The organism is Polaribacter sp. WD7 (assembly GCF_003335085.1).
Lineage (GTDB): Bacteria > Bacteroidota > Bacteroidia > Flavobacteriales > Flavobacteriaceae > Polaribacter.
In genome coordinates, this window is record NZ_QPEJ01000016.1 from 57,672 (window position 1) to 115,342 (window position 57,671).

The 57,671-nt window shown below is 30.8% G+C and carries 56 protein-coding genes and 1 other RNA gene (2 of these 57 cut by a window edge); 20 read left to right on the forward strand and 37 right to left on the reverse strand.

The features are described 5' to 3' along the window. A protein-coding gene (gene purU, locus DUT90_RS04290) for a formyltetrahydrofolate deformylase (protein WP_114425731.1) crosses the window boundary here: on the reverse strand, nucleotides 1–361 show its beginning. It extends 509 nt beyond the left edge of the window; the window shows 361 of its 870 coding nt (coding positions 1–361); the start codon lies at nucleotides 359–361; its stop codon lies off the left edge, out of view. Between the two features lie 93 nt (nucleotides 362–454). Continuing rightward, on the reverse strand, nucleotides 455–1,294 hold the full coding sequence (locus DUT90_RS04295; protein WP_114425733.1) for a 1,4-dihydroxy-2-naphthoyl-CoA synthase: 840 nt from the start codon (nucleotides 1,292–1,294) through the stop codon (nucleotides 455–457). Between the two features lie 68 nt (nucleotides 1,295–1,362). Between DUT90_RS04295 and DUT90_RS04300 the strand changes: the two genes are divergently transcribed. Next, nucleotides 1,363–2,520, forward strand: a complete 1,158-nt coding sequence (locus tag DUT90_RS04300; protein ID WP_114425735.1) for an alpha/beta hydrolase-fold protein — start codon at nucleotides 1,363–1,365, stop codon at nucleotides 2,518–2,520. A 20-nt stretch (nucleotides 2,521–2,540) separates the two neighbouring features. On the opposite strand, the gene DUT90_RS04305 is transcribed toward DUT90_RS04300, so the two are convergent. The 5 genes from DUT90_RS04305 to ffs all read right to left on the reverse strand — a co-directional run bounded on the left by DUT90_RS04305 (nucleotide 2,541) and on the right by ffs (nucleotide 6,589). After that, nucleotides 2,541–2,960, reverse strand: coding sequence for a DNA-binding protein (locus DUT90_RS04305; RefSeq protein ID WP_114425737.1), 420 nt, complete (start codon nucleotides 2,958–2,960; stop codon nucleotides 2,541–2,543). Continuing rightward, the gene (menD, locus tag DUT90_RS04310; RefSeq protein WP_114425738.1) at nucleotides 2,960–4,618 is read right to left on the reverse strand and encodes a 2-succinyl-5-enolpyruvyl-6-hydroxy-3-cyclohexene-1-carboxylic-acid synthase; all 1,659 of its coding nucleotides are present in this window, start codon (nucleotides 4,616–4,618) and stop codon (nucleotides 2,960–2,962) included. The genes DUT90_RS04305 and menD overlap by 1 nt, the downstream gene beginning before the upstream one ends. A 116-nt stretch (nucleotides 4,619–4,734) precedes the next feature. Next, complete coding sequence (gene fsa, locus DUT90_RS04315; protein WP_114425740.1) at nucleotides 4,735–5,388, reverse strand: fructose-6-phosphate aldolase; 654 nt, start codon at nucleotides 5,386–5,388, stop codon at nucleotides 4,735–4,737. A gap of 222 nt (nucleotides 5,389–5,610) precedes the next feature. Continuing rightward, nucleotides 5,611–6,414: an SDR family oxidoreductase gene (locus DUT90_RS04320; RefSeq protein ID WP_114425741.1), complete on the reverse strand. Its 804-nt coding sequence runs from the start codon at nucleotides 6,412–6,414 to the stop codon at nucleotides 5,611–5,613. Nucleotides 6,415–6,490: 76 nt separating this feature from the next. Beyond that, an RNA gene (ffs, locus tag DUT90_RS04325) (signal recognition particle sRNA small type) lies at nucleotides 6,491–6,589 on the reverse strand. 163 nt (nucleotides 6,590–6,752) lie between these two features. Here ffs and DUT90_RS04330 point away from each other — a divergent pair. The 4 genes from DUT90_RS04330 to DUT90_RS04345 all read left to right on the forward strand — a co-directional run bounded on the left by DUT90_RS04330 (nucleotide 6,753) and on the right by DUT90_RS04345 (nucleotide 11,882). Beyond that, nucleotides 6,753–7,274, forward strand: coding sequence for a DUF4199 domain-containing protein (locus DUT90_RS04330; RefSeq protein WP_114425743.1), 522 nt, complete (start codon nucleotides 6,753–6,755; stop codon nucleotides 7,272–7,274). 64 nt (nucleotides 7,275–7,338) lie between these two features. Beyond that, nucleotides 7,339–8,295, forward strand: coding sequence for a glycosyltransferase family 2 protein (locus DUT90_RS04335; RefSeq protein WP_114425745.1), 957 nt, complete (start codon nucleotides 7,339–7,341; stop codon nucleotides 8,293–8,295). Nucleotides 8,296–8,337: 42 nt separating this feature from the next. Continuing rightward, nucleotides 8,338–10,053, forward strand: coding sequence for a phospho-sugar mutase (locus DUT90_RS04340; RefSeq protein WP_114425747.1), 1,716 nt, complete (start codon nucleotides 8,338–8,340; stop codon nucleotides 10,051–10,053). Continuing rightward, on the forward strand, nucleotides 10,053–11,882 hold the full coding sequence (locus DUT90_RS04345) for an ABC transporter ATP-binding protein (protein WP_114425749.1): 1,830 nt from the start codon (nucleotides 10,053–10,055) through the stop codon (nucleotides 11,880–11,882). The genes DUT90_RS04340 and DUT90_RS04345 overlap by 1 nt, the downstream gene beginning before the upstream one ends. Here the strand turns inward: DUT90_RS04345 and DUT90_RS04350 are convergent. The 6 genes from DUT90_RS04350 to DUT90_RS04375 all read right to left on the reverse strand — a co-directional run bounded on the left by DUT90_RS04350 (nucleotide 11,874) and on the right by DUT90_RS04375 (nucleotide 17,922). Further along, on the reverse strand, nucleotides 11,874–13,289 hold the full coding sequence (locus DUT90_RS04350) for a CCA tRNA nucleotidyltransferase (RefSeq protein WP_114425751.1): 1,416 nt from the start codon (nucleotides 13,287–13,289) through the stop codon (nucleotides 11,874–11,876). The genes DUT90_RS04345 and DUT90_RS04350 overlap by 9 nt on opposite strands. A gap of 129 nt (nucleotides 13,290–13,418) precedes the next feature. Beyond that, on the reverse strand, nucleotides 13,419–14,393 hold the full coding sequence (locus DUT90_RS04355; protein WP_114425753.1) for a Stealth CR1 domain-containing protein: 975 nt from the start codon (nucleotides 14,391–14,393) through the stop codon (nucleotides 13,419–13,421). Between the two features lie 57 nt (nucleotides 14,394–14,450). Further along, nucleotides 14,451–15,434 carry a glycosyltransferase family 2 protein gene (locus DUT90_RS04360; protein ID WP_114425754.1) on the reverse strand — a complete coding sequence of 328 codons (984 nt, stop codon included), beginning with the start codon at nucleotides 15,432–15,434 and terminating at the stop codon, nucleotides 14,451–14,453. Continuing rightward, the gene (locus tag DUT90_RS04365; RefSeq protein ID WP_114425756.1) at nucleotides 15,424–16,185 is read right to left on the reverse strand and encodes a glycosyltransferase family 2 protein; all 762 of its coding nucleotides are present in this window, start codon (nucleotides 16,183–16,185) and stop codon (nucleotides 15,424–15,426) included. The genes DUT90_RS04360 and DUT90_RS04365 overlap by 11 nt, the downstream gene beginning before the upstream one ends. 10 nt (nucleotides 16,186–16,195) lie before the next feature. Then, nucleotides 16,196–17,011 (reverse strand): 2,3,4,5-tetrahydropyridine-2,6-dicarboxylate N-succinyltransferase, encoded by an 816-nt coding sequence (locus tag DUT90_RS04370; protein ID WP_114425758.1) that lies wholly within the window; start codon nucleotides 17,009–17,011, stop codon nucleotides 16,196–16,198. 98 nt (nucleotides 17,012–17,109) lie between these two features. Next, a complete protein-coding gene (locus DUT90_RS04375) occupies nucleotides 17,110–17,922 on the reverse strand; it encodes a hypothetical protein (protein WP_114425759.1) in 813 nt (270 codons plus the stop codon). Between the two features lie 128 nt (nucleotides 17,923–18,050). Between DUT90_RS04375 and ruvX the strand changes: the two genes are divergently transcribed. The 4 genes from ruvX to mazG all read left to right on the forward strand — a co-directional run bounded on the left by ruvX (nucleotide 18,051) and on the right by mazG (nucleotide 20,381). Continuing rightward, the gene (gene ruvX / locus DUT90_RS04380) at nucleotides 18,051–18,461 is read left to right on the forward strand and encodes a Holliday junction resolvase RuvX (RefSeq protein ID WP_114425761.1); all 411 of its coding nucleotides are present in this window, start codon (nucleotides 18,051–18,053) and stop codon (nucleotides 18,459–18,461) included. 81 nt (nucleotides 18,462–18,542) lie between these two features. After that, a complete protein-coding gene (gene def / locus DUT90_RS04385) occupies nucleotides 18,543–19,133 on the forward strand; it encodes a peptide deformylase (RefSeq protein ID WP_114425763.1) in 591 nt (196 codons plus the stop codon). Nucleotides 19,134–19,179: 46 nt separating this feature from the next. Next, nucleotides 19,180–19,602 (forward strand): DUF5606 domain-containing protein, encoded by a 423-nt coding sequence (locus DUT90_RS04390; RefSeq protein WP_114425765.1) that lies wholly within the window; start codon nucleotides 19,180–19,182, stop codon nucleotides 19,600–19,602. After that, nucleotides 19,602–20,381: a nucleoside triphosphate pyrophosphohydrolase gene (gene mazG / locus DUT90_RS04395; RefSeq protein ID WP_114425767.1), complete on the forward strand. Its 780-nt coding sequence runs from the start codon at nucleotides 19,602–19,604 to the stop codon at nucleotides 20,379–20,381. The genes DUT90_RS04390 and mazG overlap by 1 nt, the downstream gene beginning before the upstream one ends. Nucleotides 20,382–20,441: 60 nt before the next feature. On the opposite strand, the gene DUT90_RS04400 is transcribed toward mazG, so the two are convergent. The 10 genes from DUT90_RS04400 to DUT90_RS04445 form a co-directional block, all read right to left on the reverse strand. Further along, a complete protein-coding gene (locus tag DUT90_RS04400; RefSeq protein ID WP_309477131.1) occupies nucleotides 20,442–21,410 on the reverse strand; it encodes a glycosyltransferase in 969 nt (322 codons plus the stop codon). Between the two features lie 311 nt (nucleotides 21,411–21,721). Continuing rightward, nucleotides 21,722–22,528 (reverse strand): enoyl-ACP reductase, encoded by an 807-nt coding sequence (locus DUT90_RS04405; protein ID WP_114425771.1) that lies wholly within the window; start codon nucleotides 22,526–22,528, stop codon nucleotides 21,722–21,724. Nucleotides 22,529–22,673: 145 nt separating this feature from the next. Continuing rightward, nucleotides 22,674–24,326: a DNA repair protein RecN gene (recN, locus tag DUT90_RS04410; protein ID WP_114425773.1), complete on the reverse strand. Its 1,653-nt coding sequence runs from the start codon at nucleotides 24,324–24,326 to the stop codon at nucleotides 22,674–22,676. A 69-nt stretch (nucleotides 24,327–24,395) separates the two neighbouring features. After that, nucleotides 24,396–25,286, reverse strand: a complete 891-nt coding sequence (locus tag DUT90_RS04415; RefSeq protein ID WP_114425775.1) for a DUF4835 family protein — start codon at nucleotides 25,284–25,286, stop codon at nucleotides 24,396–24,398. 113 nt (nucleotides 25,287–25,399) lie between these two features. Further along, nucleotides 25,400–26,608 carry a bifunctional phosphopantothenoylcysteine decarboxylase/phosphopantothenate--cysteine ligase CoaBC gene (coaBC, locus tag DUT90_RS04420; RefSeq protein WP_114425777.1) on the reverse strand — a complete coding sequence of 403 codons (1,209 nt, stop codon included), beginning with the start codon at nucleotides 26,606–26,608 and terminating at the stop codon, nucleotides 25,400–25,402. Further along, complete coding sequence (locus DUT90_RS04425) at nucleotides 26,608–26,928, reverse strand: DNA-directed RNA polymerase subunit omega (protein WP_114425779.1); 321 nt, start codon at nucleotides 26,926–26,928, stop codon at nucleotides 26,608–26,610. Before DUT90_RS04425 ends, coaBC begins: the two co-directional genes overlap by 1 nt. Nucleotides 26,929–26,940: 12 nt before the next feature. After that, nucleotides 26,941–27,801: an outer membrane protein assembly factor BamD gene (locus tag DUT90_RS04430; RefSeq protein WP_114425781.1), complete on the reverse strand. Its 861-nt coding sequence runs from the start codon at nucleotides 27,799–27,801 to the stop codon at nucleotides 26,941–26,943. 147 nt (nucleotides 27,802–27,948) lie between these two features. Next, entirely contained in the window at nucleotides 27,949–28,824 is an 876-nt protein-coding gene (gene dapA, locus DUT90_RS04435) for a 4-hydroxy-tetrahydrodipicolinate synthase (RefSeq protein ID WP_114425783.1), read from the reverse strand. Between the two features lie 104 nt (nucleotides 28,825–28,928). Then, a complete protein-coding gene (locus DUT90_RS04440; protein ID WP_258848498.1) occupies nucleotides 28,929–29,444 on the reverse strand; it encodes a DUF6913 domain-containing protein in 516 nt (171 codons plus the stop codon). A gap of 35 nt (nucleotides 29,445–29,479) precedes the next feature. Further along, complete coding sequence (locus DUT90_RS04445) at nucleotides 29,480–30,556, reverse strand: esterase-like activity of phytase family protein (RefSeq protein ID WP_114425784.1); 1,077 nt, start codon at nucleotides 30,554–30,556, stop codon at nucleotides 29,480–29,482. 75 nt (nucleotides 30,557–30,631) lie between these two features. Between DUT90_RS04445 and DUT90_RS04450 the strand changes: the two genes are divergently transcribed. Beyond that, a complete protein-coding gene (locus DUT90_RS04450; RefSeq protein WP_114425786.1) occupies nucleotides 30,632–31,015 on the forward strand; it encodes a DoxX family membrane protein in 384 nt (127 codons plus the stop codon). A 484-nt stretch (nucleotides 31,016–31,499) separates the two neighbouring features. Here DUT90_RS04450 and DUT90_RS04455 read toward each other — a convergent pair whose 3' ends face one another. The 3 genes from DUT90_RS04455 to DUT90_RS04465 form a co-directional block, all read right to left on the reverse strand. Next, the gene (locus tag DUT90_RS04455; protein WP_114425787.1) at nucleotides 31,500–32,318 is read right to left on the reverse strand and encodes a DNA alkylation repair protein; all 819 of its coding nucleotides are present in this window, start codon (nucleotides 32,316–32,318) and stop codon (nucleotides 31,500–31,502) included. 80 nt (nucleotides 32,319–32,398) lie between these two features. Continuing rightward, on the reverse strand, nucleotides 32,399–36,049 hold the full coding sequence (locus tag DUT90_RS04460; protein WP_114425789.1) for a M1 family aminopeptidase: 3,651 nt from the start codon (nucleotides 36,047–36,049) through the stop codon (nucleotides 32,399–32,401). 58 nt (nucleotides 36,050–36,107) lie between these two features. Beyond that, nucleotides 36,108–36,995 carry an ABC transporter ATP-binding protein gene (locus DUT90_RS04465; protein ID WP_114425791.1) on the reverse strand — a complete coding sequence of 296 codons (888 nt, stop codon included), beginning with the start codon at nucleotides 36,993–36,995 and terminating at the stop codon, nucleotides 36,108–36,110. 230 nt (nucleotides 36,996–37,225) lie between these two features. Between DUT90_RS04465 and DUT90_RS04470 the strand changes: the two genes are divergently transcribed. The 3 genes from DUT90_RS04470 (at nucleotide 37,226) to DUT90_RS04480 (ending at nucleotide 40,194) form a co-directional block, all read left to right on the forward strand. Further along, nucleotides 37,226–38,314: a M42 family metallopeptidase gene (locus tag DUT90_RS04470; RefSeq protein WP_114425793.1), complete on the forward strand. Its 1,089-nt coding sequence runs from the start codon at nucleotides 37,226–37,228 to the stop codon at nucleotides 38,312–38,314. 179 nt (nucleotides 38,315–38,493) lie between these two features. Further along, entirely contained in the window at nucleotides 38,494–39,645 is a 1,152-nt protein-coding gene (locus DUT90_RS04475; protein ID WP_114425795.1) for an aminotransferase class V-fold PLP-dependent enzyme, read from the forward strand. Next, nucleotides 39,646–40,194 carry an NUDIX domain-containing protein gene (locus DUT90_RS04480; RefSeq protein ID WP_114425797.1) on the forward strand — a complete coding sequence of 183 codons (549 nt, stop codon included), beginning with the start codon at nucleotides 39,646–39,648 and terminating at the stop codon, nucleotides 40,192–40,194. 39 nt (nucleotides 40,195–40,233) lie between these two features. Here the strand turns inward: DUT90_RS04480 and DUT90_RS04485 are convergent, their stop codons facing one another. The 3 genes from DUT90_RS04485 to acs form a co-directional block, all read right to left on the reverse strand. Then, nucleotides 40,234–40,995, reverse strand: a complete 762-nt coding sequence (locus tag DUT90_RS04485) for a DUF6503 family protein (RefSeq protein ID WP_114425799.1) — start codon at nucleotides 40,993–40,995, stop codon at nucleotides 40,234–40,236. 175 nt (nucleotides 40,996–41,170) lie between these two features. Next, nucleotides 41,171–42,937, reverse strand: coding sequence for an ABC transporter ATP-binding protein (locus tag DUT90_RS04490; RefSeq protein ID WP_114425801.1), 1,767 nt, complete (start codon nucleotides 42,935–42,937; stop codon nucleotides 41,171–41,173). Between the two features lie 251 nt (nucleotides 42,938–43,188). Beyond that, the gene (gene acs, locus DUT90_RS04495; RefSeq protein WP_114425803.1) at nucleotides 43,189–45,096 is read right to left on the reverse strand and encodes an acetate--CoA ligase; all 1,908 of its coding nucleotides are present in this window, start codon (nucleotides 45,094–45,096) and stop codon (nucleotides 43,189–43,191) included. A gap of 52 nt (nucleotides 45,097–45,148) precedes the next feature. Here acs and DUT90_RS04500 point away from each other — a divergent pair, with 52 nt between their 5' ends. After that, nucleotides 45,149–45,928, forward strand: coding sequence for a sulfite exporter TauE/SafE family protein (locus DUT90_RS04500; protein ID WP_114425805.1), 780 nt, complete (start codon nucleotides 45,149–45,151; stop codon nucleotides 45,926–45,928). Between the two features lie 48 nt (nucleotides 45,929–45,976). Beyond that, on the forward strand, nucleotides 45,977–46,768 hold the full coding sequence (locus tag DUT90_RS04505; RefSeq protein WP_114425807.1) for a TerC family protein: 792 nt from the start codon (nucleotides 45,977–45,979) through the stop codon (nucleotides 46,766–46,768). A gap of 361 nt (nucleotides 46,769–47,129) precedes the next feature. Here the strand turns inward: DUT90_RS04505 and DUT90_RS04510 are convergent, their stop codons facing one another. The 6 genes from DUT90_RS04510 to DUT90_RS04535 form a co-directional block, all read right to left on the reverse strand. After that, nucleotides 47,130–47,498 carry a glyoxalase gene (locus DUT90_RS04510; RefSeq protein WP_114425808.1) on the reverse strand — a complete coding sequence of 123 codons (369 nt, stop codon included), beginning with the start codon at nucleotides 47,496–47,498 and terminating at the stop codon, nucleotides 47,130–47,132. Next, on the reverse strand, nucleotides 47,491–47,970 hold the full coding sequence (locus tag DUT90_RS04515) for a hypothetical protein (RefSeq protein ID WP_114425810.1): 480 nt from the start codon (nucleotides 47,968–47,970) through the stop codon (nucleotides 47,491–47,493). The genes DUT90_RS04510 and DUT90_RS04515 overlap by 8 nt, the downstream gene beginning before the upstream one ends. Nucleotides 47,971–48,050: 80 nt before the next feature. Then, a complete protein-coding gene (fabV, locus tag DUT90_RS04520) occupies nucleotides 48,051–49,241 on the reverse strand; it encodes an enoyl-ACP reductase FabV (protein ID WP_114425812.1) in 1,191 nt (396 codons plus the stop codon). 123 nt (nucleotides 49,242–49,364) lie between these two features. Next, entirely contained in the window at nucleotides 49,365–50,318 is a 954-nt protein-coding gene (locus DUT90_RS04525; RefSeq protein ID WP_114425814.1) for a phosphoribosylaminoimidazolesuccinocarboxamide synthase, read from the reverse strand. Nucleotides 50,319–50,361: 43 nt separating this feature from the next. Beyond that, nucleotides 50,362–50,982 carry a hypothetical protein gene (locus DUT90_RS04530; RefSeq protein WP_114425816.1) on the reverse strand — a complete coding sequence of 207 codons (621 nt, stop codon included), beginning with the start codon at nucleotides 50,980–50,982 and terminating at the stop codon, nucleotides 50,362–50,364. Continuing rightward, nucleotides 50,979–51,932 carry a PhoH family protein gene (locus DUT90_RS04535; RefSeq protein WP_114425818.1) on the reverse strand — a complete coding sequence of 318 codons (954 nt, stop codon included), beginning with the start codon at nucleotides 51,930–51,932 and terminating at the stop codon, nucleotides 50,979–50,981. The genes DUT90_RS04530 and DUT90_RS04535 overlap by 4 nt, the downstream gene beginning before the upstream one ends. 127 nt (nucleotides 51,933–52,059) lie before the next feature. Between DUT90_RS04535 and DUT90_RS04540 the strand changes: the two genes are divergently transcribed. Genes DUT90_RS04540 through gldG form a run of 4 tightly spaced genes read left to right on the forward strand, consistent with a single transcriptional unit; the run spans nucleotide 52,060 to nucleotide 55,592 of the window. Next, the gene (locus tag DUT90_RS04540) at nucleotides 52,060–52,920 is read left to right on the forward strand and encodes an S-adenosyl-l-methionine hydroxide adenosyltransferase family protein (RefSeq protein WP_114425820.1); all 861 of its coding nucleotides are present in this window, start codon (nucleotides 52,060–52,062) and stop codon (nucleotides 52,918–52,920) included. Between the two features lie 3 nt (nucleotides 52,921–52,923). After that, on the forward strand, nucleotides 52,924–53,220 hold the full coding sequence (locus DUT90_RS04545; protein WP_114425821.1) for a putative quinol monooxygenase: 297 nt from the start codon (nucleotides 52,924–52,926) through the stop codon (nucleotides 53,218–53,220). Nucleotides 53,221–53,245: 25 nt separating this feature from the next. Then, complete coding sequence (gene gldF, locus DUT90_RS04550) at nucleotides 53,246–53,959, forward strand: gliding motility-associated ABC transporter permease subunit GldF (protein WP_114425823.1); 714 nt, start codon at nucleotides 53,246–53,248, stop codon at nucleotides 53,957–53,959. Beyond that, the gene (gene gldG, locus DUT90_RS04555) at nucleotides 53,952–55,592 is read left to right on the forward strand and encodes a gliding motility-associated ABC transporter substrate-binding protein GldG (RefSeq protein WP_114425825.1); all 1,641 of its coding nucleotides are present in this window, start codon (nucleotides 53,952–53,954) and stop codon (nucleotides 55,590–55,592) included. The genes gldF and gldG overlap by 8 nt, the downstream gene beginning before the upstream one ends. Nucleotides 55,593–55,675: 83 nt before the next feature. Here the strand turns inward: gldG and DUT90_RS04560 are convergent, their stop codons facing one another. Then, nucleotides 55,676–56,440 carry a dTDP-glucose 4,6-dehydratase gene (locus DUT90_RS04560; RefSeq protein WP_114425826.1) on the reverse strand — a complete coding sequence of 255 codons (765 nt, stop codon included), beginning with the start codon at nucleotides 56,438–56,440 and terminating at the stop codon, nucleotides 55,676–55,678. A 61-nt stretch (nucleotides 56,441–56,501) separates the two neighbouring features. Beyond that, entirely contained in the window at nucleotides 56,502–57,167 is a 666-nt protein-coding gene (locus DUT90_RS04565) for an MIP/aquaporin family protein (protein ID WP_181858143.1), read from the reverse strand. Between the two features lie 110 nt (nucleotides 57,168–57,277). Here DUT90_RS04565 and DUT90_RS04570 point away from each other — a divergent pair, with 110 nt between their 5' ends. Further along, nucleotides 57,278–57,671, forward strand: the beginning of a protein-coding gene (locus tag DUT90_RS04570; RefSeq protein WP_114425830.1) for a DUF2911 domain-containing protein. Its footprint extends 455 nt past the window's final position; the window shows 394 of its 849 coding nt (coding positions 1–394); the start codon lies at nucleotides 57,278–57,280; the stop codon falls past the right edge of the window.

Below are 57,671 nucleotides of genomic sequence, written 5' to 3' on the forward strand. Positions count from 1 at the left end.
CCATTTTTACATTACAATTTAGCCTTCCTTCTTTATAACGCTCTAACAAATCATATAAATTATGACTGGTATGAGACACCATTATTGCCACATTTTGTTGTTTATCTCCGTAGTTAACAGACCACTTAAATTGCAACGGTTCAGCTAAAGCTAAAAAGCTTTTTTCTAATTGTTTCTTGGAAATATTTGTTCCGTCTGCATTTAGTCGAATACGCATAAAATAAGTATTCTCTACTGAATTTACATATTGCTGACAACTTAAAATATTAAACCCTTCTTTATAAAAGAAATTAGTAATTTTAGCTACCAATCCTTTCTGATCTGGACATTTTATTAAAAAAGTTACTACTTGTGATTTCATTTTATTTAGTTGATGGTTGATGGTTGATGGTATATAGTTGTTGGAATCATATTTTAACTAAAACCCCGTATTTAAAAACCAATACCGTTAACTTTATGGTATCCATTTTTTTGGAAAATTTGGCTTTCTTTTTTCCAAAAAAGCGTCTCTCCCCTCTTTTGCTTCATCCGTCATATATGCCAAACGAGTTGCCTCTCCTGCAAAAACTTGTTGACCAACCATACCATCATCTGTTAAATTCATAGCAAATTTTAACATTTTTATAGAAGTTGGACTTTTGGCTAAAATTTCTTGAGCCCATTCATAAGCTGTATCCTCTAATTCTGCATGCGGAATTACAGCATTTACCATACCCATTTCATAAGCCTCTTGCGCGGAATAATTTCTTCCTAAAAAGAAGATTTCTCTTGCTTTTTTCTGCCCTACCATTTTTGCCAAATACGCAGAACCGTAACCACCATCAAAAGAGGTTACATCTGCATCTGTTTGCTTAAAAATAGCGTGTTCCTTGCTAGCAAGCGTTAAATCGCAAACCACGTGTAAACTATGACCGCCACCAACTGCCCAACCAGGAACGACTGCAATTACCGCCTTGGGCATAAAACGGATTAAACGTTGTACTTCTAAAATATTTAGTCTATGATAACCATCATCTCCTACATAACCTTGATGACCTCTTGCTTTTTGATCTCCTCCAGAACAAAAAGAATATACGCCATCTTTGGTGCTTGGGCCTTCTGCAGAAAGTAGAACTACCCCTATGTCTACATCTTCATTTGCATCATAGAAAGCATCGTATAATTCTGATGTAGTTTTAGGTCTAAATGCATTTCTTACATTAGGTCTATTAAATGCAATTCTAGCAACACCATTACTTTTCTTATACGTAATATCTTCGTATTCTTTAACGGTTTTCCATTCAGGTTGTATCATAATTTTGTATTTTGGACGTTCTTTTAAAAGAACCTAAAAATTTATTACAAAAATAAAGAATCAAATTTATGATAAAGAAATCGTTCGTACTAATATTTGCCTTTTTTTACTTTTGCGGATTTTCTCAAAAAATTATTACTAAAAAATTAGAATCTGACATCCTAGAAACTACTAGAAATCTTAAAATTTATTTGCCTCAAGGATATGAAAAAGATAGTACTAAAAATTATCCGTTAGCAGTAGTTTTTGATGCTGAATATTTATTTGACACTTACGTAGGCAACTCTGTGTTATTTGCAAACAAAGACAAAGCACCCAAGCAAATTGTAGTAGGTATTTCTATGAAAGATTCTAGAAAAAAGGATACCTATTTTAATATTAATAATGGTAGCTTAACCACAGACAACACTTCTTTTTATCAATTTATAAGAGATGAAGTTATTTTTTATATGGAAAGTACATACAGAACTTCTCCGTTTATTTCTTTAATTGGCGAGGGTACTTCTGCAAACTTAATTACTCATTATTTAAAAGAATCTCAACCATTTATCAATTCTTACATCTGTATTAACCCTACTTTTTCTGATTTTGTGGGGCAGCAATTTCAAACCTATAATTTTGGTAAATTTCTAAGAGAGGATAATACTTTTTATCTCTACATTAACAATTCGACTTCTTTTTCATCAAAAAAACAAACTAAAATTGGTGAATTACAAAAAGGGCTTTCTTCCTTAAAAATGAAAAATTTTAACGTGATTAATGATACTATAAGAACAGTAAGTAGCATTTCTGCAATGAGTGAAGCTATACCTAGAGCCATGACCAAAATTTTTGAGATTTACTCAGCAATTTCTAAAGAAGAGTTTGAAAAAAACGTAAAAGACCTCTCTCCTGTTGATGCTATTGCTTATTTAGAAAATAAATATCTAGAAATAGAATTTCTTTTTGGTAGTAATTTAGGTATTAGAGAACAAGATATTTATGCGATTGAAAAAATAGTAATTGAAAAAGAAAATGGAGACCAGTTGCGTGAATTTGGTAAAATGATACTAAAGTTATTTCCTTCTTCTCCTCTGGGAGATTATTATATTGGCCGTTATTATGAAAGTGGAAAAATGTACAAAAAAGCATTAAAGTATTACAAAATAGGGTACGGAAAAATGGATCCTTCAGACAAAAATGCTGATGCTTTTTATGAAAATATTTTACGTTTAGGAGGTCAGTAATTTTAGTGATAAATGATCTATTATTTTACCAATTCTATTCTGTCTTCTTTTAAAACAATCAATTTTTGACGATATAAATTACCTACTGCTTTTTTAAAAGCTTTTTTACTCATTTTTAAATGAAACTTTATAGATTCTGGAGAACTCTTATCTGTTAACAACAAGAAGCCCTCTCTACTATCTCTAAGTTTATTTAGTATTTTATCTACATCTATATCAATTACATTTCTAAAACCTTGTGGTCTTAAGGCAACGTCTATTTTACCGTCTTCTCTAATATTTTTAATGTAACCATCAACTTCCATATCAATTTCTAAATCTTCAAAAACTTCGTTTCTATACAACAAACCTTCAAATTCTTCATCTATTGAAACCACATAGCCTAAAGCGGTTTCGGTTTCAATAATCAACGCTACTTTATCTCCTATCTGTAAATCCATCAATATATATATTTAAAGTACTTTTTTAAAATTTGGTCATTCTCAGAACTTGGGGTAAAAATCTCTAAAATTTTAGGCTGTTCTGATTCTTGATAAAATGTTTGTAATTCTTGTTGTACGGTTTCTGTAGAGTATGCTTTTTGGTACTTAAAGCCATACATTTTACTCAAATGTTCTGCTGTTAGACAATGAGGAGTTTCAAAATATTTTGAAGCGTTTGTAGTTGCTGGTCCTGGAATGATTTTAAAAATTCCACCTCCTGAATTGTTAATCAAAATAATTCTAAAACTTTTAGGAATATTTGTGTTCCATAACGCATTAGAATCGTAAAAGAAACTCAAATCTCCAGTAATACAAATAGTCCTATTTTTATACACCACTGCTGCTCCTATAGCAGTTGATGTACTACCATCTATTCCGCTGGTACCTCTATTACAAAATACTTCTAATGTACTATTTATAGTAAACAGTTGCGCATACCTAATTACTGCACTATTACTAATTTGTAACTGACTATGGTTAGGAACGCTTTCTAAAACCTGTTCAAAAACTTTAAAATCAGAGTGTGTTATTTGTGCTAAATATTTAGCATGTTTTACTCTTCGCTCATCTCTTATAGCCAACCATTTGGGCTGGTATGAACTTTTTAATCTAGTTATTTTAGTATTAAAATTGGTAAAAAAATCGATTGGATTGGTTTGAATGAATTCTGACAAACAAAAAAACGTATTGGTTGCTTTTCGTTCATCAACATTCCAATGATGTTTTGGGGCATAATTTCTTAAAAACTTTTTTACTCTTTTAGAAACTATCATTCCCCCAAAGGTGATTAAAACATCTGGTTGCAAAGCTTTAAAATCATCTTCATTCAAAGAAAAAATCAATTGATCTATAGAATTGATAGCTTTCTTATGATGCAAATTTGAAGTAGTTTCTGTAAAAATAAGTACAGAATCATCTTCAGCATATAAATCTATTAATCTGTGTAATTGTTCATTAGGATAATTTACCCCAACCAATATCATCTTTTTATCGGATGCGCTCCAAATAGAAGCCAAATTATCATAGTCTATATTAGAATTGTCTAAAAAACTAGTAGAAATCTTAGGAAAATGATAACTTTTTAACTCTGATACTGTATCGTACAAAGGCTCGTCAAAAGGCACGTTTATATGTACAGGTCCTTTTTGTGAGGTTGCTGTTTGCAGTGCTTCACCTATTAATTGAGAATTTCTAGCAGTAAATTTAGTATTCTCTATTAGGTTTGCTGAACATAGGATATGATTGTTAAATACGTTTTCTTGACGAATGGTTTGTCCGTCACCTATATCTATCAAATGCTTTGGTCTGTCTGCAGAAATAACAACCAAAGGAATATTACTATAAAAAGCCTCTGCTACTGCAGGATAATAATTTAGTAATGCAGATCCAGAAGTACATAAAACCGTCACAGGCTTTTGTTTCTGTTGGGCAATACCCAAAGCAAAAAAAGCAGCACAACGCTCATCTACAACACTATATGTTTCAATGTTAGAATGATTAGAAAAACCTACTGTTAAAGGGGCATTTCTAGATCCAGGAGAGATGACAACAGTATCTATATCAAATTCATGACACGCAGAAATAACTAATTGTGCAAGTTCTTTTTTTGGAAACATTCTTATAGGTTAGAAAGTAACAAAGTTACAAACCAAAAAAGGTTTTATTTATAAAAAAATCAGAAAGTAGTGTGAATTCTCTACTTTCTGATTTTGATATAGTTAACTAAATTTGATTAATTTCCTTTTTTATAATCTTCTAAAAACTTAGCCAAACCACTATCTGTTAAAGGGTGTTTTAACAAACCTTCAATAGCGCTTAAAGGTCCAGTCATAACATCAGAACCTAATTTTGCACAATTTACAACATGCATAGTATTACGCACTGAAGCTGCCAAAATTTGAGTTTCAAAACTATAATTATCGTATACCGTTCTAATTTCGTCTATTAAGTTTAAACCATCTGTAGAAATATCATCTAAACGTCCTAAAAAAGGAGATACATAAGTTGCTCCTGCTTTTGCAGCCAATAATGCTTGCCCTACAGAAAACACCAAAGTAACGTTTGTTTTAATTCCTTTAGAAGAGAAATATTTACACGCTTTTACTCCGTCTTTTATCATTGGTAATTTTACCACAATTTGAGGGTTTAAAGCAGCCAATGCTTCACCTTCTTTAACCATTCCATCAAAATCTGTAGAAATTACTTCTGCAGAAACATCGCCATCTACCAACTCACAGATAGCTTTATAGTGGTTAATAATATTTTCTTGTCCTGTAATACCCTCTTTAGCCATTAAAGACGGGTTTGTAGTTACTCCGTCTAATACTCCTAAGGCTTGTGCTTCTTTGATTTGCTCTAAATTAGCTGTATCAATAAAAAATTTCATATGTATTTAAATTGTGTTGATTCCTTTTTTTTTGGGCGTTCGAGCGGGCTTTACATTGCAATCTTTTTTAATTTGTTTTCGATACAAATTTGCCTAAAAGCAAATTTACTCAAACAAAAATTAAAAAAGGATTTCCACTTCAATCCCTAACGCAAAGATAGTTACTCAAAAAGAAAGTTTAGACAATAAAGAAAACTATTTTTAGATCAATTATAAATAAAATTACATCTTATAATGATTCATTAATAGTTTTTCGTAAACCCTATCTGGCAAAACTCTTTTTAGTACTATTGAAAATTTTTGCATAAAATCTCCAACTTTGTAATGAATTTTTGGTTTTGTTACATTTATAATACTATAGACTGCCTTCGCCATCTCATCTGGGTGCATTCCAGAATCTACATGCGCATCCATTACATCTAAATTTAATTGATAATTTTCTTTATAAGCAGAATTTTCAAAAACAGGTGTGTGATATCTACCAGCTGCAATATTAGTTGCAAAATCTCCAGGTGCAATAGCAACAACCTGAATTCCAAATTTTTTAACTTCCATACTTGTAGCCTCAGTAACCAACTCTAAAGCTCCTTTAGATGCAGAATACAATCCCCTATAAGGCAACCCCATATAAGCTGCAATAGAGGTTACATTTATAATAAAACCTGATTTTTGTTTACGCATTTGTGGTAAAACCATTTTCATGACATCTATAGCTCCAAAAAAATTGGTATTAAAAACAGCCTTCATTTCAACTGTCGGAGTATCTTCTACAGGACCTGTTATTCCCATACCAGCGTTGTTTACTAAAACATCTAATTTACCTTCTTTTGCTATAATAAAATCAATGGCTTTTTCTATAGTAGCAATCTCTAAGACATTTAATGCAATTAGTTCAAAAGGGTAATTTTCTATATTTTTAGGGCTTCTACTGGTACCATATACTTTATATCCTTTTTGAACTAAAAAAACGGCTATAGATTTTCCTATTCCAGATGATGCACCTGTAATCAAAACAACTTTAGACATACAAATAATTATGATTTAACAATTATAAACTACGAATTAACAAAAAATAAATGACAAGGAAAGTTTGGGGTACAAAAAATGGCAAGCTATCTACATCACACTGCTACAACCTAATACCCTTGCTGTGTTCCCACCCTGGGGGATTCAAAGGGAGCTAGTTGTGTAGGACTTGCCGCTGCAAATTTACAATCTATTTTTATTTAAACAATTAAAAAATTATAATTTTTATGTAACATTTCTATAACATTCAGTACTAATAGTTTGCAAAACGATTTATTGACATCTTAATAAATCAAAATGAAATGATATATTTGTATAACTAACTAATCTAAAAAACAATGGAAAATCAAGCAAACAGTAAAGGTATAATCTTAAATCACGGTTTATATTATGGTTTAGCGTCTGTATTAACAAGTGTAATACTTTATGCACTGGGTAAACATTTAGAACAAGGCTTAGTAAGCAGCTTAATTGGCATAGGTATTATGATACTTTTTATTGTGTTAGCAATGAAAAAATTTAAAACCAATAACAACGGTTTTATGTCTTGGGGTCAAGGGGTTAAAGTAGGCTTAGGTACCATTATGGTTGGTGTTTTAATTGCTATTATTTATCAACAAATTTTTATCAATTTTATAGAACCAGATTTTATGAACCAATTGATGGAAGTGCAACAACAACAATTAACAGATGCTGGTTTGACTGAAGAACAAATTGAAGCACAAATGGAAATGGGTAAAAACTTTCAAGGACCAGGAATGATGGCCGCTTTTGCTCTTTTAGGTGCTGCCTTTTTAGGTTTTGTATTTTCTGCAATTACTGCTGCAATCATGAAAAAGTCTGAAGAAGAAGCATATTAACAAACTGTTTTTAAGTTTAAAATTTTTAAATTTGACTTTTAACAGAATCTACTTAATTTAATATATGGATATTTCGGTAGTAATACCACTTTTGAACGAAGAAGAATCTTTACAAGAATTATACGATTGGATTGCAAAAATTATGCAATCCAATCGTTATTTATATGAAATTATTTTTATTGATGATGGTAGCACAGATAATTCTTGGAACGTAATCAAAGAATTATCTAAAAAACATACAGAAATTAAAGGAATCCGGTTTCAAAAAAACTACGGTAAATCTCAGGCTTTAGATGCTGGTTTTGAGTTAGCAAAAGGTAATGTTGTTATTACTATGGATGCTGACTTACAGGACAATCCAGAAGAAATTCCAGCATTATACAATCTAATTACTAAAGATAATTTTGATTTAATATCTGGCTGGAAAAAAAAGCGATACGACAACATAATCACTAAAAATATACCCTCAAAATTATTTAATGCAGCTGCCAGAAAAACTTCTGGTTTAAAATTACATGATTTTAATTGCGGTCTTAAAGCTTATAAAAACGAAGTTGTAAAAGCCGTAAAAGTAAGCGGAGAAATGCACAGGTACATTCCTGTTCTTGCTAAAAATGAAGGATTTAGTAATATTGGCGAAAAGGTTGTACAACATCAAGCTAGAAAATATGGAGAAACTAAGTTTGGAATAGACCGTTTTGTAAATGGTTTTTTAGATTTAATTACCATCTCTTTTTTATCTAAATTTGGTAAAAGACCCATGCATTTTTTTGGCCTTTGGGGTAGTTTCATGTTTTTGTTTGGAACATCTTTAGCCTTTTATATTGGTGCATACAAACTCTATAAAGTATACTATGGTATTAAAACAATTTTAGTGACGGATAACCCATGGTTTTACATAGCACTTACCTCTATGATATTAGGAACGCTTCTATTTCTTGCAGGTTTTATTGGAGAACTCATCATAAAAACAAAAAATGATGAAAAACACTATAATATAAAAGAAAAACTAAATATCTAAACTTGTATATTTGTACCAGTTTATACAATCAAATTTAAACCAATGAACGAAATTCTTGAAAAAGCAAAGCAGTGGTTAACTCCCACTTTTGATGCAGAAACCCAAAATGAAATTGAAACTTTACTACAAAATAATCCTGAAGATTTAGCCGATAGATTTTATAAAGATATGGAGTTTGGTACAGGAGGTATGAGAGGTACAATGGGTGCTGGAACCAATAGAATTAATAAATATACCTTAGGTAGAGCCACTCAAGGGTTATCTAATTATTTGATAGAAAATGTACATAAAGAACAACTAAAAGTTGTTATTGCTTACGATTGTAGACATAACAGTAAAAAATTTGCAAAAGTTGTTGCAGATGTTTTATCGGCAAATAACATAAAAGTATTTTTATTTGAAGATTTAAGACCAACACCAGAGTTGTCATTTGCAGTAAGACATTTGGGGTGTGATGCTGGTATTGTTTTAACAGCTTCTCACAATCCGCCAGAATATAATGGCTATAAAGTATATTGGGCAGATGGTGGTCAAATTGTACCGCCACATGATGGTGGAATTATTGCAAAGGTAAATGCACTAGATTTTTCTGAAATTAATTTTGATGCTCAAGAAGACTTGATTCAAATTATTGGCACAGATGTAGATAAAGTGTTTATTAAAAACGCTGTAAAAAACGGGTCTTTGTCTCCAAATGTAGCTAGAGAAAATCTAAAAATTGTTTTCACTTCTTTACATGGTACTTCTATTATGTCTGTTCCTGATGCATTGTTAGAAGCGGGTTATACAGATGTGCATATTGTTGAAGAACAAAAAGCACCTGATGGTGATTTTCCTACAGTAAAATCGCCCAATCCAGAAGAACCAGAAGCTTTAGAAATGGCAACCGATTTGGCTAATAAAATAGGTGCTGATATTGTGATTGGTACAGACCCAGATTGTGATAGATTAGGTGTTGCTGTTAGAGATTTAGACGGAAATATGAAGTTGATGAACGGAAACCAAACTATGGTTGTGATGACTGAATTTCTACTTAAAAAATGGAAAGAAGAAGGCAAAATTAATGGAAAGCAATTTGTGGGTTCTACAATTGTTTCTACAGAATTGGTAAATGATGTTGCAGCAAACTACGGTGTAGAAACCAAAGTTGGTTTAACAGGTTTCAAGTGGATTGCTAAAATGGTAAAAGATTTTCCTGAGCTTAATTTTATTGGTGGTGGAGAAGAAAGTTTTGGATACATGGTTGGCGATTTTGTAAGAGATAAAGATGCAGTTACCGCAACACTTTTGGCCTGTGAAGTTGCCGCGTATGCGAAACAACAAGGCAGTTCTTTTTACAAGGAGTTACTAGCTATTTATACTAGAGATCGTTTTTACAAAGAACATTTAATTTCTATTACTAAAAAAGGGATGGATGGTGCTGCAGAAATTAAACAGATGTTGAGTGACATGCGCAACAACCCATTAACAGAAATTGATGGCGAAAAGATAGAATCACTTTCAGATTATCAAGCATCTACTAGAAAAAATATAATCACTGGAGAAGTTACTGAAATAGATTTGCCTAAATCTAATGTTTTGATATATCAAACAAAATCAGGTACAAGAATTGCAGCAAGACCAAGTGGTACTGAGCCAAAAATAAAATTCTATTTTAGTGTAAATACCTCATTAGATGCTATAGAAAATGCTGAAAATGTTGAAGCAGAATTAGATGCTAAAATTCAAAGAATTATAACAGAGATGAAATTGAATTAATGAATCATTTTAGAGACATTCTAAAATACGAGAAGAAATACAGAAAGTTTACACTGTTAAACATTCTCTTTAATATTCTCTATGCTATTTTTAATGTATTATCTGTTTTAGCTTTTATACCGGTTTTAAATATTCTGTTTGAAGTTGAAAAAAAAGTTGTAAAAAAACCAAATTATCAAGGTTTTTTAAATCTTGCAGACTACCTAAAAGACAACTTTTACTACTATATTGCTCAGAAAATAGAAACTCAAGGAGTTATAGACACGCTTTTATTTGTTTGTTTGTTAGCCTTGTCTTTATTTTTTCTAAAAAACTTTTTCAGGTATTTGGCTTCTTATGCCATTGCATTTTTAAGAACAGGTATTGTAAAAGATATTAGAGATGAATTGTATGATAAAATCATAGAACTACCAATAGCCTATTTTACAGAAAAGAAAAAAGGTGATATTATAGCACGTATGAGTGCCGATGTACAAGAGGTAGAAAACTCTATACTAACTTCTATTCAAGTAATTATAAGAGAACCTCTTACAGTTACCATCTCTATAGCCATCATGCTATTTATGAGTGTAAAATTAACACTCTTTGTCTTTATTTTACTTCCTGTATCAGGGTTTATCATTTCATCTATCAGTAAAAAACTAAAAGCAAATTCGCAAAAAGCTCAAAAAGAAACGGGTACATTTTTATCTTTTATAGAAGAAACGTTAGGAGGTCTTAGAGTTATAAAAGGCTTTAATTCTGAAAAAATTATTAAAGACAAATTCAACAATTCTACCAATACTTTTAAAAAGTTGATGACTAGCGTTTTTCATCGTCAAAAATTAGCTTCACCTATGAGTGAGTTTTTGGGGTCTGCTACTATAATTGCTATTCTTTGGTATGGTGGAACAGAGGTTTTGTCTAACACCAGCTCTTTGCAACCTGATGAATTCATGGGTTATATTGTATTATTTTATACGGTACTAAACCCTATCAAATTAATTACAACTTCGTATTATAATGTTCAAAAAGGAGAAGCATCTGCAGAAAGAATAATGCAAATACTAAATACAGAAAACAGTATTAAAGAGATTCCTAACGCAGCTGTAAAAAAAGGTTTTCTGCAAGAAATTACTTTTAAAAACATTTCATTTAAATATAAAAAAGAGTACGTTTTAAAGGACTTTTCTTTAACCATTAACAAAGGAGAAACTGTTGCCCTAGTTGGTCAATCTGGAAGTGGAAAATCTACCTTAGCTAATCTTGTTACTCGATTTTACGATGTAAATAAAGGTGAAATTTTAATTGATGGCGAAAACATTAAAAATATAACCAAAAAATCATTGAGAGACCTAATGGGTATTGTTACTCAAGATTCAATATTATTTAATGACACGATAGAAAACAATATAAAACTAAGCAAACCTAACGCATCTGAAAAAGAAGTTTTTGAGGCCTCTGAAATTGCAAATGCAAATGAATTTATACAACAACTACCAGAACAATTTAAAACCAACATTGGAGATAGTGGAAACACGCTTTCTGGAGGTCAGAAACAGCGTTTATCTATAGCGAGAGCAGTGTTGAAAAATCCACCTATTATGATTTTAGATGAAGCTACTTCTGCGCTTGATACAGAGTCTGAACAGTTGGTGCAAATTGCACTAGAAAAAATGATGCAAAACAGAACTTCTTTGGTTATTGCACATAGATTATCTACTATTCAAAAAGCAGATAAGATAGTAGTTATGAAGAAAGGAAAAATTGTAGAACAAGGAAAACACGACGAACTTTTAAAACAAAAAGGAGAGTATTTTAAGTTGGTAAATATGCAGAGTTTAAGCTAATGCTAATCCCAGTTCTTGTCCTTTCTTTAGCATAAAATTATAGGAAGCCTCGTGTTCATTAGGAATTTTTCCATCTAAAATTGCATTTTTTATAGCTTCCTTTATTTGCCCTATTTCACGGCATGGTTTTAAATTAAACGCTTTCATAATCTCTTCTCCAGTAACTGGTGGTTGAAAATTACGAACTCGATCTCGTTCTTCTACTTCTTTTATCTTTTTTCTAACTAACTCAAAATTTTTGTGGTAACGCTTAAATTTCTTCGGGTTTTTAGTCGTAATATCTGCCTCACACAACGTCATTAATTCGTTAATATCATCGCCTGCATCAAACACCAAACGTCTAATAGCAGCATCTGTTACTTCAGATGCCAACACTATTGGCCTAGAACTTAACAATACCATTTTCTGAACAAACTTCATCTTATTGTTCAACGGCATCTTTAATCGCTTAAAAAGTGTAAACACCATTTTAGAGCCTACAAATTCATGAGCATGAAACGTCCATCCAATTTTTTTATGAAACTTTTTTGTAGGAGCCTTACCAATATCGTGCAACAAAGCTGCCCATCGTAACCATAAATTCTGTGTGTTTTCTGCAATATTATCTACCACTTCTAAAGTATGGTAAAAATTATCTTTGTGTTTTTGCCCTTCTATCTCTTCAACACCTTTTAGGGCAGTCAATTCTGGTAAAATTTGTTTTAAAAGATACGTTTCTTCTAACAATAAGAACCCAACAGAAGGTTTTGTAGCAGCAATAATTTTATTAAGCTCATCTACAATACGTTCTCTTGTTATGATTTTTAAACGAGAAGAGTTTTTAGCAATTGCACTTAAAGATGTTTCTTCAATAGTAAAATTTAATTGTGTTGCAAAACGAATGGCACGCATCATTCGTAAAGGATCATCAGAATATGTAATATCTGGATCTAAAGGAGTTTTGATGATTTTATGATCTAAGTCTTTAATACCGTTAAACGGATCTAACAACTCTCCAAAATTAGCCTCGTTTAAACTTAACGCTAAAGCATTTATGGTAAAATCTCTTCTATTTTGGTCATCTTGTAAGGTTCCAGAAGTTACTTCTGGATTTCTACTTTCTTCAGAATACGATTCTTTTCTAGCTCCTACAAACTCAATTTCAATATCTTTATAACGCAACATTGCTGTTCCGTAAGTTTTAAAAACCTGTACTTTGGGTTTGTTTGGTAGTAATTCAGAAACTTTTAATGCCAATTCTATACCGCTGCCAACAGCAACAACATCAATATCTTTTACGGTGCCTCTTTTTAAAAAAAAATCACGTACAAACCCACCAATAACATAGCTGTCTATTGCCAATAATTTAGCAGCTTTAGAAATTACCTTAAATATAGGATTAGTTAGTGCTTCTTGATGATTTTGCATTGATGATTTACGAATAGTTAGTTGCAATAATTGTAAAACTTTTAAATACAGTTTGTTTTTAATGAGGGCAAATTTACTATTTAAAAAATGCCTTTCAAAATAGTAATCTCTATTTCTAAAAAGGAATATTTAAAGTGATTCTTTAAAATTGGTATTTAGTTTTTTATCAATCCACACTAAAATTCGTTCCATATACGGTTTGGAAAGGATTTCAAAATCTTGTATACACATAAATATGTTGGATGAAAACATACGATCTACAAATAACTTCAATCCTATTTTTTTTGACTTATACCCCTCTATATACAGTAATTTATATTCTTTTTTTAATACACAAGTCTTGTTCTTAATTTCTATATGATTTGCTAAACCCTGAGATGCGTATTGATTGATATTTCTAAATTTATACTTTATATTCTGTATTAAAATAGATTTGTTGTTTGCGTAATACTTTTCAAAAGTAGATTTTCTAAGGGGTTTTGGCGTATGATGAAAGCTAAAATGTTTTGGAAAACCTACTAATTTAGCTGCTTTTTCTTTCGATTTTTTATGAGTAGCCTTGGTTGATACTTTAGAAAACCATCTCTTATAAAAAAGATTTTCATTAAAATGCAACCACTTTCCTCTTAGCATTGGAGTTCCATTTACAAAGAAATCAGATGGTTTTGTCTCTCGTATTAAAAAAAAATCATCATTAAAATACACAAAATGTTCCGCTAAATTTGGTATTCTATACAACATTGTTTCTATGGATCTAGAATTGAATGTTGGTAAAAAATCTTCAAAACCTTTAAAAATAATACGGTGATCTATTTGCTTTAAACAAACTCCTTTTTGTTGCGCTTTGACTTTTAAAACATCAAAATTTTTAGGGTACTGTTCATCCGTAACAACATAAATATTTTTAATATATGTGGCAAATTTTAAAATAGAAGTAATACAAATTTCTATTTCATTGACAGAACTATAACTTGTAGTTGCTTCTTTATCTGTCCAATCAATTTTTTTTTCTAAATATTGGTTTATTTTTTGTTGCCATTGTTTATCATAACCATCTACCCAACTAATAACTGCATCTATTTTTAATTGATTATTTGCTTTCATATAAGTTATTCTATTTGCTAACGCAACTTTGTACTAGAAAAAAGTAAAATTTTGTAGTTATTTTTTGCCATAATTTACAGATCGTTTACTTAACCAAGTTCCATTTTGTAATGCAGAAATGTAATAATTAGCTATATTTAATAAAAGTAAAATTTGCAATCTTGCTTTTGGTATAAAACACAAAGGCAAACTTACTATTGCGATAATTAATTTTGAAAATACGTTATAAAACAATACAATAGATTGTAGAAAAAAACGATAAAATCTAGAAAAATTATTATGCAAATAAACGTGCTTGGATATTAATACTTCCGTTTTCGTAATTGCAGTGGTTTTAATATTAATTCTAGAAGATACTCCATGCTTGTGTATGATAAAACAGTTTTTTAAGAGTACTACCTCCCCTCCTAAATTTCGTATATTTTTAGACAACTCTATATCTTCATAATACATCCAATAATCTTCATTCCAACCGTTAACTTTAGAAAACCATGAACTAGACATAAATACAACTGCACCAGAAACCCACTCTGGGTAAAGAAAATTTTCTGTTTCTTTCGTGTTTCTTTCTAAAGCATTATTATTAACAACTCTAAAAAAACCAAAAATTGTACTTAATCTAGGAAAGTACCTTTTTATTTTCTCAAAAGTACCATCCATTTTCTTTTGTTTGCAAGAAACGATACCGCAATTATCATGATGCTTGAGATAAGCATACATTTTAGAAACGGCTTCTTTAGTTGCTATAGTATCTGGGTTTAAAAATAAGTAGTATGCTCCTTTCGCTTTTTTTGCTCCTATGTTACAACCGCTTGCAAAACCACTATTTTTAGGGTTTTTGATATAAATAGCATTTGGAAATTCTTTTAAAACACTTAAATATTCAGAATCTTGTGCATAATTATCAACTATAATTATTTCAATATTTAGATCTTTGCAAATTGATTGTTGAATAGAGTTTAATAGATCACGTAGTGTATCCCAACTTTTGTAAGTTACTGTAATAATTGAGATATCTATGTCGCGTTCTTTAGAGCCCATTTTTAGCTCTTTTGTTTAAATGCCATAGTTTTATATACCTTACCAAAACGCCATATGCTTGTGTATTGGCTACTAAAAAACCTACAAAACCATCTAAAAACCCTAATCTTATTATATAATGAATAAAGAATCTTGCTAGCGGTTTTACAGTTACATGAAATATATTTACGCTTTGTCCTTTTTCGTGCAATTGTTGTGCTTTTAAAGCTCCGTAATGATTCATTTTAGCAATATAATGATCAAAACTTCTATAAGAGAAGTGGTCTATTTTGTTTTTAAAAAAACCTAGTTTTCCTTTTGCTGCTATGGTTTCGTGTACAGGATTTCCATTATACCTACAAAACTCTTTTAAGAATAATCGAATTACTTTATCTCTTTGAAAACCGCAATAGTTTACTTTTTCATCAGCAAAATAAAATGTTCTTCTTACATAAAAACCAACAAAACCTTGTGGATTGTTAACAGCTTCTAAAATTTCTTTTTCTACTGCTGGTGTAACACGCTCATCTGCATCTAAAATATAAATCCAAGAGTGTTTAGCCTGATCTATGGCAAAGTTTTTTTGAGAAGAAAAATCATCAAACTTTCGTTTGATGATTTTTACATTCATTTTTTCAGCAATTGCTATCGTTTTATCTGTACTATAAGAATCTATAACAATAATTTCATCTGCGAAACGTACAGATTTAATGGCATCTTCAATATGAATTTCTTCATTTAAAGTGGGGATTATTGCTGTTATTTTTGTCATATACTATTTCTTAAACAGCTACATCGTATTCACGTAATGCGTCGTTAAGAGATGTTTTTTTATTGGTACTTTCTTTTCTTTTTCCAATAATTAATGCACAAGGTACGTTATACTCTCCTGCTGCAAATTTCTTAGTATAGCTCCCTGGAATCACCACTGATCTTGCTGGTACAATACCTTTCATTTCTACGGGTTCATCTCCTGTTACATCAATAATTTTTGTACTCATCGTTAGCACAACATTAGCACCTAATACGGCTTCTTTTTCTACTCTAACGCCTTCTACCACAATACACCTAGAGCCAATGAAAGCTCCGTCTTCAATAATTACTGGTGCTGCTTGTAAAGGCTCTAAAACACCACCTATACCTACTCCTCCAGAAAGGTGTACATTTTTACCTATTTGAGCACAAGACCCTACTGTAGCCCATGTGTCTACCATAGTTCCTTCATCTACATAAGCACCAATATTAACGTAACTTGGCATTAAAATAGTTCCTGCAGAAATATAAGCTCCGTGTCTTGCTACCGCATTAGGTACTACTCTAATTCCTCTTGCTTCAAAATTCCTTTTTAATGGAATCTTATCATGATATTCAAAAATACCAGCTTCTAGTGTTTCCATTTTTTGAATAGGGAAATACAAAACAACTGCTTTTTTGACCCACTCGTTTACTTGCCAACCTCCTTCTATTGGTTCTGCTACTCTCAACTCTCCTTTATCTAACAAATCTACTACCTTTCTAATGGTAGTAATTGTATTTTCATCTTTTAACAGCTCTCTATTTTCCCAAGCTGACTCAATGATTTCTCTAATTTCTTTCATTGTTATGTATTAATTTCTGTAAATATAAATGTACCTATATAATTTAAAATAAATATTTGTTTTTTAAACAGATATGTATTGTTTGTTTATTCTGTTTTTTAGTTTTTGAGCATTTTTTGTAAAGCAAAACGCATTCTGTCTTCGTCTGAATTTAATTTTCGTCTCCCTTTTAAACCTTCTATATACAAATTGGGTAAATGATGAATACGATTGTCTTCAAATTCTGAAATACAAATTACTTTCTTCATTCCTCCAAAATCATACACATCTGTATTTACCTTACATTTTAAACTATATCTAAAAGGTTCTACAATTGGTTTTTTAAACTTTTTACGAATAGAATTTGCGAAATTATTATATAAATAAAAGGGTTTATAACGTATTAATTTTTCGAAATTAATAGTATTACCCACCTTTTCTAGTTGCTTTTTTGTGAGTATAAACGTAGCTTGATGGGTATTAGAAAAATATGCAAACTTTTTGCCATTGTGTATTTCTACAGAATCGTAATCCCAATCAAAATGGCTATGATACCCAACATAATAAAAATCTCCTCCGTCATTTTCATATTGAATTAAACCTGGTATTCTATTTTCTGGTAAAAAACTACTGTACTCAATGTGCTTATCTACATGTTTCTCTAAAAACAAATGATCATTTTCTCCGTAAATAAATACGTCGTATTCATCTTTACGTTTCCAAATCTCTTTTCTACACGTTAGCGGCAGTAATTGATAGTTGTTTAAAACAACTACATTAACGATATCTACACCTTCTATTTCTAAAGGAATATTTGACTGCACAATTACGGTTACTTCGTATTTTTTAAAACGTTTTAAGGCAGCAACAACTTGCTCTAAATAAGATAATTGCTCATCTCCATAATTTACTAAAACAGCTAATAATTTCATTAAAAATAAAAATGCTTAATGTTTTTTTAGACAAACAAAGTTATTATAAAAACTTGATGTCGCAAATTAAAACTTAAATAAAGCATTTCTAATTTTTAATACTAACTTTGCTACCAAATTAAATTGATTTGGGTAGAATTTTAGCCTTAGATTTTGGCACCAAAAGAACGGGAATTGCTGTTACTGATGAGCTGCAAATTATTGCATCTGGTTTAACAACCATTGCTACAGAAGACGTTATTTTATTTTTAAAACAATATGTAACTAAAGAAAATGTAGTTCTTTTTGTTGTAGGCAAACCAAAACAAATGAATAATACAGATAGTCAAAGTGAAGCTTTTATTATCCCATTTTTAGAAAAACTATCTAAAGCATTACCAAACATCCCTATACAAAGAGTAGACGAACGTTTTACCTCTAAAATGGCTGTACAGACCATGATTGATAGTGGGATGAAAAGAAAACAGAGACGAAACAAAGGGCTAATAGATGAGATAAGTGCCACCATAATTCTGCAATCGTATCTGTATAGCCAATAAACTTTGAGCGTAAATTCATAATTTAAAATTTGGCATTAGCACTTTTGAAGTTGTACTTTTGCAACGCAAAAAAACAAAATAATGATACTACCTGTTGTTGCTTATGGAGATCCTGTACTACGCAAAGTTGCTGTAGATATAGACAAAGATTACCCTAAATTAAATGAACTTATAACCAACATGAAAGAGACCATGTACAATGCATCTGGTGTTGGTTTGGCAGCTCCTCAAATCGGTAAATCTATACGCTTATTTCTTATTGATGCTTCTCCTTTTGCAGAAGATGAAGACTTATCTGAAAAAGACAGAACAGCTTTAAAAGATTTTAACAAAGTATTTATAAATGCTAAAATTTTAGAAGAAGAAGGAGATGAATGGGCTTTTAATGAAGGCTGTCTAAGTATTCCTGATGTGCGTGAAGATGTTTTTAGAAAGCCTAAAGTTACTATTGAATATCAAGATGAAGATTTTAACACACATACAGAAGTTTTAGAAGGATTAGCTGCGCGTGTTTTTCAGCACGAATATGATCATATTGAAGGTGTTTTGTTTACAGACAAACTCTCTTCTCTTAAAAAAAGATTGATTAAGAAAAAATTAGAAAATATTTCTAAAGGAAAAATAAATTCTGATTATAGAATGCGTTTTCCAAATGCAAAAAAAGGTAAATAACTACTCGACTGCGATCGAAGTGACATCAAAAATATAAAAGACACAAATGGAGTTTAATAAAATTATATCGGTAACTGGCAAACCAGGATTGTTTCAAGTAATCTCTCAATCTAAAAATGCAATTATTGCAGAATCTTTGATTGATAAAAAAAGGTTGGCTATAAATGCAACTCAAAATGTCAGTTTGTTAGAAAATATTGCTATTTATACTTATGAAGAAGACTTGCCTTTATGGAATGTTTTTAAAGCAATAAACGAAAAAACTGAAGGTAAAGCTGCTATTTCTCATAAAGAAAGTGGTAAAAAATTAGAAGCTTTTTTCTTAGAGGCATTGCCAAACTATGATGAAGAAAGAGTGTATACTTCTAATATAAAAAAGGTAATTCAGTGGTATAATATTTTGGTAGAAGCTGGTATGGACTTTACAAAAACTGAAGAAACCACAGAAGAAACAGAAGCAGAAGCTTAATGAATTCTAGAAAAGATCAGTTAGCTGCAATAAATAGGTTGTTAGATATTATGGACGACTTAAGGGTAAAATGCCCTTGGGATAGAAAGCAAACTTTAGAAAGTTTGCGCCATCTTACAATAGAAGAAACCTACGAGCTTGCTGATGCTATTTTAGAAAATGATTTATCGGAAATACAAAAAGAATTGGGCGATGTGTTGTTACACATCGTTTTTTATGCAAAAATTGGTAGCGAAAAAAATGCATTTGACATTGCTGATGTTGCCAATAGTATTTGTGACAAATTAATAGACAGACATCCTCATATTTATGGAGATGTTAAGGTTGAAGATGAGAATGATGTAAAACGCAATTGGGAGCAATTAAAATTAAAAGAAGGCAAAAGTTCTGTTCTAGAAGGCGTTCCTAAAAGTTTACCTGCAGTGGTAAAAGCCAATAGAATTCAAGATAAAGTAGCTGGTGTTGGTTTTGATTGGGAACAACCTGAACAAGTTTGGGAAAAAGTTCAAGAAGAACTTGCTGAGTTAAATGAAGAAATTGCAAAAGGAAACCAACAAAATATTGAAAAAGAGTTTGGTGATGTGCTTTTTTCTATGATTAATTATGCGCGTTTTATTGGAGTAAACCCAGAAAATGCTTTAGAGAAAACCAATAAAAAATTTATAAACCGTTTTCAGTTTTTAGAAAAAGCGGCTAAAAAAGAAGGCAAACAACTCTCTGAAATGTCTTTGGCAGAAATGGATCTGTATTGGGAAAAATCTAAAGCGCTTTATAAGTAATTTTTAGTTTTAAGTCCTCGATACTATTTTTAGTGAACTCAAAATTACTAGAACTGACAACTATTTTTTCTTTGGATAAAATTGCGATTCTAAAAATCCTAACCCATATCCAAAAAACTGCGTTAACGTAGTTAATATGCTTAAAAAGGCAACTCTAAATCCGTTTTGAAAAGCGGAGTCTATAAACAACACAATAAAATAGACATAGTAAATTGCTAAGGGTGTTAAACATCCAAAAATTGCCATTAAAATACTTAGATCTAAACCTAAAATAAATAGACTTGGAAACCAAAAGGTAATTTTTGCTGTTTTTGGGTATTTTCTGTTTAAAATAGGTCTTGCAGTACCGAAACCATAGGTTTGTTTAAAAAACTGTGTGATAGATGTTCTACGTTTATGATATACAAATGCTTTTTCGATTAATTGTGTTTCTAAATTATTTTCCCACAATCTAAACGTTAAGTCGATATCTTCTCCGTTTTTCATTTTAGAAAAACCTTGTGTAATACTAAACGCTGTTTGCGACAGCCCCATATTAAAACTTCTAGGTTGAAATTTACCTACTGCTTGTTTTTTACCTCGAATACCTCCTGTTGTTAATACAGAAGTCATAGCATAATTGATTGCTTTTTGTAATAGTGTAAAACTTTTATCAGCTGCATCTGGCCCACCAAAAGCATCTGTAAAATTAATATCTAATGCTTTTTTTACTGCTGATAAATAATGTTTTGGAACAATAACGTCTGAATCTAAAATAATAAAATAATTTCCTATCGCTTTTTCCATTCCAAAATTTCTGCTTGCTCCTGCTCCACTATTTTCTTTAAAAAAGTATTTTAAATTGAGTTGATTCTGATATTTTACTACAACTTCATCACTTTTTTGGGTTGATCCATCTTCTATAATAAGAATTTCAAAATCTTCTGTAAAATCTTGTTTTATAAGACTTTCTAACAACTCTTCTATTTCTTGTGGACGGTTGTAAACTGGAATGATTATGGAAAAGTTTGTTTTGATATTGTTGGTTATTAGGGTTTAGTTGTAGGTTGTTGGTTGTTGGTTTTTGCTAATTGCTAATTGCTAATTCAAATGTAAGAAATAAAAAAATTGAAAGTTCTTAAATTAAAAACTTTCAATTTTAAATTATTCTAAAAGCTAGCAAAAAAGTTTAGCCCTGATTGAGCGGTCTGTTTGAGCTCTTTTTTAGTGTCAGTTCGAGTAAATTTGTGAAGAATGAACAAATTTGTATCGAGAACAAACTAAAAAAAGCGAGTAGCGAAAGCAGGTTTCTGCTTCTAAAAAAATGATTGCTTCACTTTATACGTAATTACAAGATTTACTTACTCAAATTTTTCCATTACAGCATCACTTACCCCCATATTTGAGAAACCTCCGTCATGAAATAAATTTTGCAAGGTTACTTTTTTTGTTAAATCTGAAAACAAAGAAATGGTATAGTCTGCACAATCTGCTGCGGTGGCATTACCTAACGGACTCATTTTTTCTGCATAGGCAATAAAACCATCAAAACCTTTTACCCCACTACCGGCAGTGGTTGGTGTTGGCGATTGCGATATGGTATTGACTCTTACTTTATGATCTCTACCAAAAAAATACCCAAAACTACGTGCAATAGATTCTAAAAAAGCTTTGTTGTCTGCCATATCATTATAGTCTGGAAAAACTCTTTGTGCTGCCATATAAGTTAAGGCCACTATACTACCCCACTCATTCATAGCCTTTTTGTTGTACAAAACATTCATGGTTTTATGAAAAGAAACCGCAGAAACGTCCCATCCTTTTGTAGTGAAATCGTATTTTGGGTCTGTATATGGTTTTCCTTTTCTAACATTTACAGACATACCAATAGAATGTAATACAAAGTCTATTTTGCCACCTAGAATTTCTATAGATTTTTCTACTAAGTTTTCTAAATCTTCCATAGAAGTTGCGTCTGCTGGTACAATTTGAGAACCTGTTTTTTCTGCCAAAGCATCTAACTGACCCATTCTCATAGCAATTGGCGCATTGGTTAATACAAACTCTGCACCTTGTTCATGTGCTTTTTCTGCTACTTTCCAAGCAATAGAATGTTCATTTAATGCTCCGAAAATGATTCCTTTTTTTCCTTTTAGTAAGTTGTACATATTGTGGTTATTGGTTTATCGTTGTTAGCTATTAGTTGTTTGTTTTTGGTTTTTGGTTGTTGGTTTTCTAAATAGGTAAAAAGCTCATTTAGAAATGATTATTCTTTGTTCTTTGTTCTTTGTTCTTTGTTCTTTGTTCTTAAAACTAATTCAATAATTCTTTTGCATGTGTAATTGCAGAGTCAGAGATATTTTTACCACTTAACATTTCTGCAATTTCAACAACTCTTTCTTCTTTGGTTAATTGTTTTAAATTGGTGGTGGTTGCTCCATTAATTTCCTTTTTATACACCTTATAATGGTTGTTACCTTTTGCTGCAATTTGGGGCAAGTGTGTAATGGCAATTACCTGCATATTGTTACTCATTTGCTGCATAATTGCTGCAATTTTGTTAGACACTTCACCAGAGACACCTGTATCTATTTCATCAAAAATAATGGTGGGTAATTGTGTGTTTTCTGACAACACCTTTTTTACAGACAACATTATTCGAGATAATTCTCCGCCAGAAGCTACTTTTTTTAACTCACCAAAATTGCCTCCTTTGTTAGCGGAAAATAAAAATTCTAGTTCGTCTTTTCCGTTTAAAAAGTAAGATTTTGAGGGTTTTATTTTGATGGAAAAACGTGCATTTCCCATACCTAAATCTGTCAATAAAGTTTGCAACTCTTTTGTTAGTTTGGGTATTGCGCTAATTCTTGCTTTAGAAATTAAATCAGCTACTTTGTCTAATTTAACGGTAACCTCTTGTATTTCTTTTTTCTTTTGATTGATGATATCTTCTGCAGATATTACTTGGGCTACTTTCTGAGAGAGCTCTTCAAAAACAACTAACAGTTCTTTATTTGAACTTACATAATGTTTTTTCTGTAAATTGTACAAAAGTTGCAATCTATCATTAATTTGTTCTGCTTCATTTGGGTTAAAATCAACATTTTCATTTGCCGTTTCTAACTCTGCTACAATATCATCTATCTCTATTTTAACAGATACAACTCTTTCTGATATTTCTTGATATTCTTTAGAAAAATTAGCAATTTTAGACAATCTACTTTCTAGCGTATTTAATAAATTTTGAATCCCTATCTCTTCATTTATAGAGATTTCTAAGGCTTCTGACAAATTGAGTTTGATTTCTTCAATATTGTTCAGCTTCTCTAAAGTAATCTCTAAATCTTCCTGTTCATCAGCTTGAATCTTAGCTTCCTCCAATTCTTTAAACAAATGCAAGTTATAATCATATTGTTGGTTTGCATTTTGTTGTTCTTCTTCTAAACGTAAAAGTTCCTTTTTTAATTGATTGTATTGCTGATATCCTCTTTTATAAGATGCAATTCTTTTTGAATTATCAGCTAATGCATCTAAAATGGAGAACTGAAAAGTAGCATCAGACAATTGCATGGTTTGATGTTGCGAGTGCACATCTATTAACCGCGTTCTTAATTGATTTAAAACTGATAATACAACTGGGGTATCATTAACAAATGCTCTAGATTTACCTGATGGTAAAATTTCTCTTCTGATGATGGTTTCTGCCTCATAGTCTAAATCTACTTCTTCAAAAAAGTCTTGTAAATTATAATCTGTAATACTAATTTTTGCTTCAACTACACATTTTTGTGAAGTGTCTTTTAATGAAGATAAATCTGCTCTATTACCCAAAACCAAACCTAAGGCACCTAGTAATATAGATTTTCCTGCTCCGGTTTCTCCTGTAATGATGGATAATCCTTCAGAAAAATCAATAGCTAAACTATTGATTAAAGCGTAGTTATTTATAGAAAGTTGCTTTAGCAAATCGACTAATTTTTATGGACTAAAATTAGTGAATTTAAAATAAAGAAAGAAAAAGTTTTATGTATAAAACTAATTAATATTCTTCCACTTAGAGCTGTTGTTTGGAGATATTTTTTGCAAAACTTTAGTCAATCTATTTAATTTTCTGGTTTTGGGGCCTTCTGAATAGATATTCACAATTTCATCTGACTTGGCATCAAAAAAGACACGAATTAAATAGTTACCAACAGTCTTGTTAAATAAATTTTCCATATAAATTACGGCATCTTCTACAGTTTGTTTGGCAAACGTTGGATTTGAAGAAAAGTTATCTAAACCTTTTCTATGGTAGTTATATATGCCAATTCTAAAGTCTGATAATTTTGATGAGAGTAAATTGTCAATCAATAAAAAACGATTCTGTTTACCAACAACATTCTGCCATGAAGACAATCCACTTTGTTGAGCTTGCAACATTGCATTTTGAGCTTCTTTTAAATAAGGTTCACCTGCTTTTAATTTAAATGAATCTGCATCTACACCCAAAATAATATTTACATAAAAAACAATAGTAGATACCAAATTACTGTCAAATGAATTTATATTGTAAATCAATGGTTCAAATTCATTATAACTAAAATTGAAATCATTATCTCTTATATTTAATAACGGAGTTTCATAGGTTGCACCGTAAACAGGTCTTGTAGATTGAATCTGCAGATCTGCATCAAAAGTATTATCATTTCTCGAGTTGATGATAATGTTCATTGCGCAATTAATACGCTCTTCTGGCTTTACTTCTCTGTTGGTCCATTTTGTTTGATTGATAAACTCCGCAAGTGCTTGCTGTAACGTTTTAAAAACCTGTGTATTAGAACCTTGAACTTGATTGTAATTGATATTTACCAGACAATTTAGTTCTTGAGCATTTGTATTAATGGTTAACAATAACAAGGCAAAAAGAAAAACTAATTTACGCATTAGGATGTTTTAAATTGTTTTTGATACTATTTTTATTCCTAAAATCATTATAACTGACAGACCTTTGGTACACCAAATAAATTTAAAAAAATCAAATTTGTATCAAGAAATTTTTAACTTAATTTACTGATAATTTCATTCATAATATCTTTAGCTACTGCTACTTTAGATTTTAATTCGAATGATTTTTGTTTCAAATCTTTGTCAATAATAGTAATTTTATTTGTGTCTGTAGCAAAACCTGCTCCTTTATCTTGCAAGGAGTTTAAGACAATAGCATCTAAATTCTTTCTTTGTAACTTTCCTTTTGCATTTTCCAATTCGTTATTAGTCTCTAAAGCAAAGCCTACTAAATATTGATGTTTTTTAATTGCTCCTAAAGATGCTAAAATATCTTTTGTAGGTGCTAGCTGTATCTCTAACGAAGCATCTTTCTTTTTTATTTTCTGAGATGCACTATTTTTTGGTGCATAATCTGCAACTGCAGCAGAAAGTATAGCTATATCTACGCTGTTGTAATATTTGTGTGCAGCAGCATACATTTGGTTTGCTGATACTACATCTATCCTATCTACAAATGAATGTTGAATTTTTTGATGACTTGGCCCTGAGATTAAAATTACTTCTGCACCTAAATTAGCTGCAGTGTTAGCAATGGCAAAACCCATTTTACCAGAAGAATGATTTCCTATAAAACGAACCGGATCTATAGCTTCATAAGTTGGGCCTGCTGTAATTAATACTTTCTTACCTTTTAAAGGTAATTTAGACAAAACATCTTTTTCTATAAAAGACACAATATCTTCTGGTTCTGCCATTCTACCTTCTCCTACCAAACCACTTGCCAATTCTCCTGAAGTTGCAGGAATCATCACGTTTCCAAAAGATTGTAATTTATCTAAACTTTGTTTTGTAGAGTTGTGTTTATACATATCTAAATCCATTGCAGGTGCAAAATATACAGGACATTTTGCAGACAAATAGGTTGCCAACAACAAGTTGTTGCAAGTACCATTTGCCATTTTAGATAAAGTATTTGCCGTAGCCGGAGCTATTAAAAAATAATCTGCCCAAAGCCCTAAATCTACATGATTATTCCACAATTCGTTTTCATCTTCTTTATCATAAAAAGTAGAGTGAACTGGGTTTTTAGAAAGTGTAGATAATGTAAGTGGAGTGATAAAATCTTTAGATGCAGGAGTCATAACAACTTTAACTTCTGCACCTAATTTTATAAATAAACGAACTAAACTAGCCGTTTTGTAGGCGGCTATTCCTGCTGTTATACCAAGAAGTATTTTTTTACCGCTTAAAACAGACATTATTCTTCGTCAGGAGTTCTAAAGTACACTTTGTCGCTTAACCACTCTTCTACTGCAATAGCTGTAGGTTTTGGTAATCTTTCGTAAAATTTAGATACTTCTATTTGTTCTTTGTTTTCAAAAACCTCTTCTAAACTGTCATTATACGTAGCAAATTCGTCTAATTTCTCAACCAATTCCTTTTTTAAATCTCCGTTTATTTGAGTAGCTCTTTTAGCAATGATAGATATTGCTTCGTAAATATTTTCTGTAGGAGCTTCAATTTCACTTTTGTTATAAGTGATTGTAGATATTGCAGCTTTAGTATCTTTATAATCCATAATCCGTTTTTATTATTTCTTTAATGAGTTTTGTAATTCTAGTTGTTTTGCTATCAAATCTTCAGCGTCTTTCTTCTCTTTTTGCAAAGTAGCTAACATTTCATCAGCTTCTTCCATAAATTGAGATTCTGGAAAGTTTCTTTTTAGTTTATCATAAGCCTCTATAGCGTCGTCTGCTCTCTCTGGTTTTCTTCTTACAGTACTTTTCAACACAAAATCATGAGCTGCTTTTAACCTGTAAAACAAAGCTTCTTCTTTAAATTCTGAACCTAAATAATCTGCCAATAAATTATCAAAAGCTTGAATAGCTGCTTTGTAGTTACGTAAATCGTAGTCTGCAGTTTTGTAATATGTTTTGGCAATTTCAAAGTATTTTTTTTGTAATTTATACCTTAAATCTTTGTAATGATTATTGGCTTCTTCAATTTTATCTGAATTAGGATAAGTATTGATGAAATTCTGAAAAGCTTCTAGCGCTTTGTTTGTATCTGTGGGGTCTAAACTAAAACTTGGAGATGCCAATTTATAACTGTAAGCAGATAAGTACGCAGCTTCTTCTTTTTTAGAGCTTTTGGTATAATTTTTTGTAAAACGATCAAAATAATACCCAGAAAGTGCATAACTTTTTTCGTTAAAATTTGATTGCGCAACCATAAAAGCAATACGTTCCATCTGTGGTTTACCTCTGTATGAAGGTGTTATCTTTTCAAACAAACGCAATGCTTTAGCGTATTTTTTGGTTTCATACATTTTTACTGCCAATTTATACTGTTCTTCTACAGTACCTTTGTTTAGCACTTTTTGATACTCTCCACAAGAAGAAAGTAGTACTAAAGTTAGCAATAAAAACGATATTTTTTTAATTTTCAGCATCGGGCAAAATTAGTAATTTATTATGGATTATTAAAACGATATTTTGTCTAAAAAATTGTACTACAATAATCTGCAAAAAAGCTTCAATAAAGCATTTTGCCATACTAAAAATTTGTTAATCTTAAAATTTAAGGCGTATTAACTAAACTAAAAATTAGTTACAAACTTTGCTATCTTACCTTGTAATTGAGAAGACGCTTTAACCAAAGGCAACCTTACATCATTGTTACAAATATCCAATTCTTGTAAAACAGTTTTTATTCCAGCAGGATTATTTTCTTCAAAAATATAATCAATAACATCCATCATTTTAAAATGAATATCAAATCCTTCTTTAGCATTTCCTTTCAATCCATAATTAATCATTGTAGAAAATGCTTTAGGAAAAGCTTGCCCAATAACAGAAATAACTCCAGAACCTCCTGCTAAAGTTACTCCAAATGCCAAATCATCATCCCCAGAGATAATTAAAAAATCTGCTGGTTTGGCTTTTAATAAGGTATAGTATTGTTGTTGGTTATTCCCTGCTTCTTTTACAGCTACAATATTACTGAAGTCTTTTGCCAAACGAAGTGTTGTTGCCGGCTCCATGTTTTTGGCAGTTCTTCCTGGTACATTGTATACAATAATTGGTAAATCTGTAGCTTCTGCAATGGCTTTATAATGTTGGTAAAATCCTTCTTGAGTTGGTTTACTATAATAAGGAGCAACAGACAAAATACCATCAATCCCTGTAAAATTTCTTGTTTTTAATTCTTCTACAACCAATGCTGTGTTGTTACCTCCAACGCCTAAAACTAAAGGTAAGCGACTGTTATTTGTTTTTATAATAACATCTATAATTTCTTGCTTTTCTTTTGGGGTAATTGTAGCACTTTCACCAGTTGTACCATTAATAACAAGGTAATCTGTACCGTTTTCTATATTGTAATTCACCAACTTAATAAGTGCGTCAAAATCTACACTTAAATCTTTTTTAAATGGTGTAATTAAAGCTACTCCCGTGCCAACAAATTTTTGCATTATATTCTATTTAAATATGCAAAATTACAATTTTAAGATTGATTTTAATGATAAACTTTATAAAGTTAATTGAGAATAAACAATTTTAAAATTATAGTTTAATTTTAGAGTTTATTTAAAATAGAAAGGTATTTTTTTAATTCACTAGAGAACTGCTGAATATCAATAGTTTCTAAAGAAAAATCGATATCAAATAGTTTATAATTTACTTGAGAAAATCCCACTTTAAATGAGGCTCTAGATTGTAAGGTCGCTAATTCTAAATATAGATGTTTGTCATCAAAATACGCGATTAATAAATCAAAAGGTTGTTCTAAAAAGCTTTTGAAATTTTGTTGATGAAACTCACCTTTCCAATTCACATCTTTTTCAGAGAAATGCCTATAAGAAATCTCTTCTGTTTTATTAAATCTTCTAAAACTATAAATTTTAGTGTTTCTAACTCCTAGAGTGGATTCAATTTCAGACTGTAATTCTAATTGAGAAGATACCTTATCTGTAGTTAAAATTCCTATAGATTTAATTTTATCCTGAGAAACAACTCTATTTTCTTCATTTTTTTTAGATAACTTTGAGATTGTCTTGCGTATTTTTTTCTCTTTAAGTTTGGTAAAATTCATCTTTTGCTATAACTAAACTAAGGTAAAAATAAGAATTATTTATCTACTATTTCTAACAAAATTAATTGATTTAATTGTTTGCCATAAATCTGAAAATTATCATCAGAAACTAGTAATAAAGATTGGTTTCCGTTGGATAATTTAGGACCAAACGTGATGCCTTCTATATTATCTACAATACCTTCTGTAAGCTGATTTCTAATATCATCAAAATCTAAAAGTAATCTTTTTTTTAATGGATAAAACACGTTATCTACAAGCGCCTCTATTTGTAAAGTATTTGTTGTGTTTTCGTCTACTGTAGCCTCAAATATTTTAATGGTATTGCCATATGCGCCATATCCATTCTGATAAATTCTTTCTACGACTAAAAAACTATTTTTTTTATATTCTAGTATTGCTGTAACTCCGTTTAAATTTATATTTCCTTTAGGTGGTTTTGGTATCGCTTCTAATTGATATGCGTATTGATGAATTGCTTTTTTCGTGCTTTTATGTATATATGTAATTCGTATCGGCGAATTAGTTTTTTGAAAACTTGCCTCTTTACCATCTGACTTTAAAACACCTTCCATAGCTATCCAAAAACCATCTTTATGTATCGCTCTTGAAGAAGCTTCAAAAGCTGCATTGTGTTTAATGTTTTTTAGATTTGATAGATGTTTAGGTAAATGAAACCTTTCTAAAAAAATACCTTTTTTATCCACTTTAAAAACAGAGGGTAATTTCTTTTTTTTGATTGACCCTTCACTTACTAAGTAAATATTTTCTTTCTCATCAACAAAAATAGATTCTAAATCTAGGGTATTATTGTTAAAAAAAGTATGCTTGGATTTCTCTAACAATACAACATCTGTAAAATGTACGTTTTGAATTTCACCATCGTTAATTTTGATTTTTGCTGATATAATTCTTGGATTTTGCGCATCATCTACCACAAAATAAAAGGTATTATGCGCGTAATCGATTCCAGACAAACCACCAACAATGGTATTTTTAAAGGTTAGAGAATCTTGAATTATAAATTCGTCTAAATAGTTAAGTTTTACCTGTCCTGATACAACGTTTAAAAAACAGCAAAAAACAATTAAAAGGAATACTATTTTTTTCATTACAATAGTTTTAACAAAGTTATGATTTTGTAAGTATACTTTATATGTATCGTCTACAAATTAAATCAAACAATAATGAACACAAAGTTTCTTTTTACAATTAAATCTATTGCAGCTATTATTATGTTACAAACTTTGTTTTATAAATTTAATGGTGCAAAAGAAAGTGTAGATCTCTTTACTAAATTAGCTGGAGACAATGAGGCTATTATGAGAATAGGAACTGGTATTTTAGAATTAATTGCTTCTGTATTACTATTTGTTCCTAAAAGGATTTGGCTAGGAGCTTTTTTAACTATAAGTCTTATGGGAGGTGCTATATTTTCTCATTTGACAAAAATTGGAATCACCCATAATAATGATAGAGGGTTACTTTTTGGGTCTGCTATTTTTATCTTTCTTACAGGAATTATAATTTTAGTTTCTGAAAAAGATTATATTCCTTTTTTAAAAAAATAAGCTACTGTAGTTCAGATTCTTATTATTTTTTTAAATAGTATTTCTTAAAAAAAACTTAAAAAAACTTGCATTATCTATTTTTAGTTTATACTTTTACATTGTAATTAGTAATAATTATACCTTTTAACCCCTAAATCAATAAATATGAAGTAAATTTATTTTGAGTCATTCCCCTAACTATTAGAATCCCCTAAACTAATAATTGACAAAAAAATAAAAAAGTAATATCTATTAATTTAGAACCAAAAACCACTACTAAATGTAGTGGTTTTTTTATTTATTCTTAAAAATCTTTTTTTTACGATAAATTTTCAAACATTTTTATAGGTGTGTCTTTGTTCATAATGACTAGTGTAATATAATTCATTACTCCAAAAATTTTTTGGTAGTTTATATCTTAAAGGCAATTTTCATAGTTGACGAATATCACTAAAAAGGTAAAACATTAAAATTTTCTTCATCATTTAACTTATAATTCTATCAGTTATTTTTTATCAATTGTTCGTTTTGCTCTCTTTATTATTTTTTGAGTTTCCTTTGTAGGTGAATCTATTTTCCATTTTTCACAAAGACCAATTACAAAATCAGGTCTTGTTTTACTGGCATCATTCAACCAATTTCCAACACTATTTTGAACGTAATTTGAAGTATCTGATTTCAAATTTTCAAGAATAGGTAAAGCTACTTCTGGAGTTTCTTTTAATTTTTCTATATGTTTACACCATACACCTCTTGGTCTTGTTGACTCAGTTGTAAATCGTCTTATATTTTCATCTCTATTTTTTGTCCAACTACTTAAAATATTTATTGATCTTTCTAAATTGCTATCAATCTCAGGGCGTAAAGCCATCCAAACAACCTCTCTTACTCCAAAATGAGTGTCTGCCACTAATTTTTTGGACTGATTTAGTTTTTCGTTTATGCTTAATTTATCATTCAAAGACTTAAGGTAAGGCGCGTAGCAACGAATAGTATCTGATATATGAGAACTTAATTTATTGAAGATAGAGTTAATTTCTGTTTTATCTGAATACAGTTCATAAATTACTGATCCAACTAATTGTATTGTACTCATCGTAGAAGGCTTTTTTTGAAATTTTATTTTTTCACAAATCGCTACTATATTCTCAGCTGAAATTCCAATTTCTAAAAAATTTGTATGTATAAGTTTTAGATGATCAACAGCTAGCCATTCTGTTAAATTGACTGATTCAATATAACCTTTATTTAATAGTTCTAAAACTTCTTTTGGAATGTCTTGCGTTTTTATAGCCCCTTTACGATTGAGTATTTCTTTATTCATCTTAAAGTTTTACTAATTGACAAAATCTATGATATTATACTAAGTATTTATTTTATTAAAACCTTTTGTTTACAAATATTTTACAATTTTCTTCTATTATCTTCAGACTTTGTATCTATTAATTTATTGTATGGATCTACACCTACTTCTATTGGTTTTTGATCTACAATTATTGTAATTTTATTGTAAATGCTTGTTATTTTATGTTTTTGCAAATACAACTCTTTTACCTTTATTTCTCCATCAACTTCTTCTTCTGTAAAAATTCCAATATCTATATAATCTGCAAGAGGTACAGATAATATCGGTTTTTTCATTTTGTCTGATTTGTAGGTCAATGTATCTCCTACTTGCTCTCCATAATAACGTTTTCCTTTTTCACTATTTCTGTATTTAGACACTTCAAACTCAATTTCTACTTCATATTTTCCATTATCCAAAACTGTTGTTTTTGCATCTAACACTCTATTTCTATATAAAGTTATCGTCTCAAACATATCTTTGATGATATAATTTAAAGAATCTGGAGTTACCTTGCGTATATAGTCTACCATTTCTATAGAAGTTGTGTAAGGTGGTTCTTGAAATTTTACTTTTTCTACATACTTTTTCAATGCTCCGTTTAACTTTTTTTCTCCTATGTAATCGCTTAAAGCATAAAATACTAAAGAACCTTTTTGATATCTAATGTAACCTTGTCCGTCATTATACATTAACGGTTTTTCTCTTTTAGTTTCTAAGGTCCTTTGTAATAAATAGGCATCTAAAGCCTCTTTTAAAAATGTTCTCATTTTGTCTTTGCCATGTTCTTGCTCTAACACTTTTAAGGCTACATATTCTGATAAGCTTTCTGATAACATCGTGGCTCCTAAAACATCTGCCCCTATTACTTGATGTGCCCACCATTGATGCGCAACCTCATGCACTGTAATGGTAAATGGGTAGTTTACACCATCATCATTGCTATCATCTACATCTGCAATAAAACCTACGCCTTCTGAAAACGGAATAGTATTTGGAAACGATTGCGCAAAACTTCCGCCAGTTCTTGGAAACTCTATAATTCTAGTTTGTCTATGTTGATACGGACTAAAATTTTCTGAATTGTAATCTAATGATGCTTTCATTCCTTTCATCATTCTATCTAAATTGTACTCATGTCCTTTATGATAATAAATCTCTAAACTTATACCTTTGTACGTTTCCTTTTTCACCTGATACCTAGCAGAATTGAATGCATAAAAGTTTAAGATTTTACTATCCATTTTATAATGGTAGTATTTACGATTGCCATCTTCCCATTCTTTTTGTAAATAACCTGGTGCTATAGCTATTTGATCTTTAGAAGTAGATACTGTTGCTTCAAAATCTATCCAATCTGAATCTTTTGATATGTAAGTATTTCCTAGAGCTGTTGAATCTGAAGGATGAGGACGTAAATTGTTAGGAGGCAAATTGTATTTCTTACGTGTTTTATTATCTGTTAATTCTGCCCTTGGCGAATATCCTAAAGACGGAAACATTTGAAAATTATTGATAAATGTTCCGTTTTCTCTAATTGGAGATTTTCTTCTATAGGTTGTATTTTGCTTACTTTTTACTGCAATAGACAATTGTAGTGTGTCTCCTGGTAAAATTGGTGTATCAAATTTATAAATATCAAAATGTTGAATAGTATCCTCTAAAACCAAGGCATTGGTTTTGCTAAATTCAAATGAACTTTCTAACGAATTATGATTTAAAAATACACTATCTATAGCCTCTTCTGTTTTATTAACCATAGTATAGGTTGCTGATGCATTGTAGGTTCTTTTCTTTGGAAAAATATGAACCTCTGTTGAAACTGCCACTATTCTAGGTTGTGCGTATTTTTCATATTTTTTATACTCTTTCTCCCATTTAACCGCATTTAATTCAGCTTGTTTTGCAGATGTTCTTTTTCCTTTAACTCCAGTTTCTTTATAAATTGAAAATCCTACAATTAAAAAAGCTACAGAAAATACAATAAAACCAACAGCTGCTACTCCTTTGCATCTTGATTTTACGATAGACAATCGTTCTGATGCCGAACTTAGAATACCACGAACCCAAAAGAAAAAAGACAATACCAATAAAGATAAACCACCAAGAATCCAATATAGTTTGTAAGATAAATATGGCGTTAAAATTCCATATCCGTTCATGTCTGAATATCTAAAACCAGGACCTTCATTGTATTTAAAAATAGCTTGTTCTATACCTGCCAAAGACAAAAATGGCGTACCAATAGAAACTACTAATAATATAAATAAACCCAAATATGGGTTTCTAATTAGCGTTTGAACAAACATCGCCAATAACAACCAAATAAAATAATTAAGGAAATTTAAAACATACAATTCGTATAGGTAATGGCCAATTTCAAAATTGTAAAATCCTTTATAGATTTGAAATGAAACACCCGCTAACATTATAACTCCCAATAATACTATTTGCATTTTTACTAATGCAAGCACCTTAGAGAGTAAAAGCGTCCAATTAGGAACTGGAGTTGCATCTACTAAATGGTCTGTTTTACTAATTTTTGCTCTAGCAATTAACATACCTGCATACAAAAATGTACATACATTAATTGCTATTTTAAACACACCTCCAATACTTATCATTTTCCAAGTCACAGGTAAAGTAGCTGTTCCAAATAAATTGCCAATTTCAGATAAACCAACAATCATTAAAACCAAACCTACCAAAACAATAGAAATAAATGCCCAACTTTTTACAATGTATTTAAAATCTAATATAGATAACCTCCACATTGTTGTAAGGTTTTGCACAAAAGAATAATCATACGTTACCTTGGGTAAGATAATTTTTGTAATTCCGCTAAAATTAGACTTTGTAATTCTTTTACCTTTCTGTTTTTTGAACGAGAATGAAATTGCGTTTTGACTAAATGTAAATAATTTGTACACCAACCCAAAAATTAAACTAGAAATACCCAACCATAACAAGCGATTGTATATTACCATCTCTTTAATTGGGATTTGTAGTTCATTCTGCTCAGACATTGTCCAATATTTCGTGTAGTAGCTAACTGCACCACCTCCAAAAGGGTCTAAAATTGCAAATAAGCCTCTTTGTTCTGGCTCAGACAATATACTTTCTAAAACCCCTTGTGCAAAAATCAATACAATTACTGTAATAAAACCAGCTGCAATATTTCTAGAAAAAGTAACCACAGCAAAAACTATTGCCCCAAATAAAAATACGTTTGGTAAAATAAATACAAAATACGTTTTTATATAAGTTGTAAACTGTAAAGGACCAACAATATCTTGATTTGTTCCTGGAAAACGAAATCCAACAATCATACCCAGAGCAATACACAAAACAATTAAAGTAATAACTACAATACCACTGCAAAATTTAGCAAATAAGTAATTGGTTTTGGTAAATGGGTATGAATACAAAATAGTATGCATTTCACTCTTATAGTCTCTGTAAATAGACACCCCAACAATAGAAGGAAATAAGAAAAATATAAAAATGGTTAATGCATTGAAAAGAGTTGACGTACCGTAAGGAGAATTTACAATTCGTGATGAGCCTGTGGTTGCTGTAACAGAATCAAAAAGTCCTGCTGTTGCAGAAGATAAGAAAAATGCCAATAATAAAAAGATGGCTGCATAAATATAAAAAGCTGGCTTATTGAACCAGTATTTTAATTCTTGTTTAAAAATAGTTGAAAACATATTTTAAGGTGTATAAGTTGAAGTCTGTATTTGTGTTGTTAAAACTAGAAATATTGTATTACACTAATTCTGGTTCATCTTTTTGTAATGCCATAAAATACACATCATCTAACTGTGGTTTGGCTTGCACAAATTCTCTTGATGGTTTTTCTACTGAATATACCCTAATGTTAAGCGTATTGTCTTGATTATAACTAGAAGATAAAATAGAAAACTTTTTTTCTTCCATTTCCAAATCGTCTCTGTTGATGGTTTTAGTCCAAATAACACCTTCTATTTCTAACGTAGCTTCTTGCGGAGTTGTATGTTTTAAAATTTTACCACCGTTTAAAATGGCCATTTCATTACACAACTCTTTAACATCTTCTACAATATGTGTAGAAAAAATAACGGTACAATTGGTACCAACTTCTCTTAACACATTTAAAAAACGAACTCTTTCTGCAGGATCTAAACCTGCTGTAGGTTCATCTACTATTATTAATTTGGGGTTGTTTAAAAGCAATTGTGCTATACCAAAACGTTGTTTCATACCTCCAGAATAACCAGCTACATACTTTTTTCTAACGTCATATAAATTGGTAATTTCTAATACTTCTTTTACCAAAGCCTTTCTATCAGATTTTTTAGCCACTCCTTTTAAAGTAGCAAAATAATCTAATAAATCTTCTGCAGACATTTTTGGATACACTCCAAAAGATTGTGGCAAATAACCTAACACTTTTCTAAGAGACATGTTGTCTTCTAATACATTAATATCACCAAAAGTAATGCTACCAGAATCTGGACTTTGAAGTGTTGCAATAGTTCTCATTAAAGATGATTTTCCTGCACCATTAGGCCCCAACAAACCAAACATTCCTGTACCAATTTCTATGCTCAAGTTATCTATTGCTTTTACTCCATTTTTATACGTTTTAGTCAAATTTTCTATTACTAATTTCATGATACCAGGTTTTGTTTTATTTCTTAAAAGTATGTATGCTAAAAATCTATTTCAAAATCTTATTTAAGAAAAATAAGAATTATACATATGTGTAAAAATAAGAACTTTTGTTACACCTTTTTGTGATTATTTTAATTGAAATGCTAAAAAATCGTTTTATTTTTACGTCTATATCTTTTGAGTATTAAAATAAAAATCTCAAATCAATTTAAATTTAACAAACAGAAAATATGGCAGAAAAATCAATTTTAAATCAAAAGTCATTAGATTTTTTAGAGACCTATTTAAATAATGCGGCTCCTACAGGCTACGAGTGGGAAGGGCAAAAAATTTGGATGGAATACCTAAAACCTTATGTAGACACCTTTATTACAGACACATATGGTACAGCTGTAGGGGTAATTAATCCTGATGCAAAATATAAAGTAGTTATAGAAGGACATGCTGATGAAATTTCTTGGTACGTAAACTACATCTCAGACAATGGTTTAATTTACGTTATTAGAAATGGAGGTTCTGACCACCAAATTGCGCCAAGTAAAGTAGTACATATTCATACCAAGAATGGTATTGTAAAAGGTGTTTTTGGTTGGCCAGCTATACATACAAGAGACAAATCTAACGAACAAGCACCAAAACCAGATAATATTTTTATTGATGTAGGTTGTGCTACCAAAGAAGAAGTAGAAAAATTGGATGTTCATGTAGGTTGTGTTATTACGTACCCTGATGAATTTCATATTTTAAACAATGATAAATTTGTTTGTAGAGCTTTAGATAATAGAATGGGCGGATTTATGATTGCTGAAGTTGCACGCTTGCTTAAAGAAAACAAAAAAGAACTTCCTTTTGGTTTGTACATTACAAATGCTGTTCAAGAAGAAATTGGTTTGCGTGGTGCAGAAATGATAACGCAAACAATTAAACCTAATGTAGCTATTGTTACTGATGTTACACATGATACAACCACCCCTATGATAGAAAAGAAAAAAGAAGGTCTTTTAGAATTAGGTAAAGGTCCTGTGGTAGCTTATGCGCCTGCAGTACAACAAAAATTACGCGATTTGGTAATCTCATCTGCTGAGGCTAAAAACATTCCTTTTCAACGTTCTGCTTTGTCTAGAGCAACAGGTACAGATACAGATGCTTTTGCTTACAGCAATGGTGGTGTTGCTTCTGCGCTTATCTCATTACCATTGCGTTATATGCATACTACGGTAGAAATGGTACATAGAAGTGATGTAGAAAATGTTATTAAAATGATTTATGAGACATTACTAAATATTAAAAACGGAGATACTTTTTCTTATTTTGAATAATTAAAACCTCTTTTTAAATAAATAGAAAAGACCCTATAAAATTGTATCGAGAAATCTCAAGTAAAGAAGTTCTCGATACATTTTTATGTGTTTTTTTCATATTCAACATGCTAAAAAGACTTTTAGCACTAAAACCTGAATAATTATTACAAAAAAACTTACTTTCTTTACATTTTAAAATGCAACATCAAAAACACTTATTTACTATTCCTGATGATATTACCTATTTAAATATCGCTAGTCAATCACCTAGTTTTATTGCTGTTGAACAAGCAGCTATAGCCGGTGTTTTAGAAAAGAGTCATCCTTATAAAATTACAACAGAAAGCTATTTTGAGCCTGTAAAAGTGGTGAAAAAACTTTTTGCAACATTGATAGAGGTTAATGATTATAACAGAATTGCCAACATACCTTCTGCTTCTTATGGTATGGCAACAGTTGCTAATAATGTAGTTTTGCAAAAAGATGATGAAATTTTATTGGTAGAAAGTCAATTTCCAAGCAACTACTATATTTGGGAGAAATTAGCACAAAAATTTGAGGCTAAACTCAAGATTATTGAGATGCCTAAAATTACTGAAAATCGAGGAAAAAATTGGAATACAGCTATTGTAAACGCCATTTCAGAAAAAACAGCTCTTGTTGCTATTGGTAACATTCATTGGGCTAACGGAACCTTATTTGATTTAAAAAATATCAGAAAAAAAACCAAAGAGCATCATGCACTATTGATTATTGATGGAAGCCAATCTATAGGTGCTTTTCCTTTTTCTGTTAAAGAAATTCAACCAGATGCGTTAATATGTGCGGGTTACAAATGGCTTTTTGGCCCTTATGGATCTGGGTATGCTTATTTTGGCAAGTATTTTGACAACGGAAAACCTTTAGAAGAAAACTGGACAAACCGTTTAGACAGTGAAAACATGAGCGCTTTAACATCTTATCAACCTAAATACAAACCTCTTGCAAATAGGTATTCTGTTGGAGAGCATGCTAATTTTATTCATATTAAAATGCAAATTGCTGCACTAAAGCAAGTTATTGAGTGGACACCCGAAGCCATTCAAGAATACTGTAAAGTAATTACCGTAGACGCTGTAAAAAAGCTGAAAGCCTTAGGGTGTTTTATTGAAGATGATGATTTTAGAACCCATCATTTATTTGGTGTTGAATTGCCAAAAAACCTAGATATTGATTTATTGAAGAGTAAACTAAATAATCATAAAATTTTTATTTCTTTTAGAGGAAATTATATTAGACTTTCTTGTCATGTTTACAATACAAAGGCTGATTTTCAAAAACTAATCAACTGTATAGCATCTTGCTTATAAATGGACGAACTTATAGATATTTTAACTCCTGAGGGTAAACCAACAGGAAAAACAGCACTAAAATCTGAAGCGCATCAAAAAGGGTGGTTTCATGCCACTGTTCATATTTGGTTATTTACCAAAGACAGAAAAGTATTACTGCAAAAAAGAGCGTTGAGCAAAAAAGTTTTTCCTGGTTTGTGGGATATCTCAGTTGCAGGACATATTGGCGCTGGTGAAGGTATTTTAGAAAGTGCTAAAAGAGAAGTTTTTGAAGAAATTGGACTTGATTTACAGCAAGAAGATTTCATTAAAATAGGTACTAGAATTCACCAAGTACAACACGCAAACGGAATTATAGATAATGAGCACCATCATGTTTTTATTACTGAATTAAAAGTTGCTGTGGAGCAGTTAACCATTCAAAAAGAAGAAGTTGACGCTATACAACTCTTTGAATTGTCTGTTTTAAAAGACACAAAAAACCTAGAAAACGTTTTGCTCTCTAGGTTTCATGATTATTATGTTTCTGTTTACACAGCTATTCTAAATCAAATGCAATCATCTTAAAAACTTTGATGATTGCTTTTAGACAAAGTATCTCATTATCTACTGTGGCTTCTCAAAAAAAGATGCTCCTAAACTAACCTCACTGAGTAATGGTAATGTAAATTCTGTAGCTGGTCTTGCAGGAGTTGTTGGGTTTCCATTATCATCTTTTTTATACCAAGTTATTTCTTTTGGTAAAACTATTCCGTTCGTATTTTCCCATTTGTTATATCTTATAATATTGTATTTTTCTGAAGGCTTTTTAGAATTAAATGTTACCGTATACGCCAACCATTCCATTTGATAAGTATTAGGATGATAGTATATAATGTAATAGTCTTCTGGAGAACTCCCAATATTGGCTTCATATGAAATTTTATATCCAGGATATTCTATGTCATCAAAAGAAATAGCAGGTACTTTGTCATATGTTATACCGTCATCTGCCAAAACAAAAGGCATTGCATAAAAATAAAAATAGAGATTGTAGTAAAATTCTGGATTCCCTTTAAAAGAACCTTCTACTTCTTCATCTAACCAAACATTTTTACCATCAAAACCTAAAGAATATTTTGGAGAGTTAATTACTGTTTTTCTAGAGTATAAATCTGCTGTATGCACCTCTTCCCCTTTGTTAAAAGAAAGCAACTGTATCTTTCTCCAATTTTCTATACCTCCATGTTTTTTAAAAACTTCACCCAATTCGTTTGGAAAACTCTCTTTTATGGTTGTTTTGACTTTACTTTGTTCTGCTTCCTTTTTAGATTCGTTTTTACAAGAAATCATAAAAATTAGAACGCATAATACTAGTATTTTTTTCATTTAATGATTGTTTTATTTTCTGGTGATTACAAAGAACGAAAAATAGATTTAATTGTATTGTAAATAATATCTTAAAATAACCTGAGTACAACTTAAGAAAATACGCGTCAAAAAAAGAACTAATAGTCCGTCTTACTTTTATGTATTTTACACAACTTCTAAAAGTTGAATTTACCTAAATCTTAGCTTGATACGTATACAAGTCAAAATACCTTCCTTTGGCTTCAATTAATTGCTCATGCGTTCCTCTTTCTGCAATTTTACCGGCTTCAATTACTAAAATTTGATCTGCTTTTTTAATGGTACTTAGCCTGTGTGCAATTACAATAGTTGTTCTGTTTTTAACCAATTCTGACAAACTTTTCTGAATTAAAGCCTCACTTTCGGTATCTAAATTAGAAGTAGCCTCGTCTAAAATAATAATTTTTGGATTTGCCAAAATAGCTCTTGCAATAGCCAATCTTTGTCTTTGCCCTCCAGAAAGTTTTACTCCTCTTTCTCCTATTAAGGTATCTAAGCCTTTATCAAATCTGTCTGTAAATTCGTTTACATAGGCTGCTTTTACCGCATTTTGTAACTCTGCCTCTGTTGCATTGGGTCTTGGAAAAAGAATATTTTCTCTTATAGAGCCTTCAAATAAAAACTCATCTTGCAACACCACTCCGAGGTATTTTCTGTAGCTTGATAACTTTACTTTTGATAAATCTTGATTGTCTATGGTGATGGTACCAGAATTCGGATTTAAAAATGTGGCAGATAAACCTGCAATGGTAGATTTTCCAGAACCAGAACTGCCAACCAATGCAGTTACAGATCCTGCAGGAACTTTAAAACTAATGTTGTGCAAGACTTTTTTATCTTCTTCATAAGCAAAAGAAACATCATCAAAAACAATTTCTCCCTCTGTGTTATTTAAGACAATATTTCTTTCTAGGTTATCTTCTTCAGCAGTTTTGTTCATTAACTCTTCTGTTCTATCTAAACCTGCTAAAGCCTCTGTTAATTGACTTCCAATATTACTCATTTGCACAATAGGTGCAATCATAAAACCTAAAATTAAGGTAAAAAACAAAAACTCTCCAGATGTCATATCGCCTTGAATCATATAATACCCTCCTATACCCATAATTCCTGTAGTGGCCACACCTATTAAAAAAGTGGATGAGCTAGTCATTAATGCAGTTGCTGTTAAACTCTTTTTTACATTTTGATAGAGTTTTTCTACTCCTTTTTCAAAAACTTTATTTTCTTGTTCTTCTGCATTAAACGCTTTGATTACTCTTACACCAGCTAACGTTTCTGTTAACCTACCTTTTACCTCTGCATTAATTTTGCCTCGTGTTCTAAAAATTGGACGGATAAATTTAAAGGCTTTTAACGCTACAATACCGAAAATAGAGATTGGTAAAAAAACAAATAAAGTCATCCACGGATTTAAATTTATTAAAATGATCAAAGAAATAACTGCAGTAATGGTACCGCCTACCAACTGCACCAAACCTGTGCCTATTAGATTTCTAACCCCTTCTACATCACTCATAATTCTAGAAACCAATGCACCTGATTTTGTATTGTCAAAAAAACTAATAGGTAAAGACAATACTTTTTTTTGAACTTGTGCTCTTAATTCTGAAATTAAGTATTGTGCCTGTACACTTAAAATTCTTGTTAAAAGAAAAGAGGTTACAGCTTGTACTAAAATTGCACATAATACAATACCTATTAAAGAATATAATTGTTGCATATTTTTATCTGGCACAACCTCATCTAGCAAAATTTTACTCTGCCAAGGCAATATTAAACCTGCTAAACTTCTAATTACTATTAAAATTAAACCTATAAACACTAAGTTTCTTCTAGGCCAAATAATGGTTTTAAAGGCTTTACCTATAGAAACTTTTCCTTTATTTTTTTCTTTTTTAGAATCTTTGAGATGTTGCATAAATGGTGTTGAGAATATTGAGTTTTAGCGCTGTAAATTACTGTGTTTATAGTAAGTATGTAATATATTAGCAAAAGTACGATATATAATAAAAACCTCACAAATTTAAAAAGGTGTGAGGCTTATTCTATACCAATTGATTGGAAAGTTTTTCAAAAAAGTTTCAAACAAGTTTAGCCCCGATTGCAGTGGAAATCCTCTGAACTTGTTTCAGAGATTGTAACGGAAAGCGGGAAATAGCTTCTAAAAAACTATAACTTGTTATCTATGATACTTTGTACTATTTCTGGATTTAGAAGTGTAGACACATCACCTAAATTATCCATTTCATTAGCAGCTATTTTACGCAAAATTCTACGCATAATTTTTCCTGAACGTGTTTTAGGCAATCCGTTTGAAAATTGAATTTTATCTAATTTGGCTATAGGGCCAATTTTTTCTGAAATTGCTTGATTGATTTCTTTACGTAGGTTGTCATGATTTCTGCTTTCTCCTGCGTCTTTTAAAATTACATAACCGTACAATGCACTTCCTTTAATATCATGAGGAAAACCAACAATTGCAGACTCTGCTACAGCTGGGTGCTCGTTTATAGCGTCTTCTATAGGCGCTGTACCTAAATTATGTCCAGAAACAATAATAACGTCGTCTACTCTACCTGTTATTCTGTAGTACCCTACCTCATCTCGTAAAGCACCATCGCCTGTAAAATATTTGTTTTGGAATGCAGAAAAATAGGTTTCTTTGTAGCGCTGGTGGTTTCCCCAAATGGTTCTTGCCATACTTGGCCAAGGGTATTTTATACACAACCTACCTTCTACTTGGTTGCCTTTTAATTCTTGTCCGTTTTCATCCATTAAACAAGGTTGAATTCCTATAAATGGTAATGTAGCGTATGTGGGTTTTGTGGGGGTTACGTATGGTATTGGAGTAATCATCATACCGCCTGTTTCTGTTTGCCACCAAGTATCTATAATTGGACTTTTCTTTTTACCCACGTTATCATTATACCAATGCCACGCTTCTTCATTTATAGGCTCTCCTACAGAACCTAACACTTTTAGAGAAGATAAATCATATTTATCAACTAACTCGGTACCATGTTTTGCTAAGGCTCTTATAGCTGTTGGAGCTGTATAGAATTGATTGATGTTGTGTTTTTCTACGATTTGCCAAAATCTACCAAAATCTGGATAACTGGGTACACCTTCAAAAAGTACTGTTGTTGCCCCGTTTAACAAAGGACCATATACAATGTAAGAGTGTCCCGTAATCCAACCAATATCTGCTGTACACCAATACACATCATTTTCTTTGTATTGAAATGCATTTTTAAATGTATAAGCAGTATAAATCATGTAGCCAGCTGTGGTATGTACCATTCCTTTTGGCATTCCTGTAGAGCCTGATGTGTACAAAATAAACAACGGGTCTTCTGCATCCATTGTTGTAGCATCACAAATTGTTGATGCTTTGTCTAACAAAGGTTGCAACCATTGATCACGACCTTGTTTCATGTTGATTTTTGAATTGATCCTCTTAGCTACCAAAACGGTTTCTATGCAAGGGCATTTGTTTAAAGCCTCATCTACAATTCCTTTTAAGTCGATGGTTTTTGCTCCTCTATATGAACCATCAGCAGTAATGACCATTTTACAATCTGCATCATTAATTCTTGTAGCTAATGCTGTAGATGAAAAGCCTGCGAATACAACAGAATGAATAGCGCCTATTCTTGCACAAGCCAATACTGAAATTGCCAATTCTGGAATCATAGGTACATAAATACATACTCTATCTCCTTTTTTAACTCCTTGTTCTTTTAAAACATTTGCAAACTGATTTACTCTTTCAGAAAGTTCTTTATAAGTAATATGTTGGGCTTCTTCATCTGGATTATTAGGCTCAAATAAAATAGCGGTCTTATGTGCTCTAGTAGCTAAATGCCTATCTATACAATTTTCTGTAATGTTTAACTTTGCATTTTTAAACCAAGTTACTTCTGGTTTAGAGAAATCCCACTCTAAAACAGCATCCCACTTTTTTCTCCATAAAAAATGTTCTTCTGCTACTTCTTCCCAAAAATTTTCTGGTTCTCTAACAGATTTTCGATAAACTTGATAATATTCTTCTAAATGTTTGATATGATAATTACTCATAATTCAGTTGCTTGTTTTATACTTTATAAAAATAGAAAATTATATTTGCTTTATGAATATTCAAATTATTTTTGAGTCAATTTTTAATAACTGGCACGTCATTGTGCTTTTTTTGATTGTTGCAATTTTGTACTCATCTGTAGGTTTTGGTGGTGGCTCTAGTTATTTGGCCATACTTGCGTTAACAGGAATAATTTTTACTCAAATACGAGCAACAGCATTATTGTGCAATATTATGGTTGTTAGCAGTAATGTTATTTTATATCATCAACAAAAACAAATAGATTGGAAAAAAATAGGTCCACTCGTTTTTTTGAGCGTACCTCTATCTTTCTTAGGAGGATACCTCAAAATAAACCAACAATTATTTTTTATACTATTAGGGGTTACGCTTTTATTTGCTGCAATTACCATGTGGTTGTCTAAACGTTTTGTTACTGAGAATGACAAGACATCTTCTACAAACCCGTTCAAAAATGCTACTTATGGGGGTATTATTGGATTTATTTCTGGAATGGTTGGTATAGGAGGCGGAATTTTTTTAGCTCCTATTTTACATTTATCAAACTGGGATACGCCTAAAAAAATTGCTGCAACTGCCAGTGTTTTTATTTTGGTTAATTCTACCTCAGGTATATTGGGTCAATATTTGAATCCTAATTTTAATATTGACTGGAATTTAACTTCTGTTTTACTAGGTACCGTTTTTATTGGCGGACAAATAGGGAACAGAATTAGTGCTACCCTGTTTACTCCTATTCTGTTAAAAAAAATTACAGCAGTTTTAATTGCGGTGGTAAGTTTCAGAATTTTAATCAAATATTTGTATTAAAAACTCAAAATTAGTTTAATATATTTGAATCTTAAATGTTAAGCAATTATGTTAGAAATTCTTTTTACCTTAATTATGTTGGTTCTTTTACAAGCTGTATTGGGCTTTGATAATCTTTTGTACATCTCTTTAGAGTCTAAAAAAGCACCAGAAAAAGATCAAAAAAGAGTACGTAAACTAGGTATTTTAATTGCTATCGGATTAAGAATTGTTTTACTTTTCTTACTGGTCTCTATTATCGATTATTTTCAAGAACCGTTTGCTTTTTTAACGGGCGGTATAGATGATATGGTAAAATTTGCATTTAATGGACATAGTATTATTGTGTTAATAGGTGGTGGTTTTATAATTTACACAGCTATCAAAGAAATTTGGCATATGATATCTACAAAAGACTTAGACGCCTCTGAAATGGTAGACACTAGCAGAAATAAGACCGCAAATGCTGCAATTTTTAGTATCGTAATTATGAATTTAGTGTTTTCTTTTGATTCTATTTTGGCTGCTATAGGGTTAACAAACGAGATAGAAAACGCAACTACAGCTTTTATTGTTATGGCTATAGCTATTGTTATTAGCGGTTTAATTATGCTATTTTTAGCAGATAAAGTGTCTACTTTTTTAGCAAAAAATAGAATGTATGAAGTTTTAGGTCTTTTTATCCTCTTTATAGTGGGTATCATGCTTGTGACAGAAGGTGGCCATTTAGCACATATTAAGCTCTTTGGTGAAGAAATAGTGCCCATGAGCAAAACAACTTTCTATTTTGTTATTGCTGTTTTAATTGTCATAGATATAGTGCAAGGAAAATATCAGAAAAAATTGATGTCTGGTAAATAACTAATTTAAAACGATTTTTTATTTAATCTTGTAATTTGTTTTTACATTTAAAACAAATGTATTCTACAGTATTCTTCTAAAACTGTAATTGTAAGAAGAGTTGCTCTAGCAACTTAAGTTTTGGCTAATATATATTACTGATTTGTCGTAAAAAATACCAGCTAAGATTGAGTATTCTATATTTAAAAAAACTCTATACAAATTAACATACTGTTTAATATTTTTAACATTTTATTAAACAATAAAGAGTTATCTTTGTAGGACAAAATAGAAAAGTATACTTCTATATAGCGAATACTATTCGTGAAATAAAAGAAGTTTTTGGTTGATTGTTAAAACCGCTGAATCCATCAGCGGTTTTTTAGTTTATAGAATACGTATCTTGTAATCTTTGAATAATAATTTGATTGATTCTTTTACTAAATTCTGACCTATTTGCATTATATATTTTTAGTTCTTCTACCGAAAAACACCCCACAATACAACCTAAAATTAATGTTCTAAATTTTAAATCTGTTTTTAAAATAGATTGTATTTTTTGACTTTTTTTATCTTTTGATACCAAAGCAAACTCTATTTTTTTTTCAAATAAATAATCTTCAAATAATACTATTAATAATTTATGTTGCATTTTAATTACAGGTCTTATGACTTCATTTTGAAACTTTTCTGTAACTGTTGTGCTCTTGTTTACAATGCTTTGTATAACTGGTCTCTCTTTTTTATTCATCTAACAATTGTGCAAGTTCAAGTTTAAAATCATATTGCAAATCTTCGTGCAGTTTATCTATTGCTTTTTGTATCATTCTTACCTGTGTATCAAAAACATTTTGCAATCTGGTACTTCTTTTTATAGAAGGTTTTAACTCTTTAAGTTTCTTACAGAAATACAATAATAATTCTGCTTCGGTTTCTTTCTTTTTAGAATATCTAATAAATTTCTTAGTAGATGATAATATTTTTCTTACACTTTTTCTAATATAATAAAAACTGTTGGTATTAATTTCTTCAAACTGTACATCCATTTCATCTTTTATAGACTGTATGTACCCTTCTTCATGATGAGATTCAAACAACAAATAGGTAAGTAATTCTTTGTTTTCCTTTTTAAATCTAGACAAATGTAAACACAATTCTTTTAACTCATTAGCTGTTTTATGAGAGAGTTCGTCTTTTAATTGTTTTATAGTTACTGCTTTCATCAGTTCTATTTTTTCTTAAGATAAAAAAGAAAACCTCACAAAATTAAAGTTTGTGAGGTTTTTTTAGTTTACTATTTTGTTTATTGTTCGCTAGGAATGGTAACAACCTCTTCTACTTCTTCCTCATAATCTACACCATCAACTTTAAAACCAAAAAGGTTGTAAAAGTCGTTACTATACCCTTCTAAATCACCAATTTCTGGTAAATTTTCTGATGTAGCTTGCTCCCACAAAGCAGCAACTTCTTCCTGTACATCTTCGTACATCTCCCAATCATCAATCCTAATTCTCCCTTTTTCATCTAACGGTACTTCTGCTTCAGTATACAAACGCTCACTATACAAACGTTGTATTTGTTCTATACAGCCTTCATGAATATCTTTGTTTTTCATTATTTTAAACAGCAATGAAATATAAAGTGGTATTACAGGAATTGCAGAACTTGCTTGGGTTACTAAAGCTTTATTTACAGAAACATATGCTTTACCACCTAAAGGTTTTAAATCATCAGAAATGGTGAAAGCCGTTGCTTCTAAATGATCTTTAGCTGCACCTATGGTTCCGTTTCTATATACAGGTTTTGTAACATCTGGTCCAATATAAGAATAGGCAACTGTGGTAGCTCCTTCTGCCAAAACATCAGCATTTTTTAACGCATCTATCCACATTTTCCAATCTTCACCCCCCATAACTGTTACGGTGTTTTCAATATCTTCTCCTTCTGCTGGTTCTATAGAAACTTCGGAAACTTTACCTGTATGAAAATCTACAGTTTTATTCGTAAATTTTTCTCCAATAGGTTTCAAAACGGATTTATAGCGTTTTCCTGTCTCTGGATGTGTCCTTACGGGTGATGCCAAACTGTAAATTATCAAATCAATTTTACCTAAATCCTCTTTGATTAAAGCAATGGTTTGTTGTTTTATTTCGTTAGAAAACGCATCTCCATTTATACTTTTAGCATACAAGCCTTCTGCATGAGCTTGCTGCTCAAAAGCAGCAGTATTGTAATAGCCTGGTGATGCTGGTCTTCCTGGTTTTGCTGGTTTGTCAAAGAAAACTCCAATTGTTGCAGCATTAGAACCAAAAGCACTTGTAATTCTAGACGCTAAACCAAAACCCGTTGAAGCACCTATTACTAATACTTTTTTTGCACCATCAATTTCTCCTTTAGACTTTATATATTCTATTTGATTAATTACATTTTGTTCGCATCCTTTTGGGTGCGCTGTTAAACAAATAAACCCTCTAACTCTTGGCTCTATTATCATTGTTGTTTGTTTTAAATTCTCGATACTGTTTTTATGATTTCATTTTAAAGTTACTCTGATAGACATCAACAATTGTCATGTTGAGTATATCTGATTTTTTTAAATTACTTTTTTATAGAGGTGTTAGTTTTGGTTGGCTAAAAAAGAGTTTACGTTCTTTTCTACTCTTTGCAATACATCTTCTGTAGTTGCTTTTACAAAAGACTCTCCTGTAATTTGTTCGTATAACTCTATATATCTGTTAGAAATTTCGATTATTTTTTCATCAGACATTTCTGGAATTTGTTGACCTTCTTTTCCTTGAAAACCGTTTTCTATTAACCATTGACGCACAAATTCTTTAGACAATTGTTTTTGAGCTTCATTATTATCTTGTCTTTCTTGATAACCATCAGCATAAAAATAACGAGAAGAGTCTGGTGTATGAATTTCATCAATCAACACAATTTTACCATCTTTAGTTTTACCAAATTCATATTTAGTGTCTACTAAAATCAAACCTCTTTTAGCAGCTATTTCTGTTCCTCTTTGAAATAATGCTCTGGTGTATTTTTCTAAAACAAGGTAATCTTCTTCGGATACAATTCCTTTTGCTAAAATAGCTGATCTAGAGATATCTTCATCGTGCTCTCCATTATCTGCTTTAGTAGACGGCGTAATTATTGGAGTTGGAAATTTATCATTTTCTTTTAAACCTTCTGCCATTTCTACGCCACAAAGTATTCTTTTTCCTAATTTATACTCTCTAGCTGCATGACCTGAAAGGTATCCTCTAATGACCATTTCTACTTTAAAAGGTTCGCACAAATGACCTACAGCTACATTTTCATCTGGATTAGCAATTAACCAATTTGGAACAATATCTGCAGTATCGTTCATCATTTTAGTTGCAATCTGGTTTAAAATTTGCCCTTTAAAAGGTATCTGACGAGGTAAAATAACATCAAAGGCAGAAAGTCTGTCTGAGGCAATCATAACTAAAAGTTCATCGTTAATATTGTAAACCTCTCTTACTTTACCTTTGTATACAGATTTTTGATTTGGAAACTGAAAATTGGTTTCGTTGATTGTGTTCATTATTATAATTGTTATTGCGGCTGCAAAAATAAGCTATCTAAAATTATTTCTTTTTCTTTTCTAGCACTTTTATTTGCTTTAAGTTATCTGTAATAGGTGTGGCTGTAATTACTTTTTCTCCAGGAATAAAATAGAAAAAATATGCTGAGTTTTGCCCTACTTTTCTTACATCTAACCTAGCATTATCTTTAAAAATTAATGTATGGTTTGGAGTTATTTCTTTTTCCATAATCTTATGTTTCATCCCTAATCCATAACCCGTTCTCATAGATACAAAGAGTAAAAAAAACAAAAACATCATTCCTGGAATTAAGTTTTTTTTTTGCTCTAAGTCTGCATATTTTTTATCCCATTTTTCAACATTATACATCTTTTGATACCATTTTTTAACTCTTAGTTTCTTGTATATTTTTGGAGCTACTTTGGTTAAATAAAAATACAATAATGCAAACATAACACCTAATGCTACAGCAAGCACCCAGTTGTTGGTTAACAAACTAATTGGTGAAATAAGAGCATCTAAGATGGTCGTGTAATTAAGATATGAAACACCAAAAATTCCGTAAAAAATGGCATCACTTACAATACCTAAAATAATAAGATACAAATACCCAATATAAAAATAATCTTGGAGTCCTAATTTGTCTTGCTCAATTTTTATCATTCTGTTTCTATGCTTTTGTATGCGGTAATAATTCGTTTTACCAACCTGTGTCTAACTACATCCTTATCATCTAAATACACTTGCGCAATGCCTTCTATATCTTTTAAGGCCAACAAAGATTCTTTAAGACCAGAAACTTGTTTGCGCGGTAAATCTATCTGACCAGGATCTCCAGTAATGATAAACTTTGCATGCATTCCCATTCTGGTTAAAAACATTTTCATCTGACTATGTGTAGTATTTTGAGCTTCGTCTAAAATTACAAAAGCATTATCTAAGGTTCTACCTCTCATAAATGCCAATGGTGCAATTTGTATCACCCCTTTTTCGAGATGCGATTCTAGTTTTTCATGCGGAATCATATCTCGTAAAGCATCATACAAAGGTTGCATGTAAGGATCTAATTTTTCTTTTAAATCTCCTGGTAAAAAACCTAAATTTTCTCCAGATTCTACTGCGGGTCTTGTTAAAATAATTCTTCTAACTTCTTTTTCTTTTAATGCTTTTACAGCCAGAGCAACTGCTGTATATGTTTTACCCGTTCCTGCAGGCCCTACTGCAAACAGCATATCATTTTTTTGCATAAGCGTTACCATCTTACGTTGGTTTTCTGTTTGAGCTTTAATTAACTTTCCGCTAACTCCGTGTACCAAAACATCTTTGGCATTTCTTGCTGTTTTGGTTTGCTCTTCGTTTCCATTAGAGGTTAAAATACGCTCTATGCTATTTTCGTCTAATTTATTATACCTATTAAAATACTTAATCAACCGTTCTAAACGAGTTTCAAATTCGTTTAAAATATCTGGTTCTCCATAAATTTTGAGTTTAGACCCACGAGCAACAATTTTAATTTTAGGAAAATATCTTTTTAATTGCTCAATAGTACTATTGTGTGCGCCAAAAAAATCTTTAGGATTGATTTCTGTAAGCTCTATAATGCGTTCGTTCAAATGATAATTTTTTGTTAATGGTTATCGTTATTAATTCAACTAAAAATAGTAATTTAAAATACTAAAATGATTAGATTTGCGTAAACTAATTAACAACTTTTACACAATTCATTAACAGCAGAAATTAATGTCTATAATTACATTAACTACAGATTTTGGAACAAAAGACCACTTTGTGGGTGCTGTTAAAGGCGCTATTTATTCTGAGCTTTCTGATGCTACAATTATAGATATTACCCATCAAATATCTCCGTTTAACATTACAGAAACGGCTTATATATTAAAAAACTCTTACAAGAGTTTTCCTGACGGAACCATACATATTGTGGGTGTCGATTCTGAATTAAGTGCAGACAATAAACACATTGCCTTAGCTCTAGATAATCATTTTTTTGTCTGTCCTGATAATGGATTAATTTCTATGATTGCCTCAGAAATTAATCCTACTAAAATTGTAGAAATCAATATTCATGACAGAATAGAAAGCAGTTTTCCTGTATTAGATGTTTTTGTTCAAGTGGCTTGTTTTATTGCTAGAGGAGGCAATTTAACCGTTATTGGAAAAGAAATTAAAGAGTTTAAAAAGCTTGTTGAAATTAAGCCCAAAGTAAATCAAGCCCAAAACCAAATTATTGGGGGTGTTATGTATATTGATAATTATGGAAACGTAATTACTAATATTAATAAAAAAATGTTTCAAGATATTGGTAAAGGTAGACGCTTTAAAGTAACTGCTAGACGTTATTCTTTTACGAAAATATTTACGAGATACAATGAAATTACAGGCAATAGTGCCCATGATAGCACTCAATTTGATGGAAGTAAGCTAGCTATTTTTAATTCAGCTGGTTTTTTAGAAATTGCTATTTATAGAAGTAATTTAGCTACTGTTGGGGGCGCATCTACGCTGTTAGGATTACACTATAGAGATGCTATTACTATTGAATTTTTTAACGATTCTAAACCAGATTTTACACCCTTAAGCTAAACTATGTTTGTACGAATTGTAAAAATGAGTTTTCATCAAAAACACATTAAAGAATTTTTAATGATGTTTGAAAAAAAGAAAGCCTTAATTAGAGCTTCTAAAGGATGTCAATTACTTGAACTATATCAAGATAAAAATAGCCCTGAAATCTTTTTTACGTACTCTTATTGGAATACCGAACAAGATTTAGAAAACTATAGAAATTCTGAGTTCTTTATATCTACATGGCAACAAACCAAATTGTATTTTAATGGTAAACCAGAAGCTTGGAGTGTGGATAAAAGAGAAAGTTTACAATAAAATTACAAGTTAACGAAATAAAAAAATGTTATCAATTTTAAAAAAAGAATTCAACTCGTTTTTTGCAAGTCCTATTGCCTATTTGGTTATTGGTGTTTTTTTGTTGATAAACGGATTATTTTTATGGGTTTTTAAAGATAATTTTAATATTTTAAACGCTGGTTTTGCAGATTTAAATCCGTTTTTCTTTTTAGCACCTTGGGTGTTTCTTTTTTTGATTCCTGCTATTACTATGAAGAGTTTTGCAGATGAATTTAATAATGGAACCATAGAACTTCTAAAAACAAACCCCATTTCTGATTGGCAAATTGTTATGGGTAAATTTTGGGCTTCGCTTCTGCTAGTAGTTGTAGCTTTAATACCTACACTTACATATATATACACAATTTATAACTTAGGAAATCCTGTTGGAAATATTGATTTTGGAAGTATTATAGGCTCTTACATTGGTTTGCTTTTTTTAGCATCAACGTACACCGCAGTGGGTTTGTTTACGTCTACATTATCTAAAAATCAAATTGTTGCGTTTATTTTGGGTGTTTTTATAACCTTCTTGTTATATTATGGTTTTGATGCCATATCAAATTCTTTAAACAATCTGCTTGTAAAAAAAATAGGTATTCATGAACATTTTAAAAGTATTTCTAGAGGTGTTATAGATACAAGAGATCTTATTTATTTTATTAGTGCTACTTTTTTCTTTTTATTCATCACTAAAATTCGCTTAGAAAATGAATAAAAAAATCAAAAATATCGTTCTTTTAATCGTTGGTTTTGTTATTGTACAATTTATAAGTGAGTTATTTTACAAACGTTTTGATCTAACTGCAGACAAACGATATACCCTCTCTGAAACTACAAAAGAAATTCTTTCTACTATTGATAAGACTCTTTTTATTACTGTTTATTTAGAGGGAGATTTTCCATCAGAATTTAAAAGACTTCAGGTTGAAACAGGTCAGTATTTAGAAGAATTAGCTTCTAAAAACTCCAATATCAAAATTACTTTTGAAGTTCCAGACAATCAACGAGAAGACTTAATTAAACGTGGCATGATGCCTAGTCAACTCACCGTTGAAGAACAAGGAAAACTCTCTGAAGCTATTATCTTTCCTTGGGCAGAAGTAGCTTACGGAAAAAAATCTACCATTGTTGCGCTGTTACCTAATGCCATTGTTGCTTCTCAAGAAGAACAGTTGCAAAAAGCTATTGAAAACTTAGAATATAGTTTTTCCAATGCCATAAATTCTATAACGCAAACAAGACAAAAAAAAGTTGCAATTATTACTGGAAACGGAGAATTACAAGATATATATCAGTACAGTTTTTTAAGTGAAATTGCTAAAAAATATAGGCTGGCAAAGTTTACTTTAGATTCGGTTGCCACCTCACCACAACAAACATTACAAGATTTAACAGATTTAGATGTAGCCATAATTGCTAAACCTACAGAAAAATTTACAGCAGCAGAAAAATTTACTCTCGATCAGTTTATTATGAACGGAGGTAAAACGCTTTGGATGATTGACAACGTTAATGCAGACCAAGATAGTTTGTTTAAAACAGGTAAATTGTTAGCCTATCCTAGAGATCTAAACCTTACAGACTTGTTATTTACATACGGTGTACGAATTAACACATCTTTAATTAAAGATTTGTATGCTGCCCAAATTCCGCTAGCAACGGGGAAAGTTGGCAATCAAACACAGTTTAAAAACTTAGATTGGTTTTATCATCCTTTGGTTGGCGCAAATCCAAATCATCCTATAACAAAAAATGTTGCTTCAGTACGTTTGCAGTATGCAAATCAAATAGACACGTTAAAAAACAATATTAAAAAGACTCCTCTTTTGCTAAGTTCTGCCTTAACCCAAAAAGTAGGAACGCCTACTTTTATTGATTTACAATCTATTGCAGAAGAAGTAATAGAGACCAATTACAATGATGGGAATCAAGTATTTGCTACACTTTTGGAAGGCGATTTTAATTCTGCCTTCAAAAATAGAGTTCACCCTTTTACATCTCCTCTTTTTAAAGAACAGGCTACAGCTAATAAAATGATTATTATTGCTGATGGTGATATTGGTAAAAATCAAATTTTAAAAGGAAAGCCTTACGATTTAGCAAGGGATAAATGGACCAATCAAACTTTTGGCAACAAAGATTTTTTACTTAATAGTGTTAATTATTTATTAGATGATTCTGGACTAATCAATCTTAGAAACAAGACCTTAAAAATTAAAACATTAGACAAACAAAAGACGTATAAAGAACGTATTTTCTGGCAGTTTTTAAATGTGGTTTTACCACTTCTAATTTTATTTGGGTTTGGTTTTGGGTTTACTTATCTTAGAAAAAGAAGGTATAGTTAGTTGTAAAAAGCGTATAAGCTATCAACCCAATTTTCAGTTAGTAAATCAACTAAACTCATAAACTTAAGCATTCAATTTTCAAGCTAAATAATCAACAAATTATCATGAACAAACGTATAATTTAGTTTTGCCATTACTTTATCAGCTGCAATAATTTTCCACTTACACGCATTTTCTACTTTAAAATTGGGCAATTCAAAACCTTTACTTTCTCTAGCATTTATGTAAAAATCTCTTCTAGTAGGATGATGGTTAGCACATGCGTTAAACGTTTCGTTCCAACAATTTTGATTGATAACTTCATGAATAATATTGATGCAATCTTCTTGATGAATCATGTTTACAAAACCATTGGGTTGCGGAATTGCACGTGCATTTCTAAACCAATTTCCTGGGTGTCTTTTGTCTCCAAACAAACCTGCAAATCGTATAATTGTGGTTTCAAAAAAAGTATTTTCTCTAAATAGGTTTTCAATTTCTACTAATGGGTTATTTCTATCAACATCATCTAATTCTGTCATTACTTTATTATTTCTAGGATAGACAGAAGTAGAACTTATAAAAATTACCTTTTGAATAGAAGAACCTTGAATTTGAGCTATCAGGTTTTCAAAACCATCTATATCTTTGGATGTAATCGCAACAATTAAAATATCCGATTGCAAAAAGAAATCATACTCTTCAAAATCTGAAATATTTACTAAATACGGTTCAATTTTTAGAGCTTCTAAAGTAGCAATTTTATCTTCTGATGTAGTAGACCCTTTTACCAAAAAACCATCTTCTATAAAAGAAACTGCTAAAGGTTTACCTAACCAGCCACATCCTAAAACACTAATCTTATTCATAAAATGAAAAAATATTAATTTATAAAACTTAATGTTATTTGTGCAAAATTACTGGTATTTACTAACAATTAGAATCATCACAACAGTTTTCGTCTTTTACCAATTTGCAAGAAGCTACTGCTAATAAAGCTCCTAAAACTGGTGCAATCATATATAACCACAAGTTTTTAATATTACCAGAAACAATATTTGGCGCCAAAGAACGAGCAGGATTCATAGATGCATTTGTTATTGGACCAGCAAACAAAGCCTCTAACAGCACTACTGCTCCTACAGCTATTCCTGCTACTACACCTATTTCTTTACTTCCTGTAGACACATTAATAATAACTACCATCAAAAAAAACGTTAAGAGTAACTCTAATACAAATGCTCTCCCAACGTCTACTGTAGGTATTGTTGAGCCTAAAAATTCGCTTGTTGGAAATAAGAATACTAAAATTAAACTTGCTGCAAAAGCCCCTAATATTTGAGCAACAATGTATTTAGGTACTTCTTTCCAAGCAAACTTTTTTGCGTAAGCAAATGCAATGGTTACTGCTGGATTAAAGTGGGCTCCAGAAGTTTCGCCAAAGGCATAAATCATTGCCATTACAATTAACCCCCAAGTAATTCCTATACCTACGTGTGTTACCTCGCCTCCGGTTACTTCGTTAATTGTCATTGCGCCAGTACCACAAAAAATTAGTGAAAAAGTGCCAATAAATTCAGATATATATTTCTTCATAATCATAATGATATCAGTGCAAAGATACGCCTCCTTATTTTAAGTTTTTGTTAACGTTTACTGTTTTTTGAAATTGTAATTTTGAAGGTAATAAATTTAAAATTTTAAAAATGAAAAAAATTATATTAGCCTTATTTGTTGCTAGTTTTACACTTTCTACTACAGCTCAAATAAAAACACCAGCTCCAAGTCCTTCGCAAAAAATTGAACAAAAAGTTGGTTTGACAGATGTTACTATTGAGTACTCTAGACCAGGAATGAAAGGGAGAACAATTTTTGGAGATTTAGTGCCTTATGGTAAAGTATGGAGAACTGGAGCTAATGCCAATACTAAATTGACTTTTTCTAGTGATTTTATGATTGACGGAAAAAAATTGAAAAAAGGAACGTATGCTTTATATACTATTCCTAATAAAAAATCTTGGGATATTATTTTATATTCTGATGCATCTAACTGGGGAAACCCAAGAAAATGGGATGAGACTAAAGTTGCTGCTAAAACAA

Excerpts from the sequence above, each read along its gene's own strand:
- DUT90_RS04295 (WP_114425733.1), bottom strand. The coding sequence starts at position 1,294 with ATGATACAACCTGAATGGAAAACCGTTAAAGAATACGAAGATATTACG.
- DUT90_RS04300 (WP_114425735.1), top strand. The coding sequence starts at position 1,363 with ATGATAAAGAAATCGTTCGTACTAATATTTGCCTTTTTTTACTTTTGC.
- DUT90_RS04305 (WP_114425737.1), bottom strand. The coding sequence starts at position 2,960 with ATGGATTTACAGATAGGAGATAAAGTAGCGTTGATTATTGAAACCGAA.
- menD (WP_114425738.1), bottom strand. The coding sequence starts at position 4,618 with ATGTTTCCAAAAAAAGAACTTGCACAATTAGTTATTTCTGCGTGTCAT.
- fsa (WP_114425740.1), bottom strand. The coding sequence starts at position 5,388 with ATGAAATTTTTTATTGATACAGCTAATTTAGAGCAAATCAAAGAAGCA.
- DUT90_RS04320 (WP_114425741.1), bottom strand. The coding sequence starts at position 6,414 with ATGTCTAAAGTTGTTTTGATTACAGGTGCATCATCTGGAATAGGAAAA.
- DUT90_RS04330 (WP_114425743.1), top strand. The coding sequence starts at position 6,753 with ATGGAAAATCAAGCAAACAGTAAAGGTATAATCTTAAATCACGGTTTA.
- DUT90_RS04335 (WP_114425745.1), top strand. The coding sequence starts at position 7,339 with ATGGATATTTCGGTAGTAATACCACTTTTGAACGAAGAAGAATCTTTA.
- DUT90_RS04340 (WP_114425747.1), top strand. The coding sequence starts at position 8,338 with ATGAACGAAATTCTTGAAAAAGCAAAGCAGTGGTTAACTCCCACTTTT.
- DUT90_RS04345 (WP_114425749.1), top strand. The coding sequence starts at position 10,053 with ATGAATCATTTTAGAGACATTCTAAAATACGAGAAGAAATACAGAAAG.
- DUT90_RS04350 (WP_114425751.1), bottom strand. The coding sequence starts at position 13,289 with ATGCAAAATCATCAAGAAGCACTAACTAATCCTATATTTAAGGTAATT.
- DUT90_RS04355 (WP_114425753.1), bottom strand. The coding sequence starts at position 14,393 with ATGAAAGCAAATAATCAATTAAAAATAGATGCAGTTATTAGTTGGGTA.
- DUT90_RS04360 (WP_114425754.1), bottom strand. The coding sequence starts at position 15,434 with ATGGGCTCTAAAGAACGCGACATAGATATCTCAATTATTACAGTAACT.
- DUT90_RS04365 (WP_114425756.1), bottom strand. The coding sequence starts at position 16,185 with ATGACAAAAATAACAGCAATAATCCCCACTTTAAATGAAGAAATTCAT.
- DUT90_RS04370 (WP_114425758.1), bottom strand. The coding sequence starts at position 17,011 with ATGAAAGAAATTAGAGAAATCATTGAGTCAGCTTGGGAAAATAGAGAG.
- DUT90_RS04375 (WP_114425759.1), bottom strand. The coding sequence starts at position 17,922 with ATGAAATTATTAGCTGTTTTAGTAAATTATGGAGATGAGCAATTATCT.
- def (WP_114425763.1), top strand. The coding sequence starts at position 18,543 with ATGATACTACCTGTTGTTGCTTATGGAGATCCTGTACTACGCAAAGTT.
- DUT90_RS04390 (WP_114425765.1), top strand. The coding sequence starts at position 19,180 with ATGGAGTTTAATAAAATTATATCGGTAACTGGCAAACCAGGATTGTTT.
- mazG (WP_114425767.1), top strand. The coding sequence starts at position 19,602 with ATGAATTCTAGAAAAGATCAGTTAGCTGCAATAAATAGGTTGTTAGAT.
- DUT90_RS04405 (WP_114425771.1), bottom strand. The coding sequence starts at position 22,528 with ATGTACAACTTACTAAAAGGAAAAAAAGGAATCATTTTCGGAGCATTA.
- DUT90_RS04415 (WP_114425775.1), bottom strand. The coding sequence starts at position 25,286 with ATGCGTAAATTAGTTTTTCTTTTTGCCTTGTTATTGTTAACCATTAAT.
- coaBC (WP_114425777.1), bottom strand. The coding sequence starts at position 26,608 with ATGTCTGTTTTAAGCGGTAAAAAAATACTTCTTGGTATAACAGCAGGA.
- DUT90_RS04425 (WP_114425779.1), bottom strand. The coding sequence starts at position 26,928 with ATGGATTATAAAGATACTAAAGCTGCAATATCTACAATCACTTATAAC.
- DUT90_RS04430 (WP_114425781.1), bottom strand. The coding sequence starts at position 27,801 with ATGCTGAAAATTAAAAAAATATCGTTTTTATTGCTAACTTTAGTACTA.
- dapA (WP_114425783.1), bottom strand. The coding sequence starts at position 28,824 with ATGCAAAAATTTGTTGGCACGGGAGTAGCTTTAATTACACCATTTAAA.
- DUT90_RS04440 (WP_258848498.1), bottom strand. The coding sequence starts at position 29,444 with ATGAATTTTACCAAACTTAAAGAGAAAAAAATACGCAAGACAATCTCA.
- DUT90_RS04445 (WP_114425784.1), bottom strand. The coding sequence starts at position 30,556 with ATGAAAAAAATAGTATTCCTTTTAATTGTTTTTTGCTGTTTTTTAAAC.
- DUT90_RS04450 (WP_114425786.1), top strand. The coding sequence starts at position 30,632 with ATGAACACAAAGTTTCTTTTTACAATTAAATCTATTGCAGCTATTATT.
- DUT90_RS04455 (WP_114425787.1), bottom strand. The coding sequence starts at position 32,318 with ATGAATAAAGAAATACTCAATCGTAAAGGGGCTATAAAAACGCAAGAC.
- DUT90_RS04460 (WP_114425789.1), bottom strand. The coding sequence starts at position 36,049 with ATGTTTTCAACTATTTTTAAACAAGAATTAAAATACTGGTTCAATAAG.
- DUT90_RS04465 (WP_114425791.1), bottom strand. The coding sequence starts at position 36,995 with ATGAAATTAGTAATAGAAAATTTGACTAAAACGTATAAAAATGGAGTA.
- DUT90_RS04470 (WP_114425793.1), top strand. The coding sequence starts at position 37,226 with ATGGCAGAAAAATCAATTTTAAATCAAAAGTCATTAGATTTTTTAGAG.
- DUT90_RS04475 (WP_114425795.1), top strand. The coding sequence starts at position 38,494 with ATGCAACATCAAAAACACTTATTTACTATTCCTGATGATATTACCTAT.
- DUT90_RS04480 (WP_114425797.1), top strand. The coding sequence starts at position 39,646 with ATGGACGAACTTATAGATATTTTAACTCCTGAGGGTAAACCAACAGGA.
- DUT90_RS04485 (WP_114425799.1), bottom strand. The coding sequence starts at position 40,995 with ATGAAAAAAATACTAGTATTATGCGTTCTAATTTTTATGATTTCTTGT.
- DUT90_RS04490 (WP_114425801.1), bottom strand. The coding sequence starts at position 42,937 with ATGCAACATCTCAAAGATTCTAAAAAAGAAAAAAATAAAGGAAAAGTT.
- acs (WP_114425803.1), bottom strand. The coding sequence starts at position 45,096 with ATGAGTAATTATCATATCAAACATTTAGAAGAATATTATCAAGTTTAT.
- DUT90_RS04500 (WP_114425805.1), top strand. The coding sequence starts at position 45,149 with ATGAATATTCAAATTATTTTTGAGTCAATTTTTAATAACTGGCACGTC.
- DUT90_RS04505 (WP_114425807.1), top strand. The coding sequence starts at position 45,977 with ATGTTAGAAATTCTTTTTACCTTAATTATGTTGGTTCTTTTACAAGCT.
- DUT90_RS04510 (WP_114425808.1), bottom strand. The coding sequence starts at position 47,498 with ATGAATAAAAAAGAGAGACCAGTTATACAAAGCATTGTAAACAAGAGC.
- DUT90_RS04515 (WP_114425810.1), bottom strand. The coding sequence starts at position 47,970 with ATGAAAGCAGTAACTATAAAACAATTAAAAGACGAACTCTCTCATAAA.
- fabV (WP_114425812.1), bottom strand. The coding sequence starts at position 49,241 with ATGATAATAGAGCCAAGAGTTAGAGGGTTTATTTGTTTAACAGCGCAC.
- DUT90_RS04525 (WP_114425814.1), bottom strand. The coding sequence starts at position 50,318 with ATGAACACAATCAACGAAACCAATTTTCAGTTTCCAAATCAAAAATCT.
- DUT90_RS04530 (WP_114425816.1), bottom strand. The coding sequence starts at position 50,982 with ATGATAAAAATTGAGCAAGACAAATTAGGACTCCAAGATTATTTTTAT.
- DUT90_RS04540 (WP_114425820.1), top strand. The coding sequence starts at position 52,060 with ATGTCTATAATTACATTAACTACAGATTTTGGAACAAAAGACCACTTT.
- DUT90_RS04545 (WP_114425821.1), top strand. The coding sequence starts at position 52,924 with ATGTTTGTACGAATTGTAAAAATGAGTTTTCATCAAAAACACATTAAA.
- gldF (WP_114425823.1), top strand. The coding sequence starts at position 53,246 with ATGTTATCAATTTTAAAAAAAGAATTCAACTCGTTTTTTGCAAGTCCT.
- gldG (WP_114425825.1), top strand. The coding sequence starts at position 53,952 with ATGAATAAAAAAATCAAAAATATCGTTCTTTTAATCGTTGGTTTTGTT.
- DUT90_RS04560 (WP_114425826.1), bottom strand. The coding sequence starts at position 56,440 with ATGAATAAGATTAGTGTTTTAGGATGTGGCTGGTTAGGTAAACCTTTA.
- DUT90_RS04565 (WP_181858143.1), bottom strand. The coding sequence starts at position 57,167 with ATGAAGAAATATATATCTGAATTTATTGGCACTTTTTCACTAATTTTT.